Genomic DNA, 57,671 nt, shown 5'->3' on the forward strand with positions numbered 1-57,671 from the left:
GAGCCGGCGGCCGAACCCATTTTCACGCTTGGTGATTCGAGCATCCGCCATGCCGGTCGCAGGGGTGTGCGCACGCGGCGGAAAGACAGGAGCCCCCATGGCGATTCGGCGAGATCCACCGGGAACCCATCCGCCACTGGACTATCCGGACTACCGCTCGACCGCGTTGCGGCATCCGACGCGGCCGCCGGTGCCGATTCCGCACACGCGCACCGAGCTGACCGGCCCGGCACTGGGCGCGGATCTGGTCCGGCCCGGCGACAACGACCTGACCGCCGGACATCCGGGTGAACCTCTGGGTCAACGGATTCTGGTCTTCGGGACGCTGCGCGACGGGAACGGGCGGCCGATTCCGCACGCGCTGCTCGAGATCTGGCAGGCCAATGCGGCGGGACGCTATCGGCACCGCGCGGATCGGTGGCCCGCCCCGCTGGACCCCAACTTCCTCGGCGTCGGGCGGGTGCTCACCGATGCGCAGGGGCGCTACGAGTTCACCACCGTCAAACCGGGGGCCTACCCGTGGGGCAACCACCACAATGCCTGGCGGCCCGCGCATATCCACTTCTCGGCATTCGGGACGACCTTCGTCCAGCGGCTGGTCACGCAGATGTATTTTCCGGACGATCCACTGTTCGGACAGGACCCCATCTTCAATTCTGTTCCGGCTCACGCACGTTCGCGCCTGATATCCCGGTTCAGTCTGGAGCGGACTCGGCCGCAGTGGGCACTCGCCTACGAATTCGACATCGTGCTGCGCGGCCCGCAGGCCACGCCATTCGAGGAGCCCGACCATGTTTGACGGAACCCCCTCGCAGACGGCGGGTCCGTTCCTTCAGATCGGTATGCACTGGGAACAGGGAGCTTTCATAGTCCCCGCCGAAACCGCCGAGGGGGTGTGGTTGCGCGGACACATCTTCGACGGGGCTGGGGTAGCCATACCCGATGCGGCGGTGGAGATCTGGCAGGCTGACCCGGCAGGGTGTCTCGGAAGCAAGGACCGGTGGCTGGGATTCGGACGCTCCGAGACCGCCGAGGGCGAATTCGCCTTCTACACCGTGGTTCCCGGATCGTTCGACGGTCAAGCGCCGCACCTCGGGGTGGCGGTGTTCGCGCGCGGACTGCTGCGACAGGTGTGGACCCGGATCTATTTCCCGGAGCACCGTGCGGCACAGGCGCGTGATCCGATTCTGGCGCTGGTTCCCGACGAGCGGCGCGCGACGCTCATCGCCGAGCGGACCTCGCAGGGGTACCGGTTCGATATCCGGTTGCAGGGACCGCTGGAAACGGTGTTCTTCGATGTCTGATGGGCTCTTCGACGGGGTGCTCGCGGCGGGACCGGTAGCGCGGCTGGTCGAGGATCGGGCCTGGGTTCAGGCCATGCTCGATTTCGAGGGTGCGCTCGCACTCTCCTCGGCCGAGGCGGGCGTGATTCCCGAACAGGCCGCCTTGGAGATCGAGAAACACTGCCTGGCAGTGGATTACGATATCGCCGCGTTGGGCGCGGCGGCGGCGACCATCGGGAACCCGGCCGGGCCACTGGTGCGCGAACTCGCTCGGCGAGCCGGGGCGTATGTGCATCTCGGCGCGACGAGTCAGGATGTCATCGATACGGCCGCGATGGTGGTGACCGCACGGGCCCTCGATGCGCTGATCGTCGAATTGCGTTGCTGTGCGGATCTATTGGATCGCCTCGCCGAGGAACACTTGGAAACCGTGATGGCGGGCCGCACGCTACTGCAACAGGCGCTGCCCACCACATTCGGTTTGGTCTCGGCCTGCTGGTTGAGCGGCGTCGCCTGCTGCTACGAACAGGTCGCTCGGGTGCGCGGCAGGCTCGCGGTGCAATTCGGTGGCGCGGTCGGGACGCTGGCCGCGCTGCGAGACAACGGAATTCCGGTGCTCGCCGGTGTGGCGCGGCGATTGGGGCTGGCCGAACCGGTGCTGCCGTGGCATACCGAGCGCGGGCGGATCGCCGAGATCGCGGGCGCGCTCGGGCAGGTGAGCGGCGCGGTGGCGAAGGTCGCCCGCGATATCGTCCTGCTCGCGCAGACGGAGGTCGGCGAGGTGCGCGAGGGCGGACCGGCGGGCGGATCATCCACCATGCCGCACAAGCGGAATCCGATCGCCGCCGTTCTTGCCGCGAGCGCGGCGGCACAGGCGCCGGGACTGGTCGCCACGCTGCTCGGCGCGGCGGCGCACGAACATCAGCGCGCCGCCGGAGCCTGGCACGCCGAATGGCGACCGCTCACCGAGCTGCTGCGCGGCACCGGATCGGCGGTGCACTGGTTGCGGCGCAGCCTCGAGCGGCTGGTGGTCGATCCCGCGCGCATGCGGGTCAACCTCGACGCCAGGGTGCTGACCGAACATATCGTGACGGAACTGGTTTCGATCTCGGCGATGGGCCGACAGGAGGCGGTCGATTTGATCGCCGCGCACGCGGACTCCGGAGATCCGGTCGAACGACTGGTCGCGAACCCGGCGATCGGGAGGCACCTCACTCACCGGAGAATTGCCGAATTGCTCGATCCCACAGGATATCTCGGCTGCAGCGCGCAATTCGTGGACCGAGCCCGCGCGGAATGGAGCCGACTGCGATGATCGCCCTGAATCATGCCGGCACCGTCCCCAACGAGCGACCGCCCGTGATCTGTCGCGGCACGCTTGCCGTCGAGCGATCTTCGATCGTGCTCACCCACCCGAGGGGAAGCCAGTGAACGACAGCGCGGACGGTATGCGGGTTCGGCGCGAAGTGCTCGGCGACGCCCATGTCGATCGGGCCGGCGCCGCCACCACCGAATTCACCCGCCCCTTCCAGGACTACATCACCGAGGCGGCGTGGGGTGCGGTGTGGACTCGCGACGGGCTGGACCGACGCACCCGCAGCTGCGTGACACTTGCCGTGCTCACCGCTCTCGGACACCGCGAGGAATTGGCCATGCATGTGCGTGCCGCCTTGCGAAATGGGTTGTCCCCCGCCGAGATAGGCGAGGTTCTGCTGCATACAGCGGTCTATGCCGGTGTCCCGGCCGCCAATACGGCTTTTGCCATCGCCCAAAAGGTGCTGAACGAGTTGTAGGCCCCGCTTCGAAGTCCGGGTGCGTCTCGTCGATCGGCGTGTCGCGGCCGAATCGCGGTTCGCTCGAAATCGCGTCTCGAATCGTGATCACCGCCGCGCCTATGCTGTCGAGAATCGCTAACTGAGATGGGCGTCACACTCGGGTGGGCGGTCCGACCGTCCACCGAAGAGGCAGGTATGTCTCGTATCGGGCTGGGCAGCAACGGATTCGCGGGGGCCGATGAACGTTGAAGAGTCGGAGCAACAACCCGTGCTGCTCGGTATGAGCGGGATCGTCAAAGCATTTCCGGGTGTGCGCGCACTGCGCGGTGTCGATCTGACACTGCGGCAGGGCGAGGTGCTCGCCCTGCTCGGCGCCAATGGCGCGGGCAAGTCGACGCTGATGAATATCCTCGCGGGCGTCTTCGCACCCGATGCGGGCGCCATCGAGATCGACGGCGTCGGGGTGCATTTGCGCGGACCGAAGGATGCGGCGCGGCACGGTATCGCGATGATCCACCAGGAGTTGAATCTGGTGCCCGAACTGTCCATCGCGGACAATCTGTTCCTCGGGCAGGAATTGCGCACCGCGCGCGGCACTCTCGACCGCACCACGATGGACGCCCGCACCCGCGAACTGCTCGCGACGGTGGGTCTGCGGCTCGCCCCGCGCCGCCTGGCTCGCGACTGTCGCCTTGCCGAGCAGCAGTTGATCGAGGTCGCCAAGGCTTTGAATCACCACCTGCGGGTCCTGGTGATGGACGAGCCGACCTCCGCACTCGCCGAAACCGAGACACAGCGCCTCTTCACCGTCATCCGCACGCTCGCCGCGCGCGGGGTCGGCATGGTCTACATCTCGCACCGCATCGGGGAACTCGCGCAGATCGCCGACACGGTGACGGTGCTGCGCGACGGAACCAATGTCGGCTCGCGGCGCATGGACCGGACCGATGCCGCCGAACTCATTCAACTCATGGTCGGCCGCCCGCTCGGCGAGTTGTTCGCTCGCCGAGCCGAACAGCACCCCGGCGGCGCCGCCCGCCTGCGCGTGGACGGACTCCGCACGCGCGGCAATACCGTTGCCCTGCACGACATCTCCTTCGAGGTCGCCGCGGGCGAGATCGTCGGCCTCGCCGGTTTGATGAGCGCCGGTCGCAGCGAAGTGCTCGAAGCGCTCTACGGCGCGACCCGCGAAATCGACGGCACCATCGAGGTGGACGGCCGCCGTTACCGGCCGCGCGACCCGCGCCACGCCATCTCCCGAGGTTTCGCGCTCGTCGCCGAGGACCGCAAGGCGCAGAGTCTGGTCCTCGGCAATACGGTGCGATTCAATGCCTCGCTCGCCGCCCTGGCCCGCTACCTGCGCCCGTGGCGCACGGTCGACACCCGCCGCGAACGGGCCGAGGTGACAGCGCAATTGGTCGCACTGCGGGTGCGGACCGCCGGTCTCTCCTCGGTCGTGGGCACCCTCTCCGGCGGCAATCAGCAGAAGGTCGTGCTGGCCAAATGTCTGCTCACCCACCCCTCGGTACTGCTCATGGACGAACCGACCCGCGGCATCGACGTGGGCGCGAAGGCCGAGGTGCACGCGCTGATGGACCGCCTCGCCCGCGACGGTGCGGCGATCCTGGTCGTCTCGTCGGAACTTCCCGAGCTGATCGGTATGTGTGATCGCATCCTGGCGCTATGTGAGGGGCGGGTCACCGGCGAATTCCACCGCGATCCGGCCCGCAGCGCACCCTTCGATCAGGAGGCGATCCTCACCGCGGCGATGGCTCGCCTCGTGCGCACCGGACCGAGCGAGGAGAGGTCGGCATGAGCGCGACGGACACCACCATTTCCGGCTCCCGCATTCGCTCGTGGTCGACCCGACTGCTGCCGTATCTCGGTGCCGCGCAGGGTTGTATCGGCCTGCTGCTGGTCATCGCGGTGGGCATCCTGACCAAGGGGCAATACTTCTGGAACCAGACCAACCTGACCAATGCCATCACCGCGTTCTCCTCGCGCGGCATCCTCGCCGTCGGTGTCACCCTGGTCATCCTGACCGCAGGAATCGATCTTTCGGTCGGGTCGGTGCTGGGGATCGGTTCGATGACCGCCGCCATGCTGCTGGTGCACCACGATCTCACCCCGTGGCTGATCGTCCCGGCCTGCGCGCTGGTCGGCGCGGTCTTCGGGCTGTGCAATGGGTTGGGCACCACGGTTTTCCGGATTCAATCCTTCGTCATGACGCTGGCGATGCTGTCCATCGTGCGCGGGATCGACCGGCAGATCTCGGGCAATGTGGCCCTCGGCACGGCGGTCGCCGACGAGAACGGGCAGCCCACCGCGCAGGCCGCGCGGTTCGCACTGCTCGGCACACCGGGTCACACCCTGTTCCAAGGCACCTGGCTGCCGCTGTTCGGCCGCGCCGGAATCGGCTATCCCGTCTTGGCTTTCGTCGCCGTCTGCATTGTCTTCCAGGTGCTGCTCACCAAGACGCGATTCGGCAGGCACATCTATGCCGTCGGCGGAAACCCCACGGCGGCCCGGCTTTCCGGTGTCAATGTGACGCTGGTGGTGGTCGCCGTGTTCACGCTGTCCGGGATGCTGGCCGGGTTCGCCGGACCGATCGACGCGGCCTACAGCGCCTCGGCGGATCCGCTCGCGGGCACCGGCTACGAACTGGACGCGATCGCCGCCGCCGTTATCGGCGGGGCGGGCCTGGCGGGCGGGAAGGGCACCATCACCGGCACTTTCGTCGGCGCGCTCATTCTCACGCTGCTCGACAATGTGTTGGGGCTCAACGCGATCAACACCAACGCGCAACTGATCATCAAAGGGTTGATCGTCATTGTCGCGGTGGTGCTGCAACGGCCCCAATTCTTTCGCGACCTCGCCGAACCCGTCCTCCGGCTGGTGCGCCGCCCGCCACCGCCCTCTTGATCCATCTCTGCGCAGAGGAGTTAGCAGTGTCTTCCCGTAACTTCGCCGGGGCGTTGCCCCGTCGCCTCGCCGGTGCGCTGCTGGCGCTGAGCACCGCGGCCGCGTTCGGCTCGGCCTGCGCCGCCGAACCGCCGAACGCCTCCGGGTCGGGCAAACAGTTCGTGGTCGGCTATTCGCAGTCCAACAATGCCGAACCCTATCGGGCGCAACTGAATCTGCAATTGCAGTACTTCGCCAAACAGCATCCCGACCTGAAGTTGCTGCCCATCACCGACGCGCACCAGGACAGCGCGACCCAGGTCAGCCAGGTGCAGAACTTCATCCAGCAGAAGGTCGACGCGCTGATCGTCTCGCCTAACGAGCCCGCACCGCTCACGGCGGCGGTGCAGCAGGCATGCGCGGCGCATATCCCGGTCGTCGTCCTGGATCGCAGTATCAACACCGACTGCTACACGGCCTTCATCGGCGGCGACAACTACGCCATCGGCAAACTCGCGGGCCAGGCCGCGCTGCAGGCACTTCCGAACGGCGGCAGCGTGGTCGAACTGCGCGGCATCCTGTCCGATCAGCCGCAGATCGATCGCGATCAGGGTTTCCGCGACGGGATCGCGGGCCACGACATCACCATCGTCGACCAGCAGGAGGCCAAGTGGCTCAAGGCCAATGCCACCACCATCACCCAGCAGTGGCTGGCCAAGGGCGACAAGATCGACCTGGTCTACGCGCACAACGACGATATGGCGCTCGGCGCGCAGCTCGCCATCGCGGGTGCGGGCCGGTCGATTCCGATCATCGGCATCGACGGACTGGCCATTCCCACCGGCGGCATCCGCGCCGTCCAGAATGGCCAGTTGCTCACCACCTTCGTCTACCCGACCTGCGCCGAACAGGCCGCCGATACGGTGGAGAGGATCCTGCACCACCAAGCCGTCGACAAGAAGCAGGCGCTGCCGACCACTCAGGTCACCAAAGACAATGCCGCACAGCTTTATCAGCAGAACGACATGTCCGGTAAGGTCGGCAAGTAGCAGGCGCCGCGGTCATCAGGTGTCGACCGGAGTGAGCAGCCGTTCGGGTTCGGGTTCGGGCTCCGGCGCGCGATCGGCCATATTCAGCCCCACCGCACAGGCCACGATCACCGCGCCACCGATCATGCCGCCCACCGTCGGCACCTGTCGATAGAACAGCAATCCGAACAGCAGCCCCCAAACGCATTCCAGGGTCAGCAAATTGCCGCCGTGCACCGGATCGACCCGGTCGAAACCGTAATTGATCAGGAATACATTGGCCACGTTGAGCAGTCCGGCCACACCGACCGCGGCCCACAGCAGACCGGCCGACCCGTGCACCGCCAACCGGGGCAGCCCCTCCCCCTGCAGCAGCGACGTGATCGCCACGCCCAGCGCACCGAAACCGACGGTGAGCGCGGTGATCTCATGATTGTTGAGATGGCCGCCGTGCCAATCGCGCCCCAGATAGCTGAACGAGATGGCCACCATCGCGACCAGCGCGATCACATTGCCGCGATTCATCGACAGCAGCGCGCCGCCCGAGCCGAATCCCGACAGCAGGGCCACCCCGACCACCGAACCGCCCAGAAAGCCGATGCGCGCCACCGTGACTCGCGCTCGGCGCAGCAGCAGACCCAGCGCCGAGACCAACGGCAGCGCCGCGATGAAGGACACATCACTGACCGAGGTCAGCGTGGCCGCCTTCGAAAACAGCGTGGTCCCAATGACATACAGCAGCGCGGCGCGCGCCGCGATCACCAACAGTTCACGGGGACCCGCGCGCAGCACCGCGCGCCAGCGGATCCACCGGCCGAAAGCGACCACCGCGATGAGGAAGGCCGCGCAGGAGCGAAGATAGACCTGCTGGGTGATGGTGAACCCGCTGTCGAGGTAGCGCGCGAAAACCGTGTTCATCGCGAACGATGCGGTCAACAGCACCAGTGCCCCGACGCCCCGCAGATCGATGACCTGGTTGCGACGAATGATCATGGACCCGTCTATGCCACTGTAAGTACTCACGGGGCCACCCTTGCACGCAGTGCGCGCAGGTCGCCCGGAATCCTCGACGCGCGCCCGCTGCGGAGATACCGTCGAGACAACGGGTTGTGCGGGTGCGGCGCAGCCCATCCCCATCCGGCCTATCGCAGTAGGCCACATCATCGATCTGGAGACAAACGTGGACAGCCGGCACAGCCTCGCGTGCGGCCGGGATATCGCGCGCGAATTAGCGACGGCGGGGGGCTCGGATTGGGAGGCGGCGCAGGCGATTCGCGCGCGCTGCGGCGTCTCCGCGCTGCGCGCGCATCGGATGGCGCGCGGCTACACCCTCACCGAGGTGGCCCGCCGTTTGCAGCAGGTGCTCACCGACCGCGGCATCGCGTGCTCCGGACTGTCCCACCAAAGCGTTTCCCGGTGGGAAACCGGACTCGACATGCCCTCCTACCAATTCCTGGACGCGCTGTGCAGGCTGTATCGGACCAGACCCGATCGGCTCGGATTCGGCAGCGACTACAGCGGATCCGACGAACCCGCCCCCGCGCGGCGCGGACTGCCCAGCACCGCCGGTGCGACGGTGCGCGCGCTCGAGGAGGGTGTCGAGCGCAGCGGCAGACTCGTCTACATACTTCCCCCTTCGGAGTACATTCCGGCCCGCATTCGGGAACTGGCGACAGTGCAGCAGTTGCTGCTCGGCGAACATTCGGCCGAAACACAGCGCAGGCTGCGCCGAGTGGAGGCGCTGCTGGCCGGATTCGTCGCCTTCCGCCTCAATGACGTCGCCGATATGCACGACACCTTCCCGTGGTTCTACAAGTCGCGCCGGGCCGCGCGCCGCGCGGAGGATCCCGCGCTGGAAGCCTGGCTGCACGGACATCTCGCGCACGGTCACGAATGCTATCGCCACGCTCTGGACCAGGGCCTCGCCGCCGCCCGCTCGGCACAGACCGGCGACGGCGACAAGGCAAGCGCCGCCAGGGTGTTCGGGCTGGTGGTCGAGGCGGGCATTCAGGCCCGCATCGGGCGGCGACGCGAAGCGCTCACCGCGCTCTCGGCCGCCGACCGCATGTTCGAGGCGCTACCGCCCCGTGCCACCGCCGAGGACAATATCGGCACGTCGGAATACATTCTGCGCTGGCATCAATCCCACGCGTTGAGTTCGATCGGCGAGTGGCGTGCGGCCGAGGAGATTCGCGGGCGGGTACTGGAACTGCCCATGGCGCACCGCGATCAGGTCGGCCGCGCACTGCTCGACCTGGATATGGCCGCGCTACTGGAACGCCGAGGTGAACTCGATCGCGCCGCCACCCTGATCCGCCAGGTCTGGCATCGCCTGCCCACCGAATTACGGGTCGGGCAGGTGCGACGCAATGTGTCCCAGTTGGTGATCGCACTGCCGAATCGGGTGCGCGAGAACATCTTCGAACACTGAGCCGGCCCGCTCGAATCGAATAGCGCCAGGCCCTAGCCCGCGAGCCAGGCGCGAATCCAATCGCGGGCGATGCGGCGGGCGCGGTCCGGGGAAACTCGGGTCGGGCCGGTGAGCACCGCCATGGACAGGCCGTCGAGCAGGGCGAGCAGTTCGGCGGCGGCATCGCGGGATTCGGCGAGGCGACCCCGGTTGGTGCGGGCCAGCAGGCGGGCGAAGATCACCTCGGATTCGCGGCGATGCTCGCTGTGCAGTTCGGCGATGCGGCGGTCATGGGTGGCGCGGGTGGACATGGCCAGCGCCAACCGCGAGAGCCGGTCCTCGGGACTGGGCGGCAGCAGCGCCTCGATGCGGCCGATCAACTGTTCGCGCGGACCGAGTTCGGCGATACCCCCCTGGCGCACGCGCAGATTCGTCTGGGCGTGATGCCAGGCACACACCAGCAGATCGGTCTTGGTCGCGAAGTGGTACTGGACCGTGCCGATGGACACATTGGCGCGGGCGGCCAGATCGCGAATGCTGACCCCCTCGATCCCGGTTTCGGCAATGGCGTCGGACAGCCGATCCAGCAACTGACCGCGCCGGTCGAGGACACGGGTTGCGGCGGGTCGAACAGCCATCGAACTGCGCTCCTCTCCTGCGTCGAGGCACCACCGTACCGCCGCGAACACCCAGCGTGTTCCCAGCGGCGGGACGGTCAATAGCGCTGCGCGGCACCGTAATTGCCGGGCAGAAATCGAACCTGTCGGTGGGCTCGCCTACTTTGAACGCCATCGCGACCCCCAACGGGAGGCAAACATGGTCTCGAATCCGATTGCGGATCCACCGGATCCGACCCAACTGGCCGTCCTCGGCGTGCTGCCCGCCGTCGCCCCGCGCAAACTGGCCAAGGTGCCCTTCGTGGAACTGGCCGACGGCAGGTTGCAGGGCGTGGTGTCCAGCGGCTCCGACCTCGCGCGCGTCTATGTGGCCTCGATCACCGCGAGCAGCCACGGACTCAGTTGCAGCACCAACAACAATCGCCCCTGCGGCGGCCTCAACGGCGGCTACGCCTGCAAACATCTGGATTCGCTCGTCGCCGAGGCGGTGCTGCAATACGGTCACCAGCGGGTGGCCCGCTACCTGCGCGTCGAGGTTCCGGAGGGAGAACCGATCATGAGTCACCTGAACGGCGCCCGCGACCCCGCGCCCGCCGCGGCGGTCTTCAGCCGGTTCCTCAGGCACCTGTCCTACCTGGAGCTACCGGGCAGCACCATCCCGATTCCGGAATTGCAGTGGTTCCCGGCGGGGGTGGCGCGCTGATGCTCCCCCTGCAGTTGAGCGCGCTGCTCACGGCTCCGGAGGGAGTCGAGGCGGTACAGGAGGCGGTGCGCGGTTTCGACGCCGTGCTGGTCACCGGATTGGCCCGCGTCGATGAGGAGCAGTCGGCGGGGATGGCAGCGCTGGCCGGCGCGGTGGCCGGATCGCCGCTGGGCGCGCCGGTCGCCGAGGCGGTGGCGAAGGTCAGCACCGGAGCCATCGCGCCGGAACAGCTTTCGGCGTTGGCCGCAGGTCGGGCGGCACTGCTCGGCGCGGTGCACGACGCGTTGCTGGCGCAATTCGACACCGCCTTCGGTCGCTCCAGGGCCGAATGGGTGCCGCCGCAGAGCGCGCCCGCCACACCGAGTCCGGTCGCCGTGGGTTGCCGGGCGTGGCTGGGCGAGTTGGCCATAGCGGGCTGGCGCGGTGTCGACCAGGACCTGGTGGCCTCGGCCGATCGCACCATCGAGGCGCTGCTGGCCGAGCCCGCGCTGCGGCGGCTCGCGGTGCTGCTCGACGGATTCGCCGCCGAACTCAACGCGTCGAGCCCCATCTCGACGATGAACCTGGTGCCCGCGCGCCGCTGGGCCGATATGTGGGCGCGGGCGCTGCTGCTCACCTGGCGCGGCGCGAGCGCCCCTGCCGCGGAAACGGTTTCGGGGCGGTTGCTGCCGCTCGGCGTCGATGTGCACGAGCACGGTACCGCCGTGCAGGCACAGATATACGGGGTGCTGGAATGCGCGGGCGCGCCGAATCGCCGGGTGCGGGTCAGCGTCGCGGCGACGAAGGTGGACACCATTGTCGGCGCCGCCGTATGGCAGGTGCTCGGGGGGCATCCGCGCCTGCTCACCGCACTGGCCGAGCATCGCGGTCTGGATATCGCCGAAATGCCTTTGGTGGCAGGCGATCTGATCTGGGACGACGAGCGGGTGAGCGTCGCCGACGCGGCCGATCCCTTCGCCACGGCGGCCGTGCGGTTGTCCGGCGCGCAGGCGCCGGCCGTCGCACCGCTGGATCGCGACCCGGTGCACATCGCCGAGCCGGTCTTCGTGGAGAACTGCCGAATCAAAGACGGCACACTGGATTTGGACGGATATCGGATCGCGGTCGATCTCGACCTGCCCGGCTGCGGGCCACTCACCCCGGCCGCCGTCAACGGATCATCGGACCTGATCGGTCTGCTGCGCTGGGATGCCGGGCGCTGGTCGCTGCGGCCGCTCGCGGTGCGCCGCACCGTCAAAGGACAGCTGGTCGTCCTGCACAACGGTGACTGGGCCTGCGGCCCAACGGATCCGAAAGTCGCCAAGGCGCAGGCCAAGTCGGGCGACGCGGTAGCGGTACTGCGCGAGCGGGCAGGACGGTTGCTGCGCAAATGAGCACCAGTGACGAAACCCGCCGCCAGGTCCTCTACTGGCGCCTGCTGTCCGGAATCTTCTCCGAGGATCCGCACCCCGCACTCGAGACCGCGAGCGCGGGCATCGTCGAACAGACCGGTCTCCCGGTGGCCCTGCTGGATCCGGGCATCTCCATCGACAATGTGGTGCAGCGGTTTCCGGAACTCCGCGCCGAGTTCGAGGCGCTGGACATGAAAGGCGATCCGGACGGGGAGACATCCGAACCCATTGGCGCACAGGATGTTCGCACCGCAGCGCTGGCCTCGAAACTGCTGCTGAACATCTTCGCCACCGGGCGCGGCGCGGTCAGCGCGGACCAACTGTCGGGCTGGCAGACCGATGCCGCCTGGCTGCGCCGCGGTCTCGGCACGGACCGCAGCGGCGAATTGCAGGGCGTCCTGGCCGATGTGGAGGCCGATATGGTCGCCAGGATGCGGCTGCGCGAGGTGCTGGCCGATCCGGCGCTGTCCGCGCGGCTCACCCCCAGCATGTCGCTCATCGAACAACTGCTGCGCGACAAGCACAACCTGTCCGGCGTCGCACTGGCAAATGCCAAATCGCTGATCCGCCGCTTCGTCGACCAGGTGGCCGAGGTGCTGCGCACCCAGGTGCGCCAAGCGAGCGCGGGCGCCATCGACCGCACCGTCGCGCCCAAGCGCATCCTGCGCAATCTCGATGTGGACCGCACCATTTGGAAAAACCTCACCAACTGGAATCCCGCGGACGAGCGCCTCTACGTGGACCGACTGTTCTACCGGCAGACAGCCAAGCGCACCCTGCCCGCTCGAATGATCGTGGTGGTCGACCAGTCCGGCTCCATGGTCGACTCGATGGTCAACTGCACCATCCTGGCCTCCATCTTCGCGGGCCTGCCGAAGGTGGATGTCCATCTCATCGCCTACGACACCCGAGCCATCGACCTGACACCGTGGGTGCACGACCCCTTCGAGGTGCTGCTGCGCACAAATCTCGGCGGCGGCAATGACGGCCCGGTCGCCATGGCCATGGCCCAACCCAAGATTTCGGACCCCAAAAATACTGTGCTGGTGTGGATTTCGGATTTCTACGAATTCGACCGCTCCCAGCCGCTGTTCGAGTCCATGGAGTCGCTGCACCGCTCGGGGGTCAAACTCATCCCGGTCGGCTCGGTGAACAGCTCCGGCAGCCAGAGCGTCAACCCGTGGTTCCGCGATCGCTTCAAAAGGCTCGGCACCCCGGTGATCTCCGGACGCATCCAGAAACTCGTGCACGAACTCAAGAACTTCCTCGACTAGGAGACTCCCCATGAACGACGTCCTGCGTGCCCCCGCCGAAACCAAGTACGCCGAGGAACTGGACTGGCTGGAGTCCATCGACGACGCGCCCAAGCCGTTCGCCTGGCGGCTCAGCCCGAAGATGGTGCGGCTGTTCATCCTCGGCTCCGAACGCGCCGACGGCCTGGATCGCAAGATCGACCAGAAGTGGTTCGGCGACCGCAATTTCGTCGAGCGCAGCATCGTCACCCTGGCCTCGGACCGCGGCCTGCTGCTCATCGGCGACCCTGGCACCGGAAAGAGCTGGCTGGCCGAACTGCTCTCCGCCGCCATCAGCCGCAATTCCACGCTGGTGGTGCAGGGCACCGCGGGCACCACCGAGGACCACATCAAATACTCGTGGAATATCTCCATGGTCATCGCCAAGGGCCAGTCGCGCGAATCCATGATCGCCTCCCCCATCATGACCGCCATGGAGCAGGGCGTGATCGGACGCTTCGAGGAGTTGACCCGCTCCACCAGCGATGTGCAGGACGCGCTCATCTCCATCCTGTCCGAGAAGTACGTCTCCATACCGGAACTCGACGAGGACAATGTGGTCTTCGCCCAGCCCGGCTTCTCCATCATCGCCACCGCCAACAGCCGCGACCGCGGCGTGAACGACCTCTCCTCCGCGCTCAAAAGGCGTTTCAACTTCGTACGGATCCCGGTGGTGTCCAATAAGCGCAGCGAGGCCGAGATCGTGCGCTTCCGCACCGCCGAACTGCTGCGCCGCCACCAGATCGAGTTGGAACTGCCGCCCACACTGCTCGATATCCTGCTGCAGAGCTTCGCCGACCTGCGCTCCGCGGCCGCGGCCGCGGGCAGCGATGACGACAAACTGGAGTCGGCGCTGTCGACCGCAGAGCAGATCGGTGTCCTCGAGGATGCGATCCTGCACAGCCAGTTCTTCGGCGAGCGTGCCCTGCGTGCGGAAACCCTGGCCGGATCGCTGGTCGGCTCGCTGGTGCGGCGCGCGCCGGAGGATCTGGCCATCCTCAACAAGTACTGGCACGGCGTGGTCGAACCCCGCAGTCGCGAGAAGGGCGGCGAGTGGAGCGAATTCCTCGCGGGCGGCAAGGACGCGATCGCGAGGCTGTCGTGACCGAACTGTTCACCGAGCTGCGCGACCAATTGGCCGCCGCGGCAGCCGAATTCGGCGGCACGCCCGGCGAGATCCTGGCGGGCATCGTTGACGATGTCGACCGGGCGCTCGGCGAGGAGTTGGAGATCTTCCCGGTCTGTCACCACTCGCCCGCCTCCGGGCTGGCGATGGTCCGCCGCCTGCACGAAAAGCGTCCCGCCGTCATCTATTTGGAGTTGTGCGAGGATATGCGGCCACTGGTCGACGAACTGCGCAACTGCCTGCTGCCGGTGGCATTGCAGGCATTCGCCAGCGAGGTCGACGGATTCGACGCCGACCAGGCGCCGCTGTCGGTGGTCGCACCGATGACCAGAGCCTCGGCGGAGTATCAGGCCATCGCCTACGCGCTGGAGACACCGGATGTGGAACTGGTGCTGGTCGATCGCTCCACCGATCACGTATTCCAGTGGGCGCCACGGGAAGAGGAAGAAGAACACGCGCGGCCGACCGAGGACGGCGCGCTGCACGGCGAGGCCGTCGGCATCGAGATCGGCGACCTGCGACCGCGCTTCGCCGAACTCGAGCAGTACCTGCTGCACCACGGCAAGGTCCGGCACTGGTCGGAATGGTGGGACCAGTACGTCGAACAACCGCTCGCCACCGCCGATTACGACACCTACCGGCAGGTCATGGTGATGATCGGCAGCCTGTTCCGCAGGTTGCGCCGCAGCGGTCTCGAGGTGGACGAGGATCGCGAACGCTACATGTGGACCCGCATGCGCGAACACCTCGCCGCCACCGGCACCGATCCGGCCCGCTGCCTCTACGTGTGTGGGGCCGCGCACGCGGCCAGCCGGGTCGAGCAGTTCGGGCTGGCCTCCGACGCGCCCTTCGAGATCAGCCCGCGCACCGCGACCAAATGGCACTACGGGCTCATTCCCTCCAGCCACTCCGCCATCGAGGCGCAGTTCGGGCTGGCGGGCGGCGCGGTCTCCATTGCCGCCGCCACCTGGTCGAAAGGGTTGCGGCGCGGCAAATTACAGCCGTTCGAACTGAGCGGCAAACCCACCAAATTCAACAAGACCGTCCCTGGACCCGCGCCGGTCGCCGATCGACTGTCCGGATTCCTTTCCCGACCGCCCGCGCTCGATCCGGTCGACGAGGCCGAACTGCTGGAATGGTCGGTCGATATCGTGCGACTCGCACGACGCAATGGGTATCTTGCCAGCACCGCCGACGCCATCGCCATCTACGAGACCTCGATCCTGCTCGCCGGCATGCGCAACCGGGCCAGGCCGACACCCTACGACTTCCAGGACGCGGCCATCACCTGCCTGGAGAAGGACAAGGTGCCCGGTCGGCGGGATATGGCCCGGCTGTGCGAGATCCTGCTCGGCGGCGACCGGGTCGGTCAGGTCGGCTATGCCGCGCTGCCGCCGCTGGCGCGCGACGTACTCGACCGGCTCGAACCGCTCGGACTCGATATGTCCAAGCGGACCGTCCAGCGCGCGCTGCTCGATCTGCGGGCCGAACCCGCGCTGCGGCCCTGTTCGGATCTGCTGTGGTTGCTGCGCAGGCTGCTGCCCGATGACGCCGTGCGCCCCATCATGGGTTCGCGCGCGCTCGGTGAGCAGTCCATCCAGGAGAGCTGGGATCTCGGGATCGGCAAGTATCAGCGCTCGCTGGTCGAACTCGGCTACGAGGGTGTGAGTATCGAGCAGGTCTTCGAACAGCGGCTGCGCAGCGCCGTCGCGGGTCCGAACGCCACCGCCGCCGTGGGGCTGGCCGCCGTCGAGGATGCGCTGCTGTATCTGGGTTCCACGCGGCTGGCCGACGAACTCGGTTCGCGCGCGGTCGATCTGCTCGCCGTCGAGCGCACCGTGGACGACGCGCCCACCGTGCTGCGCCGAATCCGACGGTTGCTCAACCACTTCCGCGCCACCCAACCCGAACTACCGCAATGGTGCGCGAAATTCGTGACGGCCGGGTACGCCCACTACTGCACCCTGCTGCCCACCGCCTTCACCGACGACGACACCGGCGCCGAACAGGTCGCCGCCATGCTCGGCTTCCTGTTCGGCATGGAGAATCTGGCCCTGTCCCTCGGCTGCGACCACACCCAGTTGGAACTCGCGGTCCGCCAGTCCCATCCGGAATCGCCCGCGAAGGTCGCGCTGCTCTGGGCCGCCCACTTCCAACTGGGCCTGCTCCCCTTGGCGGACCTGCGCGCCCGCTGCGACACGATGCTCGCCAACCCCCTCGTCCTGCCCACCTTCCCCCAATACATCAGCGGCTTCGTCCAGGCCATCGATCCGGCTCCCGCCCTCAAACCCTTTGTCGTCGAGGTCCTTTCGAAAGCCTTCGGCACCCTCCCGGACCGGGTCCTGCTCCCCTGGCTCCCCACCCTCATCACCACCCTGCGCACCCACTCCCCCGCCCTGGTTCCCACCCTCATCACCGAAGCCGCCCGCACCTTCCCCCCAACCCCCGCCGCCCTCGATTCCTGGACCCCGCCCTGGTCCCGCACCCCAACACCCGCACCCGCCACCCCAACCGCCCCCACCAACACCAACCCCCTCCTAGTCGCCCACCCCACCACCTGCACCGCCCTGGCCACCCTCCTCGGCCACGCCCCCACCTGGCCCGAACCCACCCAACCCGCAGGCAGCGCGGCAGCGACCCTCTTGGAACTGCACCCGACAACCGCCCACGCCCTAGCCCAAACCCTCCCCTGACACCGAGGGCCGCCGTGTCGAACCCGACGCGGCGGCCATCGAAAGGGCGCATCCCCTCTAAGCGGAGTCGTTGCGCCGCCGAACGCCTCACGCGGACCGGCCAGACGGCGCGGATCGGCGGGGAGTACGGTACGACCTGTTGTTATGCCGAGTTCGTATCGACTGTGGGTGCGGCTACAGCCGCGAGCCTCGGGTGGGATGGCCGATAGTTCGGCTAACGACTTTGGCGGGCGTGGCGATAGAGGGCGTGTTGTGCGGTCGGCCGATGGGGCGGGACCGCATGTCGAGAATGTGAGCACGATCGGATCGAGGAGTGGTCTTGGCATCGAAACGTCCGGGCAAGGTGATCGGCGGGGCGCTGGGTGCGGTGGCGGTGGCTACCGCAGTTGCCGCGGGGGCGGCGCAGGCGCGGCCGATCGGGGGTTTCGAGGTCGGTGGGGCGATCGAGGTCGAATACGACCAGGCCGGGGGCTCGGCCGCATTCGGCGATCCGACGGGGCCGGAAGCGCCAGCGGCGGCGGGCGGGCGCTGGCAGCCGTTCGAGCGGAATGCCGCGATCTACTGGCAGCCGGACGCGGGTGCGCACGCGGTCGGCGGCGTGATTCGGGACAAGTGGCGCGAGTTGGGCTCGGAATCCGGCGGACTGCGCTACCCGGTGACCGATGAGCAGTCGACACCGGGAAATTCCGGACGGTTCAGCCACTTCCAGGGCGGGTCCATCTACTGGTCGGTGGGGACGGCGGCGCATCAGATCGGCGGCACCATTCGCGACAAGTGGGCGGCGCTGGGTTGGGAGGGCGGTCCGCTCGGCTTCCCGATCTCGGATGAGACCGCGGCCCAGGGCGGCAAGGGCCGCTACAACCTCTTCCCCGGCGGCGCGATCTACTGGTCGCCGCGCACGGGCGCGCACGCCGTGTGGGGCGCGATCCGCGACAATTGGGCGCTGCGCGGCGCCGAGAACGGCACCTACGGCTTCCCCACCAGCGACGAATACGACTACCAGGGCGGAAAGGCCCAGGATTTCCAGGGCGGACGAATCACCTGGAAACCCTAGACCTCAGGCGGCTCAGCTACCGCTGAGCGCGATCTTGGCATTGCGGCCCGGCGTTTCACTGGCCTTGGCCGCCTCCGCCGCCCGATCGAGCGGATAGACCGCCTCGACCTCGAGCCGCAGCACGCCGCGCGCGGCGAGGTCGATCAGTTCGGCGATGAGTGCACCGCGCCGCTGCGCGCCGATCTCCTCGACCCGCTTGCCACCCCAGAATCCCTTCACCACAGCCTGTTTGAAGATGAGCGCGCCGGGATCGAGGGTGAGCGGCCTACCGGAGAGCGCGCCGAAGGAGATCAGTTCCCCCCGCGGGGCGAGCAGGGAGAGCATGGCGCCGCCGACGGGGCCGCCGACCTGATCGACGGCGCGCAGGATCGGCGCACCGTCGGTGGCCGCCAATGCCTGCTGCGTCCAACCATCGGTCTCGGTGTCGACCACGGGATCGAATCCCAACTCGCGCAGGGTTCGCACCGAAACAGGTCCGCGCACCACATTCAACACCCGCAGACCTCGGTCGCGCGCGAGCAGATTCGCCAGCCGCCCGATCGCCCCGTTGGCCGCATTGATCGCGAGCCACTGTCCCGCTTGCAGATTCAGATCGTCGAGGAGCATGAGCGCGCTCAGCGGCATGGCCAGTAGCTGACTCGCGGTCTCGTCGGAGACCTGCTCCGGCACCGGAATGAGCTGTGCCGGGTCGGCGAGGAAGTACTCGGCCCACACCTGCTGTCCACCCGAAACCGCCACGCGCTGACCGATTTCCCATCCGGTCACGCCCGGACCGAGCGCATCGACCCGTCCGACGCCCTCGGTGCCGGGAGTGGCGGGCAGTGACGGCCGATAGCCGTAGACGCCGCGCACGATGGCGAGGTCGTGATTGTGAATAGGTGAGAGCAGCAAGCGAATTCGCACCTGGCCCGGACCCGGTTCGGGCAGTGGCCGCTCGGTCAGGGTGAGCACTTCGCCGGGTTCGCCGAATCGTTCGATCTGTACAGCGCGCATGCGAGCTCCTAAGTCGACTGGGTGAGGGCGCGGGTCATCCGCCGCAGGGTGTCGCGCAGCGCGACCAGTTCGGGCATGGTCAGTCCGGTGGCGGCGGCCAACTGCTCGGGCAGCGCGCACGCGTCGGCGCGTAACTGCCTGCCGTGCTCGGTCAGGTGGATCTCCACGCGGCGCTCATCGGCGGACGAGCGGGTCCGCTCCACGAATCCGGCCGCCTGTAGCCGCTTGAGCAGCGGCGAGAGGGTGCCGGTATCGAGTTCCAGCGCCGCGCACAGCTCGCCGACGCTGCGGCCGTCGCGTTCCCACAGCACCAACATGACCAGGTATTGCGGGTAGGTGAGTCCGAGCGCGTCGAGTTTGGGTCGGTAGGCGGCGGTCAGTGCCCGCATTGCCGCGTAGAGCGGAAAGCAGACCTGTTCGTCCAGGGATAGCGGATCGGCCACATCCGAAACTATAGCGAGCTACTATATTGTGCACAATATTATTGGCGTCACAGCCTGTCGCCCCACACGGCGTGCGCCCCGGAATCACCCACCCGATACACCTGCCAGGTGGCCGCAACCCCGGCGGCGATGGCCAGCACCGCCAGCACGGCGACGATCGGCGCGGCGAACGACTTTCCCCTACTCTCGCGCCAATGCACCAGCAGCACCAGCAGCGCGCCGACGAACAGCGCGACCGCGAAGTAGGTCATCGTGGCGCCCAGGTCGGCGTGGTGGCGCACATCGGGCGGATTCCCGAGCCGATTCTCGAACCACTCCCCCGCCCGGATGGTGATCGGGGTGAGGATCAGGCAGCCCAGTGCCAGCACCGCCACCAGCCAACTCAGCCGGGAACGCGCGGCCCGCCACAGCGCGCACAGGATCAGCAGGGCGGCCGTGAGCGGGATCAGCACGACCACGGCGTGTACCAGCAGGACGTGCGCGGGAAGTCCATTGAGTGTCGACATCGCTCCTCCTCGGAGTCCGAGCATAGGAAATACGCGGGTCGCCCGGCACCGGTTCGATCCCGGTTATCAGGGAACGCGGACCGACTCGTCAGCGAACTCTCAGGCGGAGCGCGGACGCTGGAATCCATGAGCGAGCAGGATCGGTTCGCCGGCTCGCGGCCGGAAGTCCGCGCCGCGACCGGAAAGAGCAGGCGCACGGCGGGTTTGGCATTGGGGGCGGCGGCGCTGGCCCTGGGAATCGGGGCGGCGGCGGCCGGACTCGGCTACGCGAGGCACGAGGTCCCGCGCCAACCCGCCTTCGCGCAGTCGCAGTTCACGGCGCAACCCGCCACCTACGCGCGGCCGGCCGATATGCGCACGGCGGCGGCGCAGGTGGCGCCCGGACTGGTCGATGTGAATACCGAACTCGGCATGCAGGGCGCGCGGGGCGCGGGCACCGGGATCGTGCTCAGCGCCGACGGCGCGGTGCTGACCAACAATCACGTGGTCGCGGGCGCCACCGATATCTCGGTCACCGATATCGGCAATGGGCAGACCTACCGCGCGACGGTCGTCGGCTACGACCGCGCCGACGATATCGCGGTCCTGAAACTGGCGAACGCGAGCGGACTGACCACGGCGCCGCTCGGCGACTCCGACAAGGTGGCCGTGGGTGACGCGGTGGCGGGCGTCGGCAACGCGGGTGGCGTCGGCGGCCCGCCGAGTATGGCGGCGGGCCGGGTCACCGCGCTGAATCGGGTGATCACGGCCAGCGACGAATCCTCCGGCAGCTCGGAGAATCTGAACGGCCTGATCCAGGTGGCCGCGAATATCCAGCCCGGCGATTCGGGTGGTCCGCTGGTCTCGGCCGACGGGAAAGTGGTCGGCATGGATACGGCCGCCTCGGCGGGCTACCGGTTCAGTCAGGTATCCACCGGCGGCGGGCAGGGTTTCGCCATCCCGATCAACCGCGCCCTCGCGGTCGCGCGGGATATCAAGGCGGGCAACGCCTCCGAGTCCATCCATATCGGATCGACGGCCTTCCTCGGCGTCACCGTGAGCGACGCGCAGGGCGCGCTGGTGCGCGGCGTGGTGCGCGACGGCCCGGCCGACCGGGCGGGTATCGCCCCCGGCTCGCTCATCACCGCCGTCAACGGCCATCCGGTCGATTCCGCGACCACCCTCACCCACCTCCTCGATGCCACCCATCCCGGCGACACCGCGGCCATCACCTGGCTCGACCTCCAGTCACAGACCCGCTCCGGCTCCGCGACCCTGGCCACCGGCCCGGTCGGCTGAACCTCACCGCAGCAGACTCCCTTCCCGGACCAGGTATTCGGCGAAGGGGGTCGCCGCCGCCGCCGATTCGGCCCGTAATCGATTGGGCGCGTGTTTGAATCAATTGACTAGAACGGGTTCCAGCACTGGAGGTCGCCGTGAGGGCACCCTCGATTCCCGCAGGTTTCGATTTCACCGATCCGGGTCTCTGGGCGCGACGTCGGCCTGCGGCCGAATTCGCCGAACTGCGGCGGTGCGCGCCGATCTGGTGGAACGCCCAGCGTGACGGCACCGGAGGATACTCCGACGGCGGATTCTGGGCCGTCACGAAACACGCTGATATCAAGGAGGTTTCGCGGCATCCGGAGATCTACTCGGCGGCGGAGAATACGGCGATCATCCGCTATCAGAACGAGATCACCCGCGCCGAGATCGAACAGCAGCGGGTGATCCTGCTCAATATGGATCCGCCGACCCACACCAAGTGCAGGCGCATCGTGTCGAAGGGTTTCACCCCGCGCGCCATCGAGGGGTTGCGCGCCGCACTGACCGAACGCGCGCAACGCATTGTGGCAGAGGCCAAACGGCGCGGCGGCGGCGATTTCGTAGAATTGGTCGCCACCGAACTACCGCTGCAGGCCATCGCCGAACTCCTCGGCGTGCCGCAGCACGATCGGCACCGAATCTTCGCCTGGTCCAATCAGATGATCGGCTCCGAGGATCCGGAATTCACCGGCGACGCGAACGGCGCGCGCCTGGATCTGATGGGCTACGCCTGGCAACTCGCCGAACAGCGCCGCCGCGAACCCGCCGACGATATCGTCACCCAGTTGGTCAATGCCGATATCGACGGGGAGAACCTCGGCCCCGACGAATTCGCCTTCTTCGTCCTGCTGCTCGCGGTGGCGGGCAATGAGACCACCCGCAATTCGATCACCCACGGCATGAAGGCATTCCTGGACCATCCCGACCAGTGGGAGCTCTATCGCGCGCGCCGCCCGAGCACCGCACCCGATGAGATCGTCCGCTGGGCCACCCCGATCAGCGCCTTCCAGCGCACCGCCCTCGTGGATACCGAACTCGGCGGCATCCCGATCCGATGCGGTCAGCGGGTCGGATTATTCTACGGCTCGGCCAATTTCGACGAGGACGCCTTCGCCGACCCCTTCACCTTCGATATCCTGCGCGATCCGAATCCGCACCTCGGCTTCGGCGGCTCCGGCATCCACTACTGCCTGGGCGCGAATCTGGCCCGCCTCGAGATCGACCTGATCTTCAATGCCATCGCCGACACCATGCCGCACCTGACCGAGGTGGCCGCGCCGGAGCATCTGCACTCCGGCTGGGTCAACGGCATCAAGCACTGGCAGGTCGAGTTCGGGTGATCAGAAGGCGAAGCGGAACTCACGCGAGGAATCGCGGGTGAGGGGCAGCAGGCTCCACAGGCGGAAGCCGAGGCGGGTCCTGCGATCGGAAACGCGGTCCGCCTGGAGCATGGTCACGGCATCCTCGAGGAAACGCAGTCGCGGGTTCCAGCGCTCGACCGTGGCTCCGTCGTCGATTCCGGTCGGCGGGAGCGGATAGCCGTTGCGCAATCGGCTCGGCAGCCGCCCGGTGAAACCGATGATGGCCGTTGACAGGCAGTCGAAGATCAACTCGCCCGTCTCGAACCGGTCGGTCAGACGGCGCAGCAGCGCGCGGACCTCGTTCTCCTGCGGGTACATCAGCAGGCCCTCGGCGATGATCAGCGTCGGGCGGTCGGCCGGAATCTGTTCCAGCCACTCGGATTCGGTGACCGACGCGCCGATCATCCGATAGTTCGCGGACTCCTCGTACAGCTTGCGCCGCAATTCGATGACATCGGGATAGTCGACGTCGAACCACCGGACCCCCGCGGGCAGCGCGAGCCGGAACGCCCGACTGTCCAGGCCGACGCCGAGGTGCAGAACCGTCGCGTCCGGATGGCGGCGCAGGAAGTCCTCCGCCCATTCGTCCAGGATTTTCGCGCGCATCGCCACCAGGGTGCGACTGCGCCGGTGCCGCCGCAGCTTGTCGAAGTCGTAGTCGATGCGATCGACCGCCTCGAGGGCCGCCCGGTCGTCGAGGATCGGCTCGGCCTCGCCGGCGTCCACGGCCCGCAGATACAGCGTCACCAGATTGGTGGATCGCACCCCGGTGAAGTCGACCGTTCCCGTACCCATCACACCGCTCCTCCGCATTTCGGTGCGCCGGGATCGGCCCACCAAAACCCATTCTGAGCTGGGAAAGTAGGGTTCGCCAGTTTACGCTGTCGACCAATCGGACCCGGCCACGACACCTACGGCGGCAACCTCGACGCCTTACGGCGTAGACCAAATCAGGCTGCCCCCGCGTCGGCCGTCGCGACCACCTCGGCCTTGGAATAGACCAGGATCCCGTCGTCCACCGGCCCCTCCCGGAGCAGCGTCCGGTCGCGGAAATAGTTGTTGATGACCTGCCACGGCCCCGGCGCGCCCTGACGCGGCATGACCGCGTCGCCGCGCTGGATATAGCCGGAGGTGAGCGCGCCACCCAGCAGCGAATGCTCGGAGCGATCCTGCGGCCGGGCCACAGCGACGAACTTCTTGAAACCGCGGGCCTTCATATGGTTGAGCACCCGGCAGAAGTACTCGGCGGCGAGATCGGCCTTCAGCGTCCAGGAGGCGTTGGTGTAGCCGATAACGATCATGGAATTCGGGATGCCGTCGAGGATGACGCCCCGATAGGCCACCCGATCCCGAATGACGACGGGTTCACCGTCGACGGTCAGATTCGCTCCGCCCAGCATCTGCAGGGACAGGCCGGTCGCGCTGATGACGATATCGGCCTCGAGTTCCCGACCGGTGCTCAGGCGAATCCCGGTCTCGGTGAAGGTCTCGATGGTGTCGGTGACGACATCGGCCTTGTCCTCGCGCAGCAGTTTGAACAGGTCGCCGCCGGGCACCACGCACAGGCGCTGATCCCACGGGTCGTAGCTGGGTGAGAAGTGACGCATATCCACCTTCGGCCCGACCTGGGCGCGCACGGCGGCGAGCAGCAGTTTGCGCGCCGCGCGCGGATTGGCGCGCGAGAGCTGGAAACTGGCCCGCTGCAAGGCGATATTGCGTGCGCGGCCGAGTTTGTAGGCCAGCGCGGCGGGCACCCTCGCCACCTTCATGCCGACCGCGACCGGATCATCGGCGGGCAGCGCGGCGATGTAGGTGGGCGAGCGTTGCAGCATCGTCACGCGCGCCGCGTCCTTGCTCATGGCCGGGACCAGGGTGATGGCGGTCGCGCCGCTGCCGATGACGACCACGCGCTTACCGGCGTAGTCCAGATCCTCGGGCCAGAACTGCGGATGCACGATGCGGCCGCCGAAACGGTCCTCGCCGGGAAACCGCGGGCGGAAACCCTTGTCGTAGTCGTAGTAGCCGGTACAGCCGACCAGGAAGTCGCTGGTGTACTGCTCGGTCTCGCCGGTCTGCTCGTTGTGCGCGGTGACGGTCCAGGTGGCGCTCGCGCTGTCGAAGCTCGCCTCGGTCATCCGGCGGCCGAACCGAATGTGGGGGGTGACGCCGTACTCGGCCGCCGTGTCCTCGATGTAGCTGCGGATGTGCGGACCGTCGGCGAGCACCTTGGTGCCGTGCCACGGGCGGAAGCCGTAGCCGAAGGTGTACATATCGGAATCGGAGCGAATGCCCGGATAGCGGAACAGGTCCCAGGTGCCGCCGATGGCGGTGCGGCGCTCCAGGATGGCGTAGCTGCGGCCGGTGCCCTCCTTGGTCAGGTGGCAGGCCATACCGATGCCGGAGAGTCCGGCACCGATGATCAGCACGTCGACATGCCGCGTCATTGAGGTACTCGATTCGTCTGCGCCACGGGCCTCGGTGTCCGCGGACCTGTCCCGTGAGATTACATGTTATTTGCAGTAACGTCTAGCTTGGTATAGATGGCGGCTCGACCTCGAACATTGTCGAGATAGGCGAGCACGATCCCGTCGCGGGTGGTGCGGCCACCGGTGAGCGTCTGCTGCGGAGCGGGCAGATAGACGGGCGTGGCACCGAGGTGGTTCGGCTCGCGACGCACCGCGTCGGCATCCAGCGCCACCAGGGATCCGGCGGGGAAGCCCGCCCATTTCCTGCTTGAGCCACACCGGGATTCGGTTCCGCACGAAGCCGACGAGATCGGATTTCGCGGGCAGCCCCAGCGAGACCGTAACATCGGATGCCATGTCATCGGCCCAGCGTTCGCCAGAGCCGCGCTGGTCCACCTATCCGAACCGGCGCGCCGTACTCGCCATCACCCACAACACCACCGCCGCCACCCGACTCTTCGACACCGTCGGACTGCTCGCCGGGGATCCCAGAGTGCGGATCGTGTTCGCGCGCACCGGTTCGTCGGTCTTCGATACCGATACCGGGGCCTATCTCGCCGAACACGGGGTGCGCGAGATCTCATGGCGGGAGGCGCTGCGGCAGCGATTCGATCTCGCGGTGTCGGCGAGTTACGGGGGGCAATTGCATAAGGTGCGCGCACCATTGGTCGTGGTGCCGCACGGTATGGGATACAATAAATTTCTCACCAAAGAACAAAGAACAAAGAACAAAGAACAAAGAACAAAGAACAAAGAACAAAGAACAAAGAACAAAGAACAAAGAACGAATTCCGTATTCGGATTATCTCCCGATTGGTTGTTGCACGAGGGACGGGTCGTTCCCGCGCTGATCGTGCTCTCCCATGACGAGCAGCGCGAACGCCTGCGGCGCGACTGTCCCGAGGCGGTGCCGAATGCCGCTGTGACAGGCGATATCTGCTTCGATCGGCTGCGAGCCAGTCTGCCGCTGCGACCCACCTACCGGCGTGCGCTCGGACTGCGCGCGGCACAGCGGCTCATCGTCATCACCTCCACCTGGGGCGCCGATTCCCTGCTCGGCGTCGATCCCGATCTACCGCGCCTACTGGCCGCCGCCCTCCCTGCCGACGAATTCCGCATCGCCCTCGCGCCGCATCCGAATATCGCGGCATTCCACTCGGAATACCAATTCGGCAGTTACCTCGCTGACGCGAAACGCGCGGGGGTTCTTGTCCCCGAGAATGTCGACGCCTGGCGCGCCTGCCTGATCGCCGCCGACCTCACCATCGGTGACCACGGTTCGGTCGCGTTCTACTCCTGCGCGCTCGGTATCCCGCTGCTGCTGTCCACCGCACCGACGCACACCGTCGACCCGGCCTCCCCGATCGCCCAATTGCTCAACGCCGCACCGCGACTCGACACTGCCGGCGATCCGGCCACCCAGATCCGACGCACGATCACCGACCACGATCCGAACCGCTACGCCGAGATCACCGCCCGCACCACCTCGGTTCCCGACCGCAGCGCTGAACTGCTGCGGGCCGCCCTCTACCGCACCATGGGACTCGACGAGCCCACCGCACCGGCCGAGATCGACACGCTGCCCCTGCCTCCGATCGCCTTCACCGGGGCCGACGCCCATGTGGTTCAGGTCCGGATCACCGACCGCACCGCGACCCTGACCCGCTACCCGGCCGAACGCCTCCGCTCCCCCGACGCACCGCCGGTCCCCAACACGCACCTCGCCGTCGAAACCCGCGAAACCTACCGCCGCTGGCTGGATTTCGCCGATGTCCTGCTCGGCCCGCCCGGCGCGGACACGCCGACCTGGATCGCCGAGACCCTCGCCCGCCTCCCCGGCTGCGCCGTAGCCGCCGCACCCGCTCCCGACGGCGACTGGCTGGTGGGTGACCGCGACACCCAACTCGGCGTCGAAGGTCCGTATTCGGCAGGCCGCCTCTTCGCCTCGATTGCCTACTGTGCGAGTACACAGGGACAGCCGCTGAGCGATCTACCCGGCGAATGGGTAATTCACTGTGCCGACGAGACTTTCGAGGTTTCGGTCACTCTGTGCAAGCCGAACTGAGCACGCGAACCGTCAAACCGCAGGTGCAGGCGCAGGTGCAGGCGCAGGCGCAGGCGCAGGCGCAGGCGCAGGCGACCGAGCATCGCATGCCCCCGCCGCGCTGCGTGAGCCACCGGCCGCCGAACCCGAGCCGAAGTTCGACCTTGCTCCGCGCTCAGTCAGCTATGTCGCGCAGACGCGTTTGCGCGAGGCGGGCGGATTCGTCGAAGCGCAACTCGGAGTAGATGGTCAGGGCTGCCTGATATTGGTCGCGAGCTGCGAGAGAACCTGCTTGGGTCAGCAGGCAATCCCCCAGCGCCATGAGCACTTCGGCCTCATCGAAGCGGCGGCGGCGGTCGCGCATCACCGAAAGCGCCTCGGTGAGCAGCGGTTCGGCTGCGGTCGGTTCGCCCTGCTCGATGAGTTTGCGGCCGCGCCACATTCGCACCTTCGCGAGGTTCTCGGTTTCGTCGAAATCAGACGTGGCGAAGGTCGCCGCGGCCGTATCCAGCAGTGCCAGTGCGGAATCAGGATCCTCCACCTTGGCCGAATGCAGAGCCGCGAGAGCGATACGGCGCGGGTCGGCGATAGCGGCGGCGAGGGTGCGGTTGCGGCGCAGGATGTCTCGGGCCTGGTCGGTCTCGCCTCGGGCGAGCAGTGCCAGACCCAGACCCTCGCAGGCCGACGCCTCCAATTGGGCCGCCGCTTCCGGGGCGAATCCGGTGCGGTCGATGGCGAGCGCGGCGCGGAACCGCGCTACCGATTCGGGCAGCTCGCGCAGCCAGTAGTGCAGGAAGCCGAGCTGGATGTGCAGCAGGCAGCGCACAGCGGGGGTGCCCATGCGCTTGGACTGGGCCAAGCCCTGTTCGTGCATGGCGCGCATGGTGTCGAGGTGCTTGTCCTTCTCGTGGAAGGAAAACAGCAGCATACACCAGCGGGCCACCAGATCGCCTCGCCCGCTGTCGAATTGGTGTGCGGATAGGGCGGCGATATTGCCGAGGTGGGTGCGCAGCCAGGCCCGCGCGCCCGACGCGTCGGTGAATTCGCCTGCGACCGGGGCCGAGAAGTCCTGGCCGGGAAAGAGCAACCGTCGCCACGGGCGGGCGGGGGCGAGCAGCACGTCGGCACCGGCGAAGGCGCTGTCGTAGTAGCGGATCAACCGCTGCTCCCACCGCGACCATTCCTCGCCGGTGGAATTCGACGGCCGACCGGCCGAAACCACCTGCCCGCCACCGGTCGAGCCCCTTTGCACACTGCCGGCTGGACTCGGCCGTATACCCCCTCCGGCCGAATCCATCCACACGTTGCCCTCGGCTCGACTCACCTGCGGGCCACCCTCGGCGGAACTCGCGTGTGGACTCTCGGCCAGGCTCATCCGCGCACCACCATCGACGGAATCGACCCCGCTGCTTGCCGAATGAACCCGCGCGCCGACAGTGCGCGCATGCACCCGAACCACCGAGGTTGCCCGACAACCATTCGCCTTCTCCTGCACCAGGTGCAGTTCGGCGAGTTCGGCGACAGCCCAGGCGATCTCGTCATCGGACATCTCGAGCACGGCGGCGAGCGCGGCGATCGACAACCATCCGCTGTGCGCCCGCGAACCGAGCGCCCGATAGCAGCACGCCGCCTCGGTCGACAGCGATGAGTAGGCGGCATCGAAGATTTCGGGAAGTTTCAGCGCGACCGACCAGCGCCCGTCCACCCGAAGCAGGTCGGTCGTCATGGCGATCGGTCGGCTCGGATGGTTGCGAATGAGGGTGCCGATGACGCGCAGCGCGTAGGGCACGTCATCGCACATGGCCAGGACCCGCCGCACCGCCTCCGGTTCGGCGGCGAGGCGGTCCGCGCCAACCATCCGGGCGAGCAGTTCGCGAGAATGCCCGGCGCGCAAGCGATCCACCTCGAATACCGTGGTCGCGCCGATGCCGAGATCGGTACCGGAGGCGCGACCGGTGACCACTACGAGGGAGCCGCCGTCGGCGGGACGCAACCAGCGCAGCTGTGCCGCGGTCACCGCGCCGTCGAGCACCACGAGCAGTTTGCGGCCCCTGGTCACGGTGAGGTACCGCCCGTGCCGGGCATCGGGCCGGTCCGGTATGTCGGTGGCCGAATCACCCAGTGCGACAAGCAGATTCTGCAGGATGTCGGAGACGCTGCGCGGCGCGTCTCCCTCGGAGAGCTCGCAGAACAGCTGACCGTCCGGAAAGCGCTCCCACAGCCGGTGCATGACCTCCACCGCCACGGCCGTCTTCCCGATTTTCGGCAGACCTTTGAGCACCACGGTCCGATTGTCGGACTCGTCGGTGACCAGCCGCGCAATCTCGGCCAGCACCTCTTCCCGATCGACGTAGTCGCCGTCGCGCGGCGGAATCTGCCGTGGTATCCCGACCTGCATCGCGCACCATCTCCCCGCACCGCGCCAGTTGTCCGCCCACAGCGTAATCGGTAGGCGCGGCCGGTGGTTCGAGGTCGGATAAGCTCGGGACATGGCCGAGCAGACCAGCCGACGCCCGTCCCGCCTGCGCGCCCTGCCCGGCGGACGCGAGGACCGCGAGCCCGAACCGCTGTGGCGGGAGGTGCTGGGTCGTCGCCTGCGCGCCCTACGGCTGAATCAGCGCGAAACCCTCGCCGAGACGGCCGCCCGCGCGGGTGTGTCGCCGCAGTATCTTTCGGAGGTGGAGCGGGGCCGCAAGGAGCCGTCGAGCGAGATGATCGCGGCGCTGGCGGGTGCGCTCGGCACCGACCTGTTCGGCCTCACCGAACAGGTCATCGACGAATTGCGTTCCCACCGCCTGCCCTTGCGCGGCACATCGAACATCAGCCTGCCCGCGCACCGCGCGTCGAATATCGGTCGGCCGGTGCACGGCACGTCGAACGTCGTACTGCGGGCGGCCTGAGCCTCACCCGCGCGGCGCCAAAACCCGGTCCACCAAACCGTATTCGATGGCCGCGTCGGCGGTGAAGACCCGATCGCGATCGGTGTCGTGCCGCAGCCGCTCGATCGTCTGCCCGGTGTGGCGGGCCAGCACCGTCTCGATCTCCGAACGCATCCGCACCAGTTCGTCGGCCTGGATGATGAGGTCGGGAATGGTGCCTTGACCGCGCGCGGCGGGCTGATGCAGCACGATCCTGGCGTGCGGGAGCATGGCCCGCGCACCGGGCGCGCCACCGGCCAGCAGCACCGCGCCGACGGCTACGGCTTGGCCGACGCAGGTGGTGTGCACCGGCGCGTGGATGTGCTGCATCGTGTCGTATACCGCCAGTGCCGCCGACAGATCGCCGCCCTCGCAGTTGATGTAGAGGTTGATATCCCGGTCCGGACTCTCCGATTCCAGATGCAACAACTGCGCGATCAGCGCGTTGGCGACGCCGGAATCGATCCCGGTGCCCAGGTAGATGATGCGCTCGGCGAGCAGGTGGGAGTAGATGTCGGTGATCCGCTCACCGCCGCGATGCTGGGCGATGACATTGGGAATCGTGTAGGTACTCACGCTGAAATTCCAATCCGCTGCCGCTGGGGGACGATCTGTGGGAAGGCGTCCACGATGTGGTCGACGAACCCGTATTCCTTGGCCTGCGCTGCCGTGAACCACCTGTCGTGCAGCGAATCCTCGTAGACCCGCTCGTAGGGTTGTCCGGTGTCCTCGGCGATGAGTCCGAGCACGGTTTGCACGGTCTGGCGCAGATCGTCGGCCTGTAGTTCGACCTCGACGGCGCTGCCGCCGATACCCGCCGATCCCTGGTGCATCAGAATCCTGCTGTGCGGCAGGGCGTATCGGTGGCCTTTGGTGCCTGCGGAGAGCAGGAATTGTCCGGCGCTGCACGCGATGCCGAAGGCGAGGGTGGAGACGGTGCACGGCACCAGCCGGATGATGTCGCGAATGGCGAGCATGGCCGCCACCGAGCCGCCGGGGGAATGGATCCACAGCGAGATGCCTGCTTCGGCGTCCTCGGCGGCGAGGGTGAGTAGCTGGGTCATCAGCACCGGGCCGTTGTCGTCGTCGAGTGGGCCGTCCAACACCAGAATGCGACGGCTGAGCAATTGCTCACGGGTATGCCAGTTGAACAGTGGGGTCTTGTCGTCCTGAGCCATAGCCCCACCGTGCCCTACCTGCGGCGGAAAAGTCCGCGCACGCTGCCCAGGGCAGATCTGCCGTGAGCAGCGCGGGTCGCGGGCGGCTCAAACGTGGTAGTTCTCACCAATCTCGCTGCGGCACCGGCGATCTTCGCTATCGTCCCTGCACAGCAGCCGGTTTTCGACGCGAGCGCGCCCCGGACGGCGGCGTATTCTGGTCATTGGACCTGCTCGCGCGGGCGGTCGCGGTGCGGCACTGGCATGCTGGACGAGTGAACATCGCGCAAAACGCGGATGCGGCGGGGTTGCCGCGACTGCTGGAGTCACCCGGTCACGGGCTATTTCTCAAGTACGACATCCAGAACGTCGCCGACGACCACGCGGTCAATGCCATCGCCCTGCGCGCGATATTCGACTTCGCCGCCGATTTCTGTCGCCCACTGCTCATCGGAGTTTCCACCGCCTACTGGGAGGATGATTTCGACTGGCCGATGAGCAAACCGATTCCGCATGCGCCCTATCAGACGCTCTACAGCACCGAGACTCCGGAATCCGTGCGGCTGCAAGCCATTTGGGATGGCGAGGAATTCTCCCCCGCCGCCGAACTGACCTATGAGACGGCGACGCGTTTCATGTGCGACGCGGTGGCCTCCGATCCGTCCGGCGTTCGGATGAATTGGCACTATCTCTGGGTGCGGGCGAGTATGGCCCGTTTACCGGCCGACAGCACGATCAATCCGGATGGAACTATCTCGGTGCTGGATCGCATCTGGACACTGGAGCATCCGGTGGAATTCCGCGACGGTGCACATTGGGTGGGCGGTCCGTTGCGCAATACCGTGGCCGCGCCGATCGCATTCCAATTGGGGCGACAATTCTTCGAGCTCTCGCTGAATATCTCGGTGCACTGGTCGATCTGGACGCCGGGCGGCGCGGGCCACGATCGGGTGCGCGAAGGTATCGCCGCCCTGCTCGCGGCGGGTTGGACCATGCCCTCGCCCGACTAGGCCCCTGGGCGGCACGGCGCGCCGGGTGCGCGCCTTCGCGTGTCGCACGGCAATCCGCCGCGAACCCGCCACGCGCCGCCGGTGGCGCGCGCATAATGTGATCGCTTTTCGTGCTCTGTGAATTGTGTTCTACCCCTTCAATTTTGAAATGAGGTAGTCAAGATGCTGCGCACGTCACGATCGGCGGCTGCACAGTCGGTGCGCCACCTGGCTTTCGTCGCCCTACTCGGGTCGGCCCTGTGTGCCTGTTCCAGCTCATCGGATTCCGCCCCGGCCGCCGGGAGTCTGGATTCCGGATTCGGCAGCAACGGCAAGGTCGGCACCGATCTCGGCTCGCCCGCCGATCGCGCGAACGCGGTCGCCCTGCAATCCGACGGACGAATAGTGGTCGTCGGATCGACGCAGGATCCGGCACAGGGCGATAATTTCGCGGTCGTCCGCTATACGCCGGAGGGCAAACTCGATTCCACCTTCGGCGAGGGCGGGAAGACGACCACCGATTTCGGCGGAAAGTCCGATATCGCGCGGGCGGTCGCGCTCCAGTCCGATGGCCGCATAGTGGTGGCGGGCACCAGTCACGGCACCGATACCGGGGACAATATCGCCCTGGCCCGCTACACACCGGATGGCAAGGCGGACAACACCTTCGGCGAGGGCGGCAAGGTCTCCACGGATCTGGGCACCAAGGCCGACCACGCCAATGCCGTCGCCGTCGCGTCCGATGGTCGAATCGTGGTCGCCGGATCGACGCAGGATCCGGCACAGGGCGACAATTTCGTCGTGCTGCGCTACACCGCCGACGGCAAACTCGACACCGGCTTCGGCGACGGCGGCAGAGCCACCACCGATTTCAATGGTAAATCCGATGTGGCCCAGGCACTTTCGATCGGACCCGACGGCCGCATCCTGGCCGCGGGCACCAGCCACGGCACCGCGACGGGCGACAATATCGCCCTCGCCCGCTACACCGCCGACGGCAAACCCGATACCACCTTCGGCGAGGGCGGCAAGGTCTCCACGGATCTGGGCACCAAGTCCGACCACGCCAATGCCGTTGCCCTGCAATCGGATGGTCGCATAGTGGTGGCCGGCTCCACCGTGGATCAGGCGCAGGGCGAGAACTTCGTCATCCTGCGCGACACCTCGGAGGGCAAGCCGGACACCGGATTCGGCGACGGCGGCAAGGTTTCCACCGATTTCGGCGGCAAGGCCGACGTCGCCAATTCGGTCCGGGTGCAGTCCGACGGCAAGATCGTCGCGGTGGGCACCAGCCACGGCACGGCCACGGGCGACAATATCGCCATCGCCCGCTACACCTCGCAGGGCAAGCTGGACACCGGATTCGGCGACGGGGGCAGGGTGTCGACCGATCTTGGCACCAAGGCCGACCACGGCAACGCCGCCGCCATCCAGTCCGATGGTCGCATCGTGGTGGTAGGCACCACCAATGACCCGGCACAGGGCGACAATTTCGTCGTGCTGCGCTACCGGGGCTGATCGAGTCGCTGAGCCCCGGATCGTCCGGGGCTCAGCGTATTTCAGTCGCCGAGCAGGACGGGGAAGCCCGCCAGATCGTTCTGGGTGAGCACCGGAAGATTGCGAATCTCCGAATCCGGCACGGCCAGCCGCAGATTCGGGAAGCGCGCGAACAGCGCGGGCAGGGCGATCCCGGCCTCCAGGCGCGACAGCGCCGCACCGGGGCAGACATGCGGTCCGAAGCCGAAGGCCAAGTGCCGGTTGGCGGTCGACCGGTCGAGGACGAAGCTGTCGGCGTTCGCACCGTGCACTGCGGTGTCGCGACCGATGGTCCGATACGACATGACCACGCCCTCGCCCTTCTCGATCACCGTATCGCCCACGGCGATATCCTCGGCGGCGAAGCGCATGAGCAGATGGGTGACGGGCGGATCCCAGCGCAGCGTCTCCTCGACGGCCTGCTTCCAGTCGATCTCACCGGAGCGCACCCGGTCGAACTGTTCGGGCCGATTCAACAGCGCGCGAACGGCATTGAGGATGAGTCCGATGGTGGTCTCGTGGCCCGCGGCGACCAGCGCCTTCAGATTGCCCACCACCTCCTCGGCCGTGAGCGGTTCACCGCCGTCGTCGGCGAGGATGAGCGCGGAGGTGAGGTCGTCGGTGGGTTCGGCCGTCTTGCGCGCCACCAGATCGGTGAAGTAGACGTGCATCTTCTCGATGATTTCCAGCCGCTCGTCCTGCGGAGTCAGCATCGAGAAGAACTTCTTGTACCAGTCGAGCAGCATGGCGTGATCGCTGCGCGCCACCCCCATGAGCTCGCTGATCACCCGCATGGGCAGCGCATAGGCGAAGACCGACTTCAGGTCGACCACCGCGCCGTCCGCGCCCGCCGCCGCCAGATCGTCGAGGAGTTCGGCGGTGAGCCGCTCGATGACGGGGCGCAGGTCCTCGAGTCGGCGCGGGGTGAGCGCCTGGGTGGTCTTGATGCGCAGCCGCCGGTGCTCGGCCCCGTCCACGGTGAACATGGAACGGCCCGCATCGATCATGCCGATCAGCGGCCACTGCCGGGTGACCGCGCCCGAACGCCACAGCGACCAGGTATCGATATCCTTGACCAGCCGGGTGTCGACGAGAAGTTGTCTGGCGAGCGCGGTTTCGGTGATGGTCCACGCCGGGACGCCGAGCAGTTCGATGCGCGCGACCGGCCCGGCGTCGCGTAGTCGGGCGGTCTCCCCCGCCAGGTCACCGACTAGCGGATCGATGGCGATCGCGGTGTTGTGCGGGCACGGTGAACTCACGGGGTACCTCCGACGGCGCGTACAGCGGTGAAACGAACGGGAAGGGAAGTCATACCCCGCAGGAAGGCCGAGGGCCGCCGCACCAGATTCTGCGCGGGCACCGCGAGATCGATATCGGGCAGCCGGTCCAGCAGCACCTCGATACTCGTGCGCGCGATGATCTCGGCGATTTGCTGCGCCGGGAACGGGCAGCGGTATTCACCGTAGCTGAAGGCGAAATGCGCGCTGTTGCCCGTGTTGACCGGTTCGCTGCCCGGCGTGAGATGTTGGCGCACATGCGGATCGGCATTGGCGGCGGCCAGCCCGAGCAGCAGCATATCCCCGGCGCGAATCACTTTGTCCGCCAGGCGGGTATCGCGCGCCGCCCAGCGCCCGGCCAGGATCTGGGTCGGGGTGTCCTCCCACAGCACCTCGTTCATGGCCTCGCCGACGCTGCGCCGCCCGCCGCCCAGCGCCGCCGCGAAGCGCTCGTCGGTGAGCATGAGCCGCACCGAGTTCCCGATCCAGTCGGAGGTCGGCAGATGGCCCGCGGCGGTGATGGCTTGCAGGTCGAGGATGTACTCCTCATCGGTGAACCGGCCCGGATGCGCCAGCATGCGCGAGACGAGATCGTTTCCCGGCCTTGCCTTCTTGGATGCCAGCAGTCGCCGCATATGCTCGCCGAAGCGCACGTAGCCCGCCTGGGCATCGACGCCGCCATCGGCGAGCGCCTTCATCGCCCACGCCAGATCCGGGCCGTCCTCATCAGGGAAGCCGAGGATGCGGGCCATGATCAGCACCGGAAGCGGCACCGCGAAATCGGCCACCAGGTCGGCCTCGCCGCGCCCGCAGAAGCCATCGATCAGCCGGTCGGCCAATTCCTCGCAGTCGCGGCGCAATTCGAACGGGTCCAGGGTCTCCATGGCCGGCTCGACCATGTCGACGTGTCTGCGATGCTCGGCGCCCGCCGTGAAATAGATCGAGGGCATGGGCCGCCCGACCATGGGCAGCAGCGGCCAGTCCTCGGCGATGTTGCCCCACTGGTTCCACAGCGCCACATCGCGCGGGAACAGTTCGGGATCGCTGGTCACCTGGTGCAATTCGCGATATCCGATGATGAGCCAGGCCGGGACGCCGCCGGGCAGCTCCACCGCGACGACCGGCCCGTGGTCGCGACGCATCTCCCGATAGAGGTGGTGCGGATCGGTGTGGAAACGCGGACCGCTCAGCGGCACCGCCCCGTGGACGACCGGGCAGCCGCCGGTATCGGCCGACATGCTCGGCATGGTCATGACAGACTCTCCGTCGTGGTGCGCGGCGCGCTGAGAGGTCGCGCGCCTGCGAGATTCGTGCGGGCCGCATAGATGTGCTCGACCAGGGCGATCAACACCCGCTTGCACGACTCGCGCGAGCGCGCGTCGCAGTCGACCAGCGGGACGTGCGGATCCAGATCCAGCGCGGCGCGCACCTCCTCGATGGCGTGGTGCCCACCGAAGTTGTTGCACGCCACGATGAATCGGGTGCCCTGCTGTTCGAGGCGGTCGATGGCGTACCAGGAGTCGGCAATGCGGCGCTGATCCACCAGCACGATCGCGCCGAGCGCGCCCGCGAACAGCCGATCCCACAGGAACCAGAACCGCTCCTGTCCCGGCGCGCCGAACAGGTAGAGCACATTCTCCGCGTCGATGGTGATGCGGCCGAAGTCGAAGGCGACCGTGGTGGTGGACTTGCCGGGCGCACCGCTCGGATCGTCCACGCCCACGCCGGCATTGGTCATGGTGGCCTCGGTGTCGAGCGGACGGATCTCGCTGACCGCGCGCACCATGGTGGTCTTGCCGACGCCGAAACCGCCGACGATGACGATCTTGAGCCCATTGCTGGTGGTGCCGTGCAGCGGCGCGTCCGCGCGGGCCGGTCGCGGATCAAAGACTGCGGAGTCCAATGAGCACCTTCTCGAGGGTGGAGGTGTCGGGCAAGCTCTGCCAGGGCATACCGGGGTCGGTGGCGCGGACCCTCGGGTGGCGGGCCGAGATCTTGCCCGCGTGCAGCAGATCCGACAGCAGCACGGTGGCGATGCCGACGGGGAGCCGCAATTCGGCCGCGATCTCCACCACAGCCGTTGGCGCGCGGCACATCTGCAGGATGGCCACATGCTCGGACTGCATGCCCGGCACCGGTTCGCATTCGCTGACCACCAGGGTGACCAGGTCGAAGGCGTCGGAGTCCGGGCGGGTGCGCCCGCCGGTGAGGGTGTAGAGCCGGTCCGGGTCGTCGTCGCGCCCTGGTCTGCCCCGTATCACTGCCGGACCTCCGTCACCGAGCGCCCGCGCCCCGCACTCGCGGCGCGGCCGCCAAATGGTCACCGAGCTGTTCGACGAGCTCGCGCATGTTGTGCCCGACCAGTCCGGCATCGGCCTCGTCGGCGGCGACGACGGCGATATGCGCGCCCATCCCGGCCTCGACGATGAACAGGATGCCGCCGTAGAACTCGGTCATGGACTGGCGGACCCCGCTGCGACCGTCGCCGAATTCGACCGACGCGCCGTGCGAGAGGCTCTGGATGCCCGCCGCGATCGCCGCGAGCTGATCGGCCTTGTCGATGCCGAGTTCCGGGGTGTGGCAGATCTTGAGGCCGTCGCTGGAAAGCAGCAGCGCGTGCCTGGCGTAGGGCGTGCGGGCCAGTAGCTGTTCGAGCAACCAGGACAGGTGCGCCGGTGCGATTGTGATCATCGATCGTTCTCCACGGACGGGGACGGGGACGGTGCGGCTTCGGCGTCGCGGCGGGCCACGGCGCGCTGGAACGCGCCGAGCGCGGCGGGCCGCGAGGTGTTCGGAGCCGGGTCCGCGACGGCCCTCGGCGCGGACAGGCCGTCGGGATGAACGGCGGCCAGGGTACTGCCGCGCCGCCGCTTGGGCAGCGCGGAATCGGTGGCGGTGAGTTGCTGGGGCTCGATGAATTCGGTGACCTGCGCCGCCGAGGACTGGGTGGTGACCTGCGTCACGGCGGGCCGCACGGGTGCGGCGACCGGGGTCTGATGGCCGCGATCCACCCTGGCGGTGAGATCGCGCGGCACCACCACGACCACGGCCGTGCCGCCGATGGCCGAGGGCCGGTAGGACACGGTCAGGCCGTGCTTGCGGGCCAGATGTCCGACAACGGCCAGGCCGAGGCGGGTGCCGGTCAGCGAGGAGAGATCCGCGGCCACGCCACCGCGCGGCCCCTGTCCGGACACCGCGGCTTCCGCGCGGCGCAGCGCGGATTCGCTCATGACCAGGCCGCTGTCCTCGATCGTCAGCACCACGCCCGCGGGCACTTCGGCGGCGTAGATGTGCACCTCGGTGGTGGGCGGGGAGAAGTTGCAGGCATTGTCGATCAGTTCGGCCAGCGCGTGCATGACACCCTCGGCGGCGTGACCCGCGATGGCGATCTCGGCGACCGCGCGCAGCCGCACCCGCTGGTAGCCCGCGACGCGACCCATGGCGCCGCGCAGAATCGACTCCATGGCAATGGGTTTGGCCCAGCGTCGGCCCGAGCGCGCACCGCTGAGCACGGCGATGCTGTCGGCGAGGCGGCCTGCCTGCGCGGTGCGGTGGTCCAGGTGCAGCAGGTCGGCGAGCACCTTGGGATCGGCGTGCGCGTGCTCCATTTCGCGCAGTTCGGCCAGCATGCTGGTGGTCATGGCCTGCATGCGTCCGGCCGCGCCGGAGAAGGCGGCCATGGCCGAGGATCGGCGGCTCTCGGCGTCCCGCGCCGCGGTGGCGTGCGCCTCGGCGGCGTCGTTGGCCGAGGAGATGGCCTCGTAGGCGGCGGTATTGGCGGCGGCGATGGTGTCATTGGCGGTGACCAGGCCGGATTCGGCGGCGGCGCTCGCCTCGGCGGCGGCCGAGCGGGCACGCAGGGCCTCGGCGCGGTAATAGATGGCCGCCGTCACGGTGGCGCACAACACAATCGCCGCGATTCCCGCGCCGATGGCCAAGGGCGCCCGGAAACCGGCGGGCGCGAAGACCACACCGACCACCACCGCGGCGGCGGCCACGACGGCCGTGCATATCAGCGCCGAAAAGGGCAGGCGGGTCGCCACACCCGCAGGCCGCGCGGCTTCGACGGCCGTGAGCGGCTCGCCCAGCGGCGGATTCGATGACTGTGACAAGTTCCGCACTTCCGCACTCGCGCACCGCAAGGGACGCCAATGGAATCCCTTGCGCCCCTTACACATAGGTATGCCGCCGCACCGACACACCCCAAATATGTGGCCCGGCAAGCATTTTCGCAATCTTGCGGGCAAGCATAACGAACCGGACACGGGATCGCCACTCGAAGGGTAGGAAAATCCTCGCGTACCGACGCGTAGCCGATCGAGCGATCTTGCTATCGTTGACCTTTGGGCCGCAGCCAACCGAAGGTGAGCGAGACCGCACGCTGCCAGTTCGCGTACTCCTCGGCCCGATGCGCCGGGTCCATCCGCGGCGTCCACTGCGCGGCGGGCCGCCAGTTGCGCCGCAACCCCTCTAGATCCGGCCAGTAGCCCACCGCCAACCCGGCCGCGTAAGCCGCGCCGAGGGAGACGGTCTCGGCCACGAACGGACGCACCACCGGAATGTCGAGCACATCGGCCACGATCCGCATGAGCAGATTGTCGGCGGTCATACCGCCGTCCACCCGCAGCGTCCGCGCCTGCAATCCGGAATCGGCGTTCATCGCCTCCACCACCTCGCGGGTCTGCCATGCGGTGGCCTCCAGCACCGCCCGCGCCAGATGTCCCTTGGTGATGTAGGAGGTGAGCCCGAAGATCGCGCCGCGCGCGTCGCTGCGCCAGTGCGGGGCGTAGAGGCCGGAGAAGGCGGGCACGATATAGCAGCCGCCATTGTCTTCGACCGTGGCGGCGAGGGTTTCGATCTCCGGCGCGCTGCCGACCAAGCCGAGATTGTCGCGGATCCACTGCACCAGCGAGCCGGTCACCGCGATCGGCCCCTCCAGCGCGTACACCGGTTCGGGACCGATCTGATAGCCGATGGTGCTCAGCAGGCCGTGTTCGGAACGCACCAACTCGCTACCGGTATTCATCATCAGGAACCCGCCGGTCCCGTAGGTGCACTTGGTTTCCCCACGCGCGAAACAGGTCTGCCCGAACAGCGCGGCGTGCTGATCCCCGAGCGCGGCCGCGATGTCGATGCCCGGCACCACCGTCGTGGTGCGACCGTACGGCGCGGTGCTGGCCTGGATGCGCGGCAGCACGGCGGCGGGGATGTCGAAGAAGCGCAGCAGTTCCGAATCCCACTGGAGTGTGGCCAGATTCATCAGCAGGGTGCGGCTGGCATTGGTGACGTCGGTGCGATGCGCGCCGCCGTCGGGTCCACCCGTCAATTGCCAGATGACCCAGGTCTCCATCGTGCCGAACAGCACCTCGCCGCGTTCGGCGCGCTCGCGCAGGCCCGGTGTGTTGTCCAGCAGCCAGCGCAGCCGGGGCGCGGCGAAGTAGGTGGCCAGCGGCAGACCCGTCAGCTCGCGAATCCGGTGCGCGCCCGGCGCGTTCGCCAACTCGCGCACCAGATCCTCGGTGCGGGTGTCCTGCCAGACGATGGCGCGACCGATCGGCACGCCGGTGCGGCGATCCCACAGCACGGTGGTCTCGCGCTGATTCGCGATGCCCAGCGCCACGATCTCCTCGGCGGCGATACCGGATTCGCGCAGCGCCTGCGGCACGATGCGCCCCACATTGCGCCAGACCTCGGCGGCGTCCTGCTCCACCCAGCCCGGACGCGGATAGCGCTGCTGATGTTCGCGCTGGGCGACACCGACCAAACGGGCGCGCTGATCGAACACGATGCATCTGGTCGAGGTCGTGCCCTGATCGATCGCCATGACATAGCGGGCCGCCACGATCACTGACCTCCGAGATCGCGGGATATCGCGCGCGCCGCATCGCGCACCTGATCGATGAGCGGCTGCCGGAACCGCGACTGCGCGTCGCAGAGTCGATCCAGCGGTCCATTGATGCCGATCGCGCCGACGACCAGTCCGCCGCGACCGCGAATCGGGGCGGCGATGGCGGCGAAACCCGGCCGGAATTCGCCCGCCTCGCCCGCCCATCCGTGCTGTCGGACCGAGGCGAGCACCCGGTTCAGCGCCGCTCGGTCCACGAGGGTGCGCCGGGTGAAGGCCGTCAATTCGCCTTTGCGCGCGGCCAATTCGGTGTCGTAGGCCAGCAGCGCCTTGCCGAGCGCGGTGGCGTGCGGCGCGAGCACCTCGCCGACCTCGAGCGACTGTTCGGAATTGTCGGGCCGGAACACGTGGTGCACGACCACCACCGCGCCCTCGGCCGGGGCGGCGATGCGCACCGCGGCGCCGGTGCGCGCGGCCAGGGCGTCGGCCCAGTTCAGCGCCCTGGAGCGGAGTTCGTTCGCGTCGAGGTTGCCCATGCTCAGGTTCAGCAGCGCCGAGCCGAGCCGGTATTTTCCGGTGGCGTGGTCCTGCTCTACGAAGCCGACGCCCTGCAGGGTGCGCAGAATGCCGTGGGCGGTGGGTTTGGCCAGGTCCAGGGCGGCGGCGATCTCGCCGACACCGAGTCGGCCCGATCCGCGGGCCAGCAGTCGCAGGACCGCCGCCGCGCGCTCGATGGACTGGATGGGGCCTGGCATGCGCCGAAACTTAGTCGGCGGCCGGCAGTTCGACAATGTCGAACACGCGGTAATCATTCAGCAACTCACTCGTTTCGGCCCCCACGCGAGGTCCTTGGGCCGGAACCGTACCGCCGACCGGCGGCCACCGCCGGCCGACACGTTCGACAATGTCGAACGGCAGTGGTATTGCCCCGCTTCATACGGCCGTAACGTCGAAACGACTCGGCCGCACGGCGCGGCCGCGAGCAAGACGGAGGCTCAACGGTGAACTTCGGCTCCATTTTTCTGAGCGAGGCGCTCGGAACCGGAATCCTGTTGCTGCTCGGTGCGGGTGTGGTCGCGAATGTGTTGCTGACCCGCTCCAAGGGCTTTGACGGCGGTTGGTTACTAATCAGCTTCGGGTGGGGGCTCGGCGTCATGGCCGGCGTCTACGCCGCGTACAAAACGGGCGGGCACCTCAATCCCGCCGTCACCATCGGAATCCTGTGCAGCGGTGCGCACGAGTACGCACCGGGCATCGATATCACCTTCGCCAACACCGTCGCCTATATAGGCGGGCAGTTGGTCGGCGCGTTCTTGGGCGCGGTCGCCGCCTTCCTCGCCTACAAGCGGCACTTCGACCTCGAAACCGACGAGGGCAAGAAGCTCGCCGTGTTCTCCACCGGCCCCGCCGTGCGCGGCTACGGGTGGAACTACCTCACCGAGGTCATCGCCACGTTCGTCCTCGTACTGGTCATCCTCTCCCTCGGCCACACCCCGACCGGACTCGGCCCGGTGGCGGCGGCCCTGCTCGTCGTCGGCATCGGCGCATCGCTGGGCGGCCCGACCGGCTACGCCATCAACCCGGCCCGCGACCTCGGCCCCCGGATCGCGCACGCGCTGCTGCCCATGGGCAACTCGGGCCGCAAGGATTCCGACTGGTCCTACGCGTGGGTCCCGGTCCTCGGCCCGCTGACCGGCGGTGTGCTGGCCGGCCTCGCCGCACACGTGTTCTTCTGAAATCCCGCACAGCCTTTCCCGAAAGGACTCGACGATGAGTCGGTACGTAGGCGCCATCGACCAGGGCACCACGAGCAGCCGCTTCATGGTGTTCGACCGCGGCGGCAACGAGATCGCCCGCCACCAGCTCGAACACGAGCAGATCCTGCCGCGCCCCGGCTGGGTCGAGCACAACCCCACCGAGATCTGGGAGCGCACCCGCGCGGTCATCCAGACCACCCTCACCAAGGCCGACCTGCAGGCGAGCGATCTGGCCGCCGTCGGCGTCACCAACCAGCGCGAGACCACCGTGGTGTGGAACCGCGAGACCGGACGGCCCTACGGCAACGCCATCGTCTGGCAGGACACCCGCACCGACCGGATCGCCGCCGAACTCGAACGCGCGGGCCACGGCGAAACCATCAGGCGCAAGGCCGGATTGCCGCCCGCCACCTACTTCTCCGGCGGCAAACTCCGCTGGATCCTGGACAACGTGCCCGGCGTCGCCGAGGACGCCGCGCGCGGGGTGGCCATCTTCGGCACCACCGACACCTGGCTGCTGTGGAATCTGACCGGCGGGGTGGACGGCGGCGTACACGTCACCGATCCCACCAATGCCAGCCGCACCATGCTGATGAACCTCGAGACCTGCGACTGGGACGAGGAACTGCTGGCCATCTTCGGCATTCCACGCGCCATGCTCCCCACCATCGCGCCCTCCTCCAATCCGGAACTGTTCGGCACCACCCGCGCCGACGGACCCTTCGGCGGCGTCGTGCCGCTGGCCGGTGTGCTCGGCGACCAGCAGGCCGCCACCGTCGGCCAGGTGTGCTTCCGTCCCGGCGAGGCCAAGAACACCTACGGCACCGGAAACTTCCTGCTGCTCAACACCGGTCACGAGATCGTGCGCTCCGAGCACGGACTGTTGACCACGGTGGCCTACCAGCTCGGTTCCGCCAAACCGGTGTACGCCCTGGAGGGTTCGATCGCGGTCACCGGGTCCGCGGTGCAGTGGCTGCGCGACCAGTTGGGCATCATCTCCGGCGCCGCGCAAAGCGAATCGCTGGCCAGGCAGGCCGAGGACAACGGCGGGGTGTACTTCGTGCCCGCGTTCTCCGGACTGTTCGCGCCGTACTGGCGTTCGGACGCGCGCGGCGTCATCGTCGGACTGTCCCGCTACAGCAATAACGCCCACCTGGCCAGGGCCACCCTGGAATCCATCTGCTACCAGACCCGCGACGTGGTCGAGGCCATGCAGGCCGATTCCGGTGTGCGCCTGGACATGCTGCGCGTCGACGGCGGTGTCACCGCCAACGAGCTGTGCATGCAGTTGCAGGCCGACTTCCTCGGCGTCCCGGTCTCGCGGCCGGTGGTCGCCGAGACCACCGCGCTCGGGGCGGCCTACGCCGCAGGCCTGGCGGTCGGATTCTGGAGCGGCACCGACGAATTGGAGCGCAACTGGCAGGAAGCCAAGCGCTGGGAACCCACCGCCACCGAGGAACAGCGCGAAAAGGGCTACCGCCGCTGGAAGAAGGCCGTCGAGCGCACCCTCGACTGGATCGATCTCGACGACTGATCGATGCGGCGTCGGCTTCGTCACGACTGAAATCCGCTGCCGCTCTTCAGCGTTATACCTGATACCAAGCAAGGAGAATGGCTGTGTCCGCAAGACTGGACCCCGCATACCGCGCTGCGGCGCTCAACGCGCTCGGTGACAAGGAAATCGACGTACTGGTGATCGGTGGCGGCGTGGTCGGCGCCGGAGCCGCGCTCGACGCCGCCTCCCGCGGCCTGACCGTGACCATGGTCGAGGCACGCGATTTCGCGGCGGGCACCTCCTCTCGCTCCAGCAAGCTCATCCACGGCGGCCTGCGCTACCTGGAGCAACTGGACTTCTGGCTGGTGCGCGAGGCGCTGCAGGAACGCGGCCTGCTGCTGCGCAAACTCGCCCCGCACCTGGTGCGGCCGGTGCCGTTCCTGTTCCCGCTGCAACACCGGGTCTGGGAGCGCGCCTACATCGGCGCGGGCATCGCCCTGTACGACACCATGGGCGGGGCCAGGGCACTGCCCATGCATCGCCACCTGTCCCGCACCCGTGCACTGGCATTGGCGCCCGCGCTGCGCGCGGACGCGCTGACCGGAGCGATCCGCTACTACGACGCCCAGGTCGACGACGCCCGCCACACCATGACCATCGCCCGCACCGCGGCCCGCCACGGCGCGACCGTACTGACCCGCACCAAGGTCACCGGACTGCTGCGCGAGGGCGAGCAGGTCGTCGGCGCGCGCGTCACCGATGTGGAGACCGGGCGCGAGTACGCGGTGCGCGCCCGCAGCGTCATCAGCGCGACCGGCGTGTGGACCGACGAGATGAATCGCATGACCGGCGTGGACTTCCCGTTCCACGTGCGCACCTCCAAGGGGGTGCACATCCTGGTCCCGCGCGAGCGGCTGAACCTGGACACCGGCCTGATCATGCGCACCGAGAAGAGCGTGCTGTTCGTCATCCCGTGGGGCGCGCACTGGATCATCGGCACCACCGACACCGACTGGTCGCTGGACAAGGACCATCCGTCGGCCAGCCAGGCCGATATCCGCTACATCCTCGATCACGTCAATTCGCTGCTGCGCGAACCGCTCACCGAGGCCGATATCGTCGGCACCTACGCGGGTCTGCGGCCACTGCTGTCCGGCGCGTCCGCGAGCGACACCACCAAGCTCTCGCGCGAACACGCGGTGGCCGAACCGGTCGCGGGACTGTTCGTCGTCGCGGGCGGCAAGTACACCACCTACCGGGTGATGGCCGCCGATGTGGTGGACGCGGCGGTACAGGGATTCGGCAAGGCGGTGGCCCCTTCGGTCACCGAGCATCTGCCACTGCTCGGCGCGGTCGGCTATCAGGAAATGGCCGAGGACACCGCCGGTTTGGTTCGGCGCAGCGGCCTGTCCGAGGCGACCGTGCAGCATCTGCTCGGCCGCTACGGGTCGGCGATCACCGATCTGTTCGAACTGATCGAAGCCGATGCGTCGTTGGCCGAATTCCTGCCGGGAACCGAGGAATACCTGGCCGCCGAGGCGGTGTACGCGGTAACGCGGGAAGGCGCGCTGCATCTCGACGATGTGCTCGCCCGCCGCACCCGGATCTCCATCGAGGTGGCCGACCGGGGTCTGGCCGCCGCACCGGAGATCGCCCGGCTCATCGCACCCCATTTGGGTTGGGACGCAGCCGAAACCGAGCGCGAGGTCACTCGCTACCGGGATCGGGTGCAGGCCGAACTGGCCGCCAATGCGGCGGCCGATGATGTCACCGCCAACCGGGCACGGTTGGCGACCGTGGCCTAGTAGCCCGGACGCGGCGCACTCCTGGAGTGCGCCGCGTTCTTCGCGCTAGAACTGCGGCTGCGTCTGATGCGCCGCGACTCCGTGCTCGTAGTCCAACCGGGCCGAGAACTTCGCGATCTCGTAGGCGTTGGTGTACACCGCCAGGGTGTTGTTCTGCGCCTTGAATCCCGGATTCTGTTTGGCCGCGCCGAGCGAGATGCCAACGCCCTCACCGGAACTCGACCAGTTGGTGGATCCCTCGAACGCGACGATCCCGTCCAGCACGCCACCCTTGGTGTGACTGATCTGGTGGGAGTCGGACTGGCCGACCACGAAATCGGCGGCGAAGGTCTCCGGGTCCGCCGCCACGTCCGAGGTCAGGATCTGCTTCTCGTGCGCGCCGCCGGACTGGGATTTGTCCAGCGTCACCTGCACCATGATGGTCGGGTCCTTGGCCAGATCCATTAGAGTCTGGTTCAACTCGTCATCGTCGTAGCCGAACATATTCATCTTCACGCTCAGCGTGGCCCTGGTGAACAGGTGCATGAGCACTCCGTGCACATCGTCGCGGCCCACATAGAAGACCCGCAGGTCCGGGCTGCAATTCGGGCCGAACGCACCCTCGCGGGTGTACTGGGCCAGGTCGTCGAGGGTGAATGTTTGCAGTGTGTCGGGTTTCTCCGCCCCTGTGTTCGCGGGCATGGTCGTGCTCCTCGCTTGTTGCCGGTTCGATATCCCCATCGCGTTCGATCACCGCACACGGGAAAGCCCCGTGTGCCCGGATATCGCGCCTCGTCAGCGGTCGTTAACCGACTGTTCCGGCTGCGAGAAAAGCGGTGAGCAGCGAGGTGCGCAGGCAGGTGGCGTTCTCTTCGGCCGAGGACCACGAGCGAGTGGTCACGGTCATTGCGGCCGCGGGCGGCGCGCCGATGCAGTGCGGGGCGAAAGCGGCGAAGAACTCGGCCGGATCGATCAGCGTTTCGGGAGTGTGCACACCGGGACGGCGCCGGGCCTGCGGCACCGAATCGGCACGGAGCAACTGCAGGGCGGCGACGGCCAGTGGGATACCCGTATTCTCGGCCATGCTCGCCCCCGGCACCTGGGCCAGCGCGGTCGCCGCGCTCGCCCGCTCCCCCGCGCGCGAACCCGTGGCCAGGGCGAAAAGCGGTGGTAGCGAACCGGGTCGGAGCGGACTGGTCGCGGGCAGTAGGCCGAGCGTGCGCTCGGCCACGGCGGCGGCCCGGTCGGCGGTGAGCACACCCCTGGCCACCAACCAGCGCAACGTGCGGCCGACAGTGATGAGCGTAGGGCCGCCGAGCATGACATTGGTGTTGTTGCGCAGCCCCGGCAGCGCCCGATCCAACGTGACCGCCTCCGGATGGCCGAAACTGTAGCCCACGCCTGCACCGATACCGGGATAATCGATGACAATGCGCTCCAGCGCGCGGCGATCGACCGGGAATCCGTTGCGGCGCACTCGAATCGATCCGCTGATCTGGTGGACGGCATGCACGTAGGCCGCGCTCGGTCCATCGCTGTCCGATACGGGCTCGGGGGCGTCCTCGCCGCTCCATGCCGTGATCAAGGAGTCGACGGTATCGAGTTCGCGCGCGGCGAGCAGGGCGAGCAGATTCGCCACGCCCGGACTGCTGCCCATCCCCACCAGCGCGACTGTGCCTGCGGCGCAGGCCTTTTCGTCCATGGCCAGCATGGCGAGGGTGGGTTCCCAGTCGTCGCAGATGTCGATGTAGTCGCGACCGACTTCGATCGCGGCGGCCAGAATCGGTGCGCCGAAGCGGAAGAACGGCCCGACGGTATTGAGAACCAGGTCGCATTCGGCGAGGGCAGCCCGCAGCGCGGGCGCGTCGGTGACATCGAGTCCGACGCCGATCGCCTTGGGACCCAGCGTTTTCGCGAACTCGACCGCGCGCTGCGCGACCAGATCGGTGACCACCAGCCTGTTGACCTCGGGGGCGCGTGCCAGCGTCGCGGCGGCGGCTCGACCCATCTGACCCGCGCCGCCGAGCATGAGCAGATCCGTCATCGGTCGCCGTCCTCGCACTCGGGGCCGGGACAGTGACGCGGGCGCACCAGCAGCACATCGGCATTCGCGTGATTGGCCACGACATGGCCGAGCGGGCCTACGGCATCGCAGGCCGCGCCCGCGCGCCGATGGCCGAGCACCATCAGATCGGCGGCGTAATCGGTTGCCACGGTGAGCAATCCCTCGCGCACCGAACCCGGCACCGCGTACGGCGTGATGTGGCGCGCCCCCAGCGCCTCGGCCTGTCCGACCGCTGATTGCAGAATGCCGTCCACCCGCGCGGTGACCCGCAGCAGACGCTCGGCATCGGCGTAGGAGTCGATGGGCGAGAGGCGACGGGCGCCGATCGAACTGTCGTAGGCGCAGGCAATGATCAACTCGGCCCGCGATATTCGGGCCAATAGGGCGGCCCGATGTAGGGCCGCCAGCGATCCGGCGGAGCCATTGGCGCCCACGAGGATGGTCCGGTACGGGCTGGAAGATTCCACGGAAATCATGTCGCCACTCCTGTAAATAGACAGTGACTATCACCCTTACCGGCGACTATACGGAGCGGCGGTTGAACCTGCAAGTCACTTTCAGGATTTGTTTCCGCCGCGTGACACGGGTGCGGGAAAGGTCAGCATCGCCTCGGCACTGCGGGTCAGCGCCTCGATGACATAGGTGAGCGCCTCGGCCAGCGGCATGGCGAAACCCGTCTCGCCCCAATAGTCCAGCGCGGCATCGAAACCCCAGGCGGCCGAGGCGGCCAACAGCCGCACATCCAGGTCACCCTGATCGCGGCCGAGCCTGCGGGCGATCATCGCCCGCAACTCGACCTCCAATTGCCTTGTCTGCCGCGCCAATCCGTCGCGCACGTCGGGTTGACTCACCACATAGCGCATCCGACGCCGAATCCGCTCCTCGTCGGCGGCCAGTTCGTGCACCAGCGCGGGCACCGCCGCGCGAATCATCTCGATGAACTCACCGGGCGCCACGGCCTCGGATTCGTCTGCCGTGCCGAGCAATTCGATGAACTGCGGGTCGTACTCGTCCCACAGGATCAGCGCCTCTTTCGTCCCGAAGTAGCGGTAGATCGAACTCGGGGACACATTGGAGGCGATGGCCACCTGCTCCACGGTGACACTGCGGAAGCCGTGCTCATCGAACAGGTCGAGGGCGACACGCTGGATCTCGCGCATGGCAAGCAATTTCTTGCGCTCCCACACCGACATGGTCGCCTTCGATGCGGGCGCGTTCGACTCTGAACGGGTCACGGGCACAGCTTAACGGCGCCCGGGAAAAACAGAAAGTCACTTGCAGGATGGCGTGTCCCGCTCGTAGACTCGCCACGAGCTGGGAGTCGCTTTCAGGTGGGAGATGTGCCATGGCGCAACTGGACTCGATGCCGACGCGGATCGAATCCGTACCGAAACCGGGACTCGCGCATCGCTGGGGAGCCTTCGTCGCCGCGCACTGGCGCACCGTTCTCGGCGGGTGGGCGGTACTGCTCGTCGCCTGCGCCGTCTGCGTGCCTGTACTCGAAAGTAGGCTGCGCGCACCGGATTTCACCGTCGATACGGCGGAATCGGCACATGCGCGCCAGGTCCTGGCCGATCACTTCCCCACTATCGGCGCGGAACAGGATGTGGTGGTCTTCGACGGACACGGCCGCTCGGTGCGCACGCCGGAATACCAGGAGGCCGTGACGCGCGCCCTGACCGCGGTGCGCACCACACATGATGTCTCCGAGGTGCTCGGCCCTTTCGACGGCGGCCCCATCAACCTCATTGCCGCCGACCAGAGTTCGGCCATCGCCATTGTCAGCCTCGTCGGCACCGAAACCCGCCGCGGCGCGATCGCCGACGAGATCACCGGCAAGTTGCGTCGAATCAGTTCCAGCACGATATATATCGGCCTCACGGGACACTCCCCGCAGCAGAACGACCAGATCCGGGTCGGCGTCGAGGATACGACGCAGGCCGAGGCCATCGGCCTGCCGGTGGCGCTGCTACTGCTGGTGCTGGCCATGGGCGCGCTGGTAGCGGCGGCCGTGCCGGTGGGTATGGCCGTGGCCGGGATCGCGGGCGCGTACGGACTGATCTTCCTGCTGTCGACGCTGCTGCATTTCGACACGCTGGTGCTGGCCGTAGCCACCATGATCGGCACCGGCGTCGGCATCGACTACTCGATGTTCCTGGTCAGCCGATTCCGAGAGGAGCTGGCGCACACCGGGATCGAGGACCGACGCGCCGGGGTGCGCAGGGCCGTCGCGGTGACCGTCGACACCACCGGCCGCAATATCCTCGCCTCCGGCCTGATCGTCATGATCTCGCTGGGCGCGCTGTTCGTGGTGCGGGTGCCCATCTTCCGCGCCGTGGCGGGCGGGGTGGCCGCCGCCGTCGCGGCCGCGCTACTGATCTCGCTCACGCTGCTGCCCGCCGTGCTGGCCGGTCTCGGCCACCGGATCAATGCCGGATCGCTCCCCGCCCGCTTCCAGCCACCGGATACCCGCGCCGTACGCGGCGAAAGTCGCTGGGAGCGCTGGGCCGCGACGATCATGCGGCGACCGGTCGTCTTCGCCTGCGCGGCACTAGGAGTGCTCGTGTTGTCCGCGCTGCCGCTGGCCGGGATGAAGTTCGGCTTGGACGCCGGTGTACAGGCATTGGCCGAACAGCCTTCGGGGCGCGCCACGCAGGTCATCGAGCAGAAGTTCGCCAGTGGACTGCTCGCCCCGCTGCAGATCGTGGGGACCACCCGCGCGGACGGACCGCTCGACGCCGAGCAGGCGCGGCGCACTCGGGAATTCTTCGCCAAGATCGGCGATGACCACCGCATCGCACAGGTGCTTCCGGAAACGGTCGAAGGTCGCGCGGTGGCAACCGTGATTCTGCGCATCCCCTTCGATTCGACCGATGCCACCGATCTGGTGAAATCCCTGCGGGCCGACGCGCGAAAAATCGGCGAATCGGACGGACCGGTGCTGCGGATCGGCGGCGCGACGGCGGAATACGTGGATTTCGGCAATGAGATCACCGACCGATCCGCATTGGTGTTCGGCCTGGTACTGGCCGCCTCGTTCATATTCCTCATCATTGTCTTCCGCAGTGTGCTGCTGCCGATCGAGGCCATTCTCATGAATATGTTCGCCATTGCGGCGGCCATGGGAATCACCGTCGCGATATTCCAATGGGGGCTCGGCGAGAATATTCTCGATTTCCACAGCAGGGGTTTTGTCCAGGTGTTTCTGCCGACCGTCGTCTTCGCCGTACTGTTCGGTCTGTCCATGGATTACGAGGTATTTCTCATCGGTCGCGTCAAAGAGATCTGGGATCGCGATGGAGACAATGAGAGCGCGGTGGCGGCGGGCCTGGCCCACACCGCGCGCCCGATCAGCACCGCGGCCGCCATCATGGTGGTGGTCTTCGGCAGTTTCGTGACCGCACATGTGTTGGAGGACAAGCAGATCGGCTTCTCCCTCGCGGTCGCGGTCGCCATCGACGCGATAGTGGTCCGACTCATCCTGGTCCCCGCGCTGATGCGACTGTTCGGCCGCTGGAACTGGTGGCTGCCCAGCATCTCCGGAAAGCGGTTTCCGGTGCGCCGACGCAGAGTTAACCGAAAAGTCTTCTTGCTGAAACCCGAAAAAGCCGATCGCATGTGACCGCGTTCACAATGTCGATCGTTCGTTGTGCAGCAGATTTCCGATATCCTGTTCGACCCCGATACGTAAAGTGACGTTTCCTGGCGGGACCGTAATCATCATGCAATAATTCTTTACGACAGCGAGCCGCGTGCGATCCGGTCCACCGGGGTGCCCACGCACGCACGAGCTCGGTCACACATCGATCTCGCTACGAGATACGACCAGGGGCGTGTGCGGGAATTCAGTAGGCACGCCCCGCACAGGGGTGATTTAGGCATGAAGGAACAGATAGCCGACACCGGGGTCTTCGATTATCGCGGCACACTCGGCTGTGCCATCCCCATTTCCGGCGACGGCGTCTCGGGCGAGATCGTCGAGATTCCGATAGACGCGGTCGAGAGCAGCGAGTTCCTGCGGGTGCGCGCGGTGGACAGCGGACATACCCAGTTGCTCGCGCAGTCGCTGCAGACGCTGCCGCCGATCGTGGTGCACCGCGACAGCATGCACGTCATCGACGGACTGCACCGCCTCGCGGCCGCGAGATCCAAAGGACTGCGCACCATTCCGGTGCGCTACTTCGACGGGTCGGCCGAGGCGGCGTTCGTTCTGGCAGTGCAGTCGAATATCGCGCACGGTCTGCCACTGTCGCTGAAGGATCGCAAGGTGGCCTCGCTGCGCATCATGCTCATGTATCCGACCTGGTCCGATCGCCGAATCGGGGTGATCACCGGCCTCGATCACAAGACCGTCGGCGCCATCCGACGACGCGCGGCTGGGGAAATTCCCCAGACGCCTGCGCGTTTGGGGCGCGACGGCAGGGTCCGCCGACTGCGCGAACCCGCCGCGCCACGCGCCGAGACCGCGCGGCCGAGGACGTTGCGCGGGCACGCCGCGGTGGTGCGCGCGGTCTCCCCCAGCACGCAGCCCGCCGCGGCCACCCTCATCGACCGACTGCGCCGCGACCCGTCGCTGCGCCTGTCGGAGACCGGCCGCCAATTGCTGCGCTGGCTCGACGCCGCACCGCGCACCAAGGCCGAGTCGGTGGAGTTGGCCGGGCAGCTGCCCGAGCACTGCCTCAACCTCATTCACGAAATGGCGCGGCAGAACGCGCAGCACTGGCAGGGCTTCGCGGCCATGATCGGCGACCGCCTCGACGCCCGCGTCGGGGTCATCGCCCCGGCCGCCAACTCCTGAATTCTCGCTGAAAAGCGCGCCGGATCGGTCCGGCGCGCTTTCCGACATGCACCGGACCGCATTCGTGCGGCCCGGAATAAGACGTGCGCGGAACAATTCATATCACGCGTCATCGAATTGGGGTCACAGAGCGGACATATAACACCAATCGGTCATTCTACCGGCGCACATTGACGCTTTCGCGGGGTGTACTGAACGATTGACCGAGGGCGCACAGGCCCTGGATTGGAGCTGATCCGATGTCATCGTCGAACGAAAAGAGCACCAGGATCGAGTCGATCGGAACCTATCTTCCGACCACCTCCGTCTCGACCGACGAGCTGCTCGCGCAAATCAATTCCAGAAAGGCGCCGCCAATCGAGGCACTTACCGGAGTTGCAAACAGAAGGGTTTACGACCGGTCCGCCGAGTCGTACGAGGATTCCTATGTTCTCGCCGTGAAAGCCGCCAATTCGGCCCTGGCGAATTCCCGCTACCGCGCCGCCGATATCGATGTGGTGATCTCCACCTCGATCACCCGCCGACGCGGATCCGACCGATTCGGCATCGAACCGACCCTGGCCGCGGCCATCGCCGAGGGGATCGGCGCGCACCGGGCCGCCGCCTTCGACCTCGGCAACGCCTGCGCGGGCATGGTCACCGGAGTCATGGTGCTGGACCGCATGATTCGCCAGGGCCGCGCCCGCGTCGGACTGGTGGTCAGCGGGGAGCAGATCACCCCGATCGCCGAGACGGCGGTCCGCGAGATCGCCGAACAGTACGATCCGCAGTTCGCCTCGCTCTCGGTCGGCGACGCGGGCGCGGGCGTGATCATCGATACCGCCACCGACGACGCCGATGTCATCGACTATGTCGAATTGATGACCTCCGCCGGCTACGCGGAATTCTGCTTCGGCATGCCGAGCGACCGCACCGAGGGTGTGGCCATGTACACCGACAACAAATCCATGCACACCGAGGAGCGCTACCTCCAGGGCGTCACCTGGTATCTGGATTTCCTCCGCAACCGCGGCACCCGCATCGAGGAGGAGAAATTCGACTTCATTATTCACCATCAATTCAGCAGTCGGGCGCTGGACTATATCAACGCACTGCTGGAACGCGAATCCGGCGTCCCGGCGCCGACCAGCCTGACCGTCATGGAGGAATTCGGCAACACCGCCTCCACCTCGCATTTCGTCGCGCTGCACGAACACATTCGACGCGGCACCATCGCGCCCGGCGCGAAAATCCTGATCATTCCATCCGCCTCCGGCATGGTGTACGGCCACATGTCGGTGCGGGTCTCGGCACTGGGAAGTTGATATGCCTGTCTCGATAGTCGCCTCGGCGGTGGTCCGCGAACCGGAGGCGGCCGGATCCATCGACCGCGCCACCCTCGCGGTGCGCCGCTGCCTGGCGGCCGCGGATCTGGCGCCCGACGCGGTGGATCTGCTGATCAATACCGGCGTCTACCGCGACGACAACCTGATGGAACCCGCTATCGCCGCGCTGGTGCAGAAGAAGACCGAGATCAACCTGTCCTACACCGGCCAACCCGCGCCCGCCCTGTCCTTCGACCTGATGAACGGGCCGTGCGGCTTCCTCGACGCGATCGAGGTGCTGGAGACCAACTTCGGCGCCGCGGGGCGCGGCAGTGACGTCATGGCCGCGGAGCGCGGCAGTGGCATTAACGCCGCGGGGCGCGGCAGCGGCATTAACGCCGCGGGGCGCGGCACCGGCGTCATCGTCTCGGGAGACGGACACCCCGCCCGCGTCACGCCGACCGATGTCTATTTCCCCTATCAGGCCACGGCGGCGGCAGTGCTGGTCCGCCCGAGCGCCGACGGCGGATTCGGCCGCGTACACCGCGCGAGATCGGTTGCCCCGCAAAAGCCGATCGGCTACATCCCGCTCACCGCCATGGGTGGACGCGGGCGCGGCACCGTCGTGGTCACCCCGCCCGAGCAAGCCGCGCTGGAACGCGGTCTCGAGATCGCCATCGATGTCACGCGCCGCTGCCTCGACGCCGAGGGCCTCGATCCGGCCGCGGTGACCCTGCTCGCCGCCGACCCGTGCCCCGGTTTCGCCGAATCCGTCGCCACCGCCCTCGGCATCGACCGCCTGCACATCCCACTGACCGAGGGCAATCCGCACACCGCCGCCCTCCCCTTCGCCTATCGCGCCTGGCTCGACGCCGCCGAACCCACCGGGCAGGCGCTGTTCCTCGGTGCCGACGGCCATTCCGTCGCGAGCTGCGCCGCCTACCGATTCGCTTGAACCCCTTGATCTTTCAGGAGAGACACCCCATGTCCGAGGATTTCCAGACCCGCCCCGACCTGCTCACCAGGTCCGGACTGGCCGCCGTCGAGGCAGGCCGACTGCTGTGGTGGACCGGCTTCTACGGCGCCCGCTACGCGCTGAGCGGCGCACGCCGCAAGGGTGCGGCGGGCCAGGTCAGCGCCGCCAAATTGCTGCGCGGCTACCTGCTGAGAATGGGTCCGCTCTACATCAAGGCGGGTCAGGTACTCGGCACCCAAACCGGTCTGCTGCCGCGCGAGGCCACCGAGGAATTCCGCTCCTTCTTCTCCGGACTGCCCCCGATGAGCCGCAAGGAGCTCGAGGAGACGCTGCGCACCAACCTGCGCGCACCCGTCGATCAGCTCTTCGCCCAGTTCGATTGGGAGCCGGTCGCGGTCGGCTCGGTCGCACAGGTGCATCGCGCGGTACTCGAATCCGGCGAGAAAGTGGCCATCAAGGTGGTCAAACGCGGTGTGCCGGAACGACTCCAGGCCAGCGCCAGCGTGCTCGGCGGCTTGCTCAGCGGCGCCCACCTGCTCATACCCGCGGTCCGCAAACTCGACGGACCCGCCCACTTCAACGAATTGCGCCCCTTCGTCACCGGTCAGTGCGATATGCGCGCCGAGGCCCAGCGGCAGCGGGCCGTCGCGGAGAACTTCGGCTCGCACCCGTTCCTGCGGGTGCCCCGCGTACTCGACGAATACAGCACCGAGCGGGTGCTGGTGATGGAGTACATCGACGGTATCTCCGGCGAGGACGTCGACCTGATCGATCCGGAACAGCGCCCCGAACTCGCGCGGCGCATGCAGGACTGCTTCGACACCATGGCCTACTTCCACGGCCTGTTCCACGTCGACCCGCATCCGGGCAATGTCATGTTCCGCGACGGCGGCGAGATCGTGCTGCTCGACTTCGGTCTGGTCGGCGAGCTGAACGAGGACGACAAGTGGGCGCTGGCCGGCTTCTATTTCGCCTGCACCCGCCAGGAATGGGCGCATGCCGTCACCAGGTTCACCAATGCCTTCCTCGAGGAGCGCGGCACCCTGGACCGGCACTACGCGGCCTACGCCGCCGAGATGGCCGATATCCTCAAGCTCTACTTCCTGGACCAGACCGACAAGTGGTCCACCATGTCGTTCTTCGACGACGCCACCGCCCTGCTCAACCGCTACGGCGCGCGCCCGACCACCCGGTTCACGCTGCTGTCGCTGGCCTTCCTCACCGGTGAGGGTTTCGTGTCCGTGGTCGATCCGCAGATCGATATCTGGGCCAACGCCCGGCGGTTCAACGACCGCTACTCCCCTTATATGAGCGAGGAACTCTCGCGCCGGTTCGAGGAGGAGATCGGCGCCAAGAGTCCGCTGTCCCTCGCCATCAAGGACAATCCGGAGCGCGCGCTCATCGCACCGACCCACCTGGACCGCTACGTCTTCCCCAGCCAGTTCCCGATGATCATCGAGGAGGCCAAGGGATCGCGGGTCCGCGATATCGACGGCAACGACTACATCGATCTGTCCTGCGGATACGGCCCGCACATCCTCGGCTACGCACCCGAGGTCGCGGTCGAGGCGATCCAGAAGGCGGCGGCCAAGGGTGCGGTCAACGCCATGGGCAATCGCGCGGAACTCGATCTGGCCGAACTGATCTCCGACGCCTTCGACCCGCTGACCAATGTGGTGCTGTGCAATTCGGGCACCGAATCGGTGCAGGTCGCGTTGCGCATCGCCCGCGCGGCCACCCGCCGGGACAAGGTGGCCAAGTTCGAGGGCCACTACCACGGTTTCACCGATCAGGGCACGGTGAGCTCCTGGTTCGTCTTCAGCGGCGAGAAATACAAGCCGCGGCCGATCAACTCGGCGGGCGCGCAGCGGGCCGTCACCGACCGCACCGTACTGCTCCAGTACGGGCATCCCTCGGCCATCGAGTCCATCACCGAGCACGCCGAAGAACTGGCCGCCGTGATCATCGAGCCGATGCCCGGCGCGACACTCGACTACGACACACCGTTCCTGGAGCAGTTGCGCAAGGTCTGCACCGACAACGGGATCGTGCTCATCTTCGACGAGGTGGTCACCGGTTTCCGGGTGCACTTCGGCGGCGCGCAGCATCTGGCAGGCGTGCGCCCCGACCTGACCTGCCTCGGCAAGATCATCGGCGGCGGTCTGCCGTGCGGCGCGGTGGTCGGACGGCCCGAGATCATGGAGTTCGGGCGCACCACCGGCGACCCGTTCCGCGATGTGGACGAGCGCGCCTTCGTCGGCGGCACCATGAGCGGCAACTCCATCACCACCTCGGCGGGCCTGGCGGTGCTGGAATACCTTGGGCGCCATACGGATATCTACACCGACCTGGACGCCAACACCCGTCGCCTCATCGGCGACCT

At 67.5% G+C, this 57,671-nt stretch carries 51 protein-coding genes (1 of these 51 only partly in view); 28 read left to right on the forward strand and 23 right to left on the reverse strand.

All coding sequences use genetic code 11. The features are described 5' to 3' along the window. The first annotated feature begins 97 nt into the window (after positions 1–97). The 7 genes from pcaH (at position 98) to D5S18_RS02505 (ending at position 7,008) form a co-directional block, all read left to right on the forward strand. Entirely contained in the window at positions 98–799 is a 702-nt protein-coding gene (gene pcaH / locus D5S18_RS02475) for a protocatechuate 3,4-dioxygenase subunit beta (protein ID WP_120037538.1), read from the forward strand. Next, a complete protein-coding gene (gene pcaG / locus D5S18_RS02480; RefSeq protein ID WP_120037540.1) occupies positions 792–1,304 on the forward strand; it encodes a protocatechuate 3,4-dioxygenase subunit alpha in 513 nt (170 codons plus the stop codon). Before pcaH ends, pcaG begins: the two co-directional genes overlap by 8 nt. Then, positions 1,297–2,598: a 3-carboxy-cis,cis-muconate cycloisomerase gene (gene pcaB, locus D5S18_RS02485; RefSeq protein WP_120037542.1), complete on the forward strand. Its 1,302-nt coding sequence runs from the start codon at positions 1,297–1,299 to the stop codon at positions 2,596–2,598. Before pcaG ends, pcaB begins: the two co-directional genes overlap by 8 nt. A gap of 112 nt (positions 2,599–2,710) precedes the next feature. Beyond that, positions 2,711–3,076 (forward strand): 4-carboxymuconolactone decarboxylase, encoded by a 366-nt coding sequence (gene pcaC / locus D5S18_RS02490; protein ID WP_239003484.1) that lies wholly within the window; start codon positions 2,711–2,713, stop codon positions 3,074–3,076. 220 nt (positions 3,077–3,296) lie between these two features. After that, a complete protein-coding gene (locus D5S18_RS02495) occupies positions 3,297–4,874 on the forward strand; it encodes a sugar ABC transporter ATP-binding protein (protein ID WP_120037544.1) in 1,578 nt (525 codons plus the stop codon). Further along, on the forward strand, positions 4,871–5,980 hold the full coding sequence (locus D5S18_RS02500) for an ABC transporter permease (RefSeq protein WP_120037546.1): 1,110 nt from the start codon (positions 4,871–4,873) through the stop codon (positions 5,978–5,980). Before D5S18_RS02495 ends, D5S18_RS02500 begins: the two co-directional genes overlap by 4 nt. Before the next feature lie 26 nt (positions 5,981–6,006). Continuing rightward, a complete protein-coding gene (locus D5S18_RS02505) occupies positions 6,007–7,008 on the forward strand; it encodes a substrate-binding domain-containing protein (protein ID WP_120037548.1) in 1,002 nt (333 codons plus the stop codon). Between the two features lie 15 nt (positions 7,009–7,023). Here D5S18_RS02505 and D5S18_RS02510 read toward each other — a convergent pair whose 3' ends face one another. Beyond that, complete coding sequence (locus D5S18_RS02510; RefSeq protein WP_158607779.1) at positions 7,024–8,010, reverse strand: DMT family transporter; 987 nt, start codon at positions 8,008–8,010, stop codon at positions 7,024–7,026. A gap of 157 nt (positions 8,011–8,167) precedes the next feature. Between D5S18_RS02510 and D5S18_RS02515 the strand changes: the two genes are divergently transcribed. Beyond that, complete coding sequence (locus D5S18_RS02515; RefSeq protein WP_120037552.1) at positions 8,168–9,418, forward strand: helix-turn-helix domain-containing protein; 1,251 nt, start codon at positions 8,168–8,170, stop codon at positions 9,416–9,418. Positions 9,419–9,450: 32 nt separating this feature from the next. Here the strand turns inward: D5S18_RS02515 and D5S18_RS02520 are convergent, their stop codons facing one another. After that, entirely contained in the window at positions 9,451–10,035 is a 585-nt protein-coding gene (locus tag D5S18_RS02520; RefSeq protein WP_147403824.1) for a TetR/AcrR family transcriptional regulator, read from the reverse strand. A gap of 178 nt (positions 10,036–10,213) precedes the next feature. On the opposite strand from D5S18_RS02520, the gene D5S18_RS02525 reads away from it, so the two are divergent. The 6 genes from D5S18_RS02525 to D5S18_RS02550 all read left to right on the forward strand — a co-directional run bounded on the left by D5S18_RS02525 (position 10,214) and on the right by D5S18_RS02550 (position 18,273). Next, positions 10,214–10,717, forward strand: a complete 504-nt coding sequence (locus tag D5S18_RS02525) for a hypothetical protein (RefSeq protein WP_120037556.1) — start codon at positions 10,214–10,216, stop codon at positions 10,715–10,717. Then, positions 10,717–12,090, forward strand: coding sequence for a hypothetical protein (locus tag D5S18_RS02530; protein WP_120037933.1), 1,374 nt, complete (start codon positions 10,717–10,719; stop codon positions 12,088–12,090). Before D5S18_RS02525 ends, D5S18_RS02530 begins: the two co-directional genes overlap by 1 nt. Then, complete coding sequence (locus D5S18_RS02535; RefSeq protein WP_120037559.1) at positions 12,087–13,382, forward strand: vWA domain-containing protein; 1,296 nt, start codon at positions 12,087–12,089, stop codon at positions 13,380–13,382. The genes D5S18_RS02530 and D5S18_RS02535 overlap by 4 nt, the downstream gene beginning before the upstream one ends. 10 nt (positions 13,383–13,392) lie before the next feature. After that, positions 13,393–14,505, forward strand: a complete 1,113-nt coding sequence (locus tag D5S18_RS02540) for an ATP-binding protein (RefSeq protein ID WP_120037561.1) — start codon at positions 13,393–13,395, stop codon at positions 14,503–14,505. Continuing rightward, positions 14,502–17,219 carry a DUF5682 family protein gene (locus D5S18_RS02545; RefSeq protein ID WP_120037935.1) on the forward strand — a complete coding sequence of 906 codons (2,718 nt, stop codon included), beginning with the start codon at positions 14,502–14,504 and terminating at the stop codon, positions 17,217–17,219. The genes D5S18_RS02540 and D5S18_RS02545 overlap by 4 nt, the downstream gene beginning before the upstream one ends. 313 nt (positions 17,220–17,532) lie before the next feature. Then, a complete protein-coding gene (locus D5S18_RS02550; protein ID WP_120037563.1) occupies positions 17,533–18,273 on the forward strand; it encodes an LGFP repeat-containing protein in 741 nt (246 codons plus the stop codon). 12 nt (positions 18,274–18,285) lie between these two features. Here the strand turns inward: D5S18_RS02550 and D5S18_RS02555 are convergent, their stop codons facing one another. Genes D5S18_RS02555 through D5S18_RS02565 form a run of 3 tightly spaced genes read right to left on the reverse strand, consistent with a single transcriptional unit; the run spans position 18,286 to position 20,215 of the window. After that, on the reverse strand, positions 18,286–19,266 hold the full coding sequence (locus tag D5S18_RS02555; RefSeq protein ID WP_120037565.1) for a zinc-binding dehydrogenase: 981 nt from the start codon (positions 19,264–19,266) through the stop codon (positions 18,286–18,288). 8 nt (positions 19,267–19,274) lie between these two features. After that, positions 19,275–19,709, reverse strand: a complete 435-nt coding sequence (locus D5S18_RS02560; protein WP_120037567.1) for a MarR family winged helix-turn-helix transcriptional regulator — start codon at positions 19,707–19,709, stop codon at positions 19,275–19,277. A gap of 47 nt (positions 19,710–19,756) precedes the next feature. Beyond that, on the reverse strand, positions 19,757–20,215 hold the full coding sequence (locus D5S18_RS02565; protein WP_120037937.1) for a DUF2231 domain-containing protein: 459 nt from the start codon (positions 20,213–20,215) through the stop codon (positions 19,757–19,759). 126 nt (positions 20,216–20,341) lie between these two features. On the opposite strand from D5S18_RS02565, the gene D5S18_RS02570 reads away from it, so the two are divergent. Together D5S18_RS02570 and D5S18_RS02575 are read left to right on the forward strand one after the other, a co-directional pair. After that, positions 20,342–21,493, forward strand: coding sequence for a S1C family serine protease (locus D5S18_RS02570; RefSeq protein ID WP_120037569.1), 1,152 nt, complete (start codon positions 20,342–20,344; stop codon positions 21,491–21,493). 137 nt (positions 21,494–21,630) lie between these two features. Next, positions 21,631–22,857 (forward strand): cytochrome P450, encoded by a 1,227-nt coding sequence (locus D5S18_RS02575; protein ID WP_120037571.1) that lies wholly within the window; start codon positions 21,631–21,633, stop codon positions 22,855–22,857. Here D5S18_RS02575 and D5S18_RS02580 read toward each other — a convergent pair whose 3' ends face one another. The 3 genes from D5S18_RS02580 to D5S18_RS02590 all read right to left on the reverse strand — a co-directional run bounded on the left by D5S18_RS02580 (position 22,858) and on the right by D5S18_RS02590 (position 25,576). Then, positions 22,858–23,673 (reverse strand): class I SAM-dependent methyltransferase, encoded by an 816-nt coding sequence (locus tag D5S18_RS02580; RefSeq protein WP_120037573.1) that lies wholly within the window; start codon positions 23,671–23,673, stop codon positions 22,858–22,860. A gap of 155 nt (positions 23,674–23,828) precedes the next feature. Further along, positions 23,829–25,322 carry a flavin-containing monooxygenase gene (locus D5S18_RS02585; protein ID WP_120037575.1) on the reverse strand — a complete coding sequence of 498 codons (1,494 nt, stop codon included), beginning with the start codon at positions 25,320–25,322 and terminating at the stop codon, positions 23,829–23,831. Between the two features lie 59 nt (positions 25,323–25,381). Beyond that, positions 25,382–25,576: a hypothetical protein gene (locus tag D5S18_RS02590; RefSeq protein WP_120037577.1), complete on the reverse strand. Its 195-nt coding sequence runs from the start codon at positions 25,574–25,576 to the stop codon at positions 25,382–25,384. 122 nt (positions 25,577–25,698) lie between these two features. Between D5S18_RS02590 and D5S18_RS02600 the strand changes: the two genes are divergently transcribed. Continuing rightward, a complete protein-coding gene (locus D5S18_RS02600) occupies positions 25,699–27,408 on the forward strand; it encodes a hypothetical protein (protein ID WP_147403825.1) in 1,710 nt (569 codons plus the stop codon). A gap of 154 nt (positions 27,409–27,562) precedes the next feature. Here D5S18_RS02600 and D5S18_RS02610 read toward each other — a convergent pair whose 3' ends face one another. Then, the gene (locus tag D5S18_RS02610; protein ID WP_158607780.1) at positions 27,563–29,785 is read right to left on the reverse strand and encodes a tetratricopeptide repeat protein; all 2,223 of its coding nucleotides are present in this window, start codon (positions 29,783–29,785) and stop codon (positions 27,563–27,565) included. A gap of 91 nt (positions 29,786–29,876) precedes the next feature. Between D5S18_RS02610 and D5S18_RS02615 the strand changes: the two genes are divergently transcribed. Beyond that, on the forward strand, positions 29,877–30,287 hold the full coding sequence (locus D5S18_RS02615) for a helix-turn-helix domain-containing protein (protein ID WP_120037585.1): 411 nt from the start codon (positions 29,877–29,879) through the stop codon (positions 30,285–30,287). A gap of 3 nt (positions 30,288–30,290) precedes the next feature. Here D5S18_RS02615 and D5S18_RS02620 read toward each other — a convergent pair whose 3' ends face one another. After that, positions 30,291–30,881, reverse strand: coding sequence for a ClpP family protease (locus tag D5S18_RS02620; RefSeq protein WP_120037587.1), 591 nt, complete (start codon positions 30,879–30,881; stop codon positions 30,291–30,293). Beyond that, on the reverse strand, positions 30,878–31,483 hold the full coding sequence (locus D5S18_RS02625; protein ID WP_120037589.1) for a ClpP family protease: 606 nt from the start codon (positions 31,481–31,483) through the stop codon (positions 30,878–30,880). The genes D5S18_RS02620 and D5S18_RS02625 overlap by 4 nt, the downstream gene beginning before the upstream one ends. Positions 31,484–31,737: 254 nt before the next feature. On the opposite strand from D5S18_RS02625, the gene D5S18_RS02630 reads away from it, so the two are divergent. After that, positions 31,738–32,472 carry a hypothetical protein gene (locus tag D5S18_RS02630; protein WP_147403826.1) on the forward strand — a complete coding sequence of 245 codons (735 nt, stop codon included), beginning with the start codon at positions 31,738–31,740 and terminating at the stop codon, positions 32,470–32,472. Between the two features lie 162 nt (positions 32,473–32,634). Further along, on the forward strand, positions 32,635–33,969 hold the full coding sequence (locus D5S18_RS02635) for an NHL repeat-containing protein (protein WP_120037593.1): 1,335 nt from the start codon (positions 32,635–32,637) through the stop codon (positions 33,967–33,969). A 41-nt stretch (positions 33,970–34,010) separates the two neighbouring features. Here the strand turns inward: D5S18_RS02635 and D5S18_RS02640 are convergent, their stop codons facing one another. The 8 genes from D5S18_RS02640 to D5S18_RS02675 form a co-directional block, all read right to left on the reverse strand. Beyond that, positions 34,011–35,246, reverse strand: a complete 1,236-nt coding sequence (locus D5S18_RS02640; RefSeq protein WP_120037595.1) for a cytochrome P450 family protein — start codon at positions 35,244–35,246, stop codon at positions 34,011–34,013. Further along, the gene (locus tag D5S18_RS02645; RefSeq protein ID WP_120037597.1) at positions 35,243–36,517 is read right to left on the reverse strand and encodes a cytochrome P450; all 1,275 of its coding nucleotides are present in this window, start codon (positions 36,515–36,517) and stop codon (positions 35,243–35,245) included. Before D5S18_RS02645 ends, D5S18_RS02640 begins: the two co-directional genes overlap by 4 nt. Next, positions 36,514–37,167: a GTP-binding protein gene (locus D5S18_RS02650; RefSeq protein WP_120037599.1), complete on the reverse strand. Its 654-nt coding sequence runs from the start codon at positions 37,165–37,167 to the stop codon at positions 36,514–36,516. Before D5S18_RS02650 ends, D5S18_RS02645 begins: the two co-directional genes overlap by 4 nt. Beyond that, positions 37,148–37,525 carry a DUF742 domain-containing protein gene (locus D5S18_RS02655; protein WP_239003486.1) on the reverse strand — a complete coding sequence of 126 codons (378 nt, stop codon included), beginning with the start codon at positions 37,523–37,525 and terminating at the stop codon, positions 37,148–37,150. Before D5S18_RS02655 ends, D5S18_RS02650 begins: the two co-directional genes overlap by 20 nt. 13 nt (positions 37,526–37,538) lie before the next feature. Continuing rightward, complete coding sequence (locus D5S18_RS02660; RefSeq protein ID WP_120037603.1) at positions 37,539–37,955, reverse strand: roadblock/LC7 domain-containing protein; 417 nt, start codon at positions 37,953–37,955, stop codon at positions 37,539–37,541. Beyond that, the gene (locus D5S18_RS02665; protein ID WP_239003487.1) at positions 37,952–39,376 is read right to left on the reverse strand and encodes a sensor histidine kinase; all 1,425 of its coding nucleotides are present in this window, start codon (positions 39,374–39,376) and stop codon (positions 37,952–37,954) included. Before D5S18_RS02665 ends, D5S18_RS02660 begins: the two co-directional genes overlap by 4 nt. Before the next feature lie 218 nt (positions 39,377–39,594). Further along, entirely contained in the window at positions 39,595–41,088 is a 1,494-nt protein-coding gene (gene glpK / locus D5S18_RS02670; RefSeq protein WP_439651076.1) for a glycerol kinase GlpK, read from the reverse strand. A 20-nt stretch (positions 41,089–41,108) separates the two neighbouring features. Beyond that, positions 41,109–41,864 carry an IclR family transcriptional regulator gene (locus D5S18_RS02675; RefSeq protein ID WP_120037607.1) on the reverse strand — a complete coding sequence of 252 codons (756 nt, stop codon included), beginning with the start codon at positions 41,862–41,864 and terminating at the stop codon, positions 41,109–41,111. 246 nt (positions 41,865–42,110) lie between these two features. Here D5S18_RS02675 and D5S18_RS02680 point away from each other — a divergent pair, with 246 nt between their 5' ends. The 3 genes from D5S18_RS02680 (at position 42,111) to glpD (ending at position 46,166) form a co-directional block, all read left to right on the forward strand. After that, complete coding sequence (locus tag D5S18_RS02680; RefSeq protein ID WP_120037609.1) at positions 42,111–42,845, forward strand: MIP/aquaporin family protein; 735 nt, start codon at positions 42,111–42,113, stop codon at positions 42,843–42,845. A 34-nt stretch (positions 42,846–42,879) separates the two neighbouring features. Further along, positions 42,880–44,400 (forward strand): glycerol kinase GlpK, encoded by a 1,521-nt coding sequence (glpK, locus tag D5S18_RS02685; protein WP_120037611.1) that lies wholly within the window; start codon positions 42,880–42,882, stop codon positions 44,398–44,400. Between the two features lie 77 nt (positions 44,401–44,477). Then, complete coding sequence (gene glpD, locus D5S18_RS02690) at positions 44,478–46,166, forward strand: glycerol-3-phosphate dehydrogenase (RefSeq protein ID WP_120037613.1); 1,689 nt, start codon at positions 44,478–44,480, stop codon at positions 46,164–46,166. Positions 46,167–46,211: 45 nt separating this feature from the next. Here glpD and D5S18_RS02695 read toward each other — a convergent pair whose 3' ends face one another. The 4 genes from D5S18_RS02695 to D5S18_RS02710 all read right to left on the reverse strand — a co-directional run bounded on the left by D5S18_RS02695 (position 46,212) and on the right by D5S18_RS02710 (position 49,445). Beyond that, on the reverse strand, positions 46,212–46,847 hold the full coding sequence (locus D5S18_RS02695) for a phospholipase D-like domain-containing protein (protein ID WP_120037615.1): 636 nt from the start codon (positions 46,845–46,847) through the stop codon (positions 46,212–46,214). 103 nt (positions 46,848–46,950) lie between these two features. Next, on the reverse strand, positions 46,951–48,189 hold the full coding sequence (locus tag D5S18_RS02700; protein ID WP_203236547.1) for a saccharopine dehydrogenase family protein: 1,239 nt from the start codon (positions 48,187–48,189) through the stop codon (positions 46,951–46,953). Next, complete coding sequence (locus D5S18_RS02705) at positions 48,186–48,686, reverse strand: universal stress protein (protein ID WP_120037617.1); 501 nt, start codon at positions 48,684–48,686, stop codon at positions 48,186–48,188. The genes D5S18_RS02700 and D5S18_RS02705 overlap by 4 nt, the downstream gene beginning before the upstream one ends. Positions 48,687–48,767: 81 nt before the next feature. After that, entirely contained in the window at positions 48,768–49,445 is a 678-nt protein-coding gene (locus D5S18_RS02710; RefSeq protein WP_147403827.1) for a TetR/AcrR family transcriptional regulator, read from the reverse strand. A gap of 110 nt (positions 49,446–49,555) precedes the next feature. Here D5S18_RS02710 and D5S18_RS02715 point away from each other — a divergent pair, with 110 nt between their 5' ends. The 5 genes from D5S18_RS02715 to D5S18_RS02735 all read left to right on the forward strand — a co-directional run. Then, complete coding sequence (locus tag D5S18_RS02715; protein WP_239003488.1) at positions 49,556–51,832, forward strand: MMPL family transporter; 2,277 nt, start codon at positions 49,556–49,558, stop codon at positions 51,830–51,832. 258 nt (positions 51,833–52,090) lie between these two features. After that, on the forward strand, positions 52,091–53,008 hold the full coding sequence (locus tag D5S18_RS02720; protein WP_120037621.1) for a ParB/RepB/Spo0J family partition protein: 918 nt from the start codon (positions 52,091–52,093) through the stop codon (positions 53,006–53,008). A gap of 437 nt (positions 53,009–53,445) precedes the next feature. Beyond that, positions 53,446–54,312 carry a 3-oxoacyl-[acyl-carrier-protein] synthase III C-terminal domain-containing protein gene (locus D5S18_RS02725; RefSeq protein WP_239003489.1) on the forward strand — a complete coding sequence of 289 codons (867 nt, stop codon included), beginning with the start codon at positions 53,446–53,448 and terminating at the stop codon, positions 54,310–54,312. Position 54,313: 1 nt separating this feature from the next. Then, entirely contained in the window at positions 54,314–55,267 is a 954-nt protein-coding gene (locus D5S18_RS02730) for a beta-ketoacyl-[acyl-carrier-protein] synthase family protein (RefSeq protein ID WP_120037625.1), read from the forward strand. 29 nt (positions 55,268–55,296) lie between these two features. Further along, positions 55,297–57,671, forward strand: partial view of an aminotransferase class III-fold pyridoxal phosphate-dependent enzyme gene (locus tag D5S18_RS02735; RefSeq protein ID WP_120037627.1) — the 5' portion only. It continues 295 nt past the right edge of the window; the window shows 2,375 of its 2,670 coding nt (coding positions 1–2,375); its start codon is at positions 55,297–55,299; its stop codon lies beyond the right edge, outside the window.

It is taken from the genome of Nocardia panacis (genome assembly GCF_003598715.1).
GTDB lineage: Bacteria > Actinomycetota > Actinomycetes > Mycobacteriales > Mycobacteriaceae > Nocardia > Nocardia panacis.

Excerpts from the sequence above, each read along its gene's own strand:
- pcaH (WP_120037538.1), top strand. The coding sequence starts at position 98 with ATGGCGATTCGGCGAGATCCACCGGGAACCCATCCGCCACTGGACTAT.
- pcaG (WP_120037540.1), top strand. The coding sequence starts at position 792 with ATGTTTGACGGAACCCCCTCGCAGACGGCGGGTCCGTTCCTTCAGATC.
- pcaB (WP_120037542.1), top strand. The coding sequence starts at position 1,297 with ATGTCTGATGGGCTCTTCGACGGGGTGCTCGCGGCGGGACCGGTAGCG.
- D5S18_RS02495 (WP_120037544.1), top strand. The coding sequence starts at position 3,297 with ATGAACGTTGAAGAGTCGGAGCAACAACCCGTGCTGCTCGGTATGAGC.
- D5S18_RS02500 (WP_120037546.1), top strand. The coding sequence starts at position 4,871 with ATGAGCGCGACGGACACCACCATTTCCGGCTCCCGCATTCGCTCGTGG.
- D5S18_RS02520 (WP_147403824.1), bottom strand. The coding sequence starts at position 10,035 with ATGGCTGTTCGACCCGCCGCAACCCGTGTCCTCGACCGGCGCGGTCAG.
- D5S18_RS02525 (WP_120037556.1), top strand. The coding sequence starts at position 10,214 with ATGGTCTCGAATCCGATTGCGGATCCACCGGATCCGACCCAACTGGCC.
- D5S18_RS02530 (WP_120037933.1), top strand. The coding sequence starts at position 10,717 with ATGCTCCCCCTGCAGTTGAGCGCGCTGCTCACGGCTCCGGAGGGAGTC.
- D5S18_RS02535 (WP_120037559.1), top strand. The coding sequence starts at position 12,087 with ATGAGCACCAGTGACGAAACCCGCCGCCAGGTCCTCTACTGGCGCCTG.
- D5S18_RS02540 (WP_120037561.1), top strand. The coding sequence starts at position 13,393 with ATGAACGACGTCCTGCGTGCCCCCGCCGAAACCAAGTACGCCGAGGAA.
- D5S18_RS02555 (WP_120037565.1), bottom strand. The coding sequence starts at position 19,266 with ATGCGCGCTGTACAGATCGAACGATTCGGCGAACCCGGCGAAGTGCTC.
- D5S18_RS02565 (WP_120037937.1), bottom strand. The coding sequence starts at position 20,215 with ATGTCGACACTCAATGGACTTCCCGCGCACGTCCTGCTGGTACACGCC.
- D5S18_RS02570 (WP_120037569.1), top strand. The coding sequence starts at position 20,342 with ATGAGCGAGCAGGATCGGTTCGCCGGCTCGCGGCCGGAAGTCCGCGCC.
- D5S18_RS02580 (WP_120037573.1), bottom strand. The coding sequence starts at position 23,673 with ATGGGTACGGGAACGGTCGACTTCACCGGGGTGCGATCCACCAATCTG.
- D5S18_RS02585 (WP_120037575.1), bottom strand. The coding sequence starts at position 25,322 with ATGACGCGGCATGTCGACGTGCTGATCATCGGTGCCGGACTCTCCGGC.
- D5S18_RS02600 (WP_147403825.1), top strand. The coding sequence starts at position 25,699 with ATGTCATCGGCCCAGCGTTCGCCAGAGCCGCGCTGGTCCACCTATCCG.
- D5S18_RS02610 (WP_158607780.1), bottom strand. The coding sequence starts at position 29,785 with ATGCAGGTCGGGATACCACGGCAGATTCCGCCGCGCGACGGCGACTAC.
- D5S18_RS02615 (WP_120037585.1), top strand. The coding sequence starts at position 29,877 with ATGGCCGAGCAGACCAGCCGACGCCCGTCCCGCCTGCGCGCCCTGCCC.
- D5S18_RS02625 (WP_120037589.1), bottom strand. The coding sequence starts at position 31,483 with ATGGCTCAGGACGACAAGACCCCACTGTTCAACTGGCATACCCGTGAG.
- D5S18_RS02635 (WP_120037593.1), top strand. The coding sequence starts at position 32,635 with ATGCTGCGCACGTCACGATCGGCGGCTGCACAGTCGGTGCGCCACCTG.
- D5S18_RS02645 (WP_120037597.1), bottom strand. The coding sequence starts at position 36,517 with ATGACCATGCCGAGCATGTCGGCCGATACCGGCGGCTGCCCGGTCGTC.
- D5S18_RS02660 (WP_120037603.1), bottom strand. The coding sequence starts at position 37,955 with ATGATCACAATCGCACCGGCGCACCTGTCCTGGTTGCTCGAACAGCTA.
- glpK (WP_439651076.1), bottom strand. The coding sequence starts at position 41,088 with ATGGCGATCGATCAGGGCACGACCTCGACCAGATGCATCGTGTTCGAT.
- D5S18_RS02675 (WP_120037607.1), bottom strand. The coding sequence starts at position 41,864 with ATGCCAGGCCCCATCCAGTCCATCGAGCGCGCGGCGGCGGTCCTGCGA.
- glpK (WP_120037611.1), top strand. The coding sequence starts at position 42,880 with ATGAGTCGGTACGTAGGCGCCATCGACCAGGGCACCACGAGCAGCCGC.
- glpD (WP_120037613.1), top strand. The coding sequence starts at position 44,478 with ATGGCTGTGTCCGCAAGACTGGACCCCGCATACCGCGCTGCGGCGCTC.
- D5S18_RS02695 (WP_120037615.1), bottom strand. The coding sequence starts at position 46,847 with ATGCCCGCGAACACAGGGGCGGAGAAACCCGACACACTGCAAACATTC.
- D5S18_RS02700 (WP_203236547.1), bottom strand. The coding sequence starts at position 48,189 with ATGACGGATCTGCTCATGCTCGGCGGCGCGGGTCAGATGGGTCGAGCC.
- D5S18_RS02705 (WP_120037617.1), bottom strand. The coding sequence starts at position 48,686 with ATGATTTCCGTGGAATCTTCCAGCCCGTACCGGACCATCCTCGTGGGC.
- D5S18_RS02715 (WP_239003488.1), top strand. The coding sequence starts at position 49,556 with ATGGCGCAACTGGACTCGATGCCGACGCGGATCGAATCCGTACCGAAA.
- D5S18_RS02720 (WP_120037621.1), top strand. The coding sequence starts at position 52,091 with ATGAAGGAACAGATAGCCGACACCGGGGTCTTCGATTATCGCGGCACA.
- D5S18_RS02730 (WP_120037625.1), top strand. The coding sequence starts at position 54,314 with ATGCCTGTCTCGATAGTCGCCTCGGCGGTGGTCCGCGAACCGGAGGCG.